Origin of the sequence: Paenibacillus sp. J2TS4 (assembly GCF_018403245.1) — a bacterium.
Classification (GTDB): domain Bacteria; phylum Bacillota; class Bacilli; order Paenibacillales; family NBRC-103111; genus Paenibacillus_L.
In genome coordinates this window covers 1-57,671 of record NZ_BOSH01000019.1, presented here as the reverse complement: position 1 = coordinate 57,671, position 57,671 = coordinate 1, and the positions used below count along the sequence as shown (strand labels likewise).

Annotated in this window: 41 protein-coding genes (1 of these 41 running past the window's edge); 20 read left to right on the top strand and 21 right to left on the bottom strand. The window is 48.9% G+C overall.

The features are described 5' to 3' along the window. The 5 genes from KJS69_RS26590 to KJS69_RS26570 all read right to left on the bottom strand — a co-directional run. Positions 1–1,204, bottom strand: the 5' portion of a protein-coding gene (locus KJS69_RS26590) for a sensor histidine kinase (RefSeq protein ID WP_213586842.1). The gene continues 629 nt to the left of window position 1, outside the view; only the first 1,204 of its 1,833 coding nucleotides appear in the window; the start codon lies at positions 1,202–1,204; the stop codon falls past the left edge of the window. Continuing rightward, the gene (locus KJS69_RS26585) at positions 1,201–2,223 is read right to left on the bottom strand and encodes a response regulator transcription factor (RefSeq protein WP_213586841.1); all 1,023 of its coding nucleotides are present in this window, start codon (positions 2,221–2,223) and stop codon (positions 1,201–1,203) included. Before KJS69_RS26585 ends, KJS69_RS26590 begins: the two co-directional genes overlap by 4 nt. Before the next feature lie 164 nt (positions 2,224–2,387). After that, on the bottom strand, positions 2,388–3,980 hold the full coding sequence (locus tag KJS69_RS26580) for an extracellular solute-binding protein (protein ID WP_213586840.1): 1,593 nt from the start codon (positions 3,978–3,980) through the stop codon (positions 2,388–2,390). 129 nt (positions 3,981–4,109) lie between these two features. After that, positions 4,110–4,982: a carbohydrate ABC transporter permease gene (locus KJS69_RS26575; protein WP_213586839.1), complete on the bottom strand. Its 873-nt coding sequence runs from the start codon at positions 4,980–4,982 to the stop codon at positions 4,110–4,112. A gap of 15 nt (positions 4,983–4,997) precedes the next feature. Beyond that, positions 4,998–5,954, bottom strand: coding sequence for an ABC transporter permease (locus tag KJS69_RS26570; protein WP_213586838.1), 957 nt, complete (start codon positions 5,952–5,954; stop codon positions 4,998–5,000). 232 nt (positions 5,955–6,186) lie between these two features. Between KJS69_RS26570 and KJS69_RS26565 the strand changes: the two genes are divergently transcribed. Together KJS69_RS26565 and KJS69_RS26560 are read left to right on the top strand one after the other, a co-directional pair. Then, on the top strand, positions 6,187–7,710 hold the full coding sequence (locus KJS69_RS26565; protein ID WP_213586837.1) for a DHA2 family efflux MFS transporter permease subunit: 1,524 nt from the start codon (positions 6,187–6,189) through the stop codon (positions 7,708–7,710). An 83-nt stretch (positions 7,711–7,793) separates the two neighbouring features. Beyond that, positions 7,794–8,393 carry an acyl-CoA-like ligand-binding transcription factor gene (locus KJS69_RS26560; protein ID WP_249730725.1) on the top strand — a complete coding sequence of 200 codons (600 nt, stop codon included), beginning with the start codon at positions 7,794–7,796 and terminating at the stop codon, positions 8,391–8,393. 722 nt (positions 8,394–9,115) lie between these two features. On the opposite strand, the gene KJS69_RS26555 is transcribed toward KJS69_RS26560, so the two are convergent. Next, positions 9,116–14,359, bottom strand: coding sequence for a discoidin domain-containing protein (locus KJS69_RS26555; protein WP_213586835.1), 5,244 nt, complete (start codon positions 14,357–14,359; stop codon positions 9,116–9,118). 617 nt (positions 14,360–14,976) lie between these two features. Between KJS69_RS26555 and KJS69_RS26550 the strand changes: the two genes are divergently transcribed. Next, on the top strand, positions 14,977–15,444 hold the full coding sequence (locus KJS69_RS26550) for a hypothetical protein (protein ID WP_213586834.1): 468 nt from the start codon (positions 14,977–14,979) through the stop codon (positions 15,442–15,444). 74 nt (positions 15,445–15,518) lie between these two features. On the opposite strand, the gene KJS69_RS26545 is transcribed toward KJS69_RS26550, so the two are convergent. From KJS69_RS26545 to KJS69_RS26530, 4 genes are all read right to left on the bottom strand, one after another. Then, on the bottom strand, positions 15,519–16,457 hold the full coding sequence (locus KJS69_RS26545; protein WP_213586833.1) for an ABC transporter permease: 939 nt from the start codon (positions 16,455–16,457) through the stop codon (positions 15,519–15,521). A gap of 3 nt (positions 16,458–16,460) precedes the next feature. Continuing rightward, positions 16,461–17,453 carry an ABC transporter ATP-binding protein gene (locus KJS69_RS26540; RefSeq protein ID WP_213586832.1) on the bottom strand — a complete coding sequence of 331 codons (993 nt, stop codon included), beginning with the start codon at positions 17,451–17,453 and terminating at the stop codon, positions 16,461–16,463. Positions 17,454–17,738: 285 nt separating this feature from the next. Further along, positions 17,739–19,148, bottom strand: coding sequence for a HAMP domain-containing sensor histidine kinase (locus tag KJS69_RS26535; protein ID WP_213586831.1), 1,410 nt, complete (start codon positions 19,146–19,148; stop codon positions 17,739–17,741). A gap of 1 nt (position 19,149) precedes the next feature. Beyond that, entirely contained in the window at positions 19,150–19,857 is a 708-nt protein-coding gene (locus KJS69_RS26530) for a response regulator transcription factor (protein ID WP_213586830.1), read from the bottom strand. Positions 19,858–20,091: 234 nt separating this feature from the next. Here KJS69_RS26530 and KJS69_RS26525 point away from each other — a divergent pair, with 234 nt between their 5' ends. Then, complete coding sequence (locus KJS69_RS26525) at positions 20,092–20,568, top strand: GNAT family N-acetyltransferase (protein ID WP_213586829.1); 477 nt, start codon at positions 20,092–20,094, stop codon at positions 20,566–20,568. A 146-nt stretch (positions 20,569–20,714) separates the two neighbouring features. Here KJS69_RS26525 and KJS69_RS26520 read toward each other — a convergent pair whose 3' ends face one another. Beyond that, entirely contained in the window at positions 20,715–21,086 is a 372-nt protein-coding gene (locus tag KJS69_RS26520; protein ID WP_213586828.1) for an aminoglycoside adenylyltransferase domain-containing protein, read from the bottom strand. Positions 21,087–21,264: 178 nt separating this feature from the next. On the opposite strand from KJS69_RS26520, the gene KJS69_RS26515 reads away from it, so the two are divergent. Beyond that, complete coding sequence (locus tag KJS69_RS26515; protein WP_213586827.1) at positions 21,265–23,046, top strand: ABC transporter substrate-binding protein; 1,782 nt, start codon at positions 21,265–21,267, stop codon at positions 23,044–23,046. A gap of 106 nt (positions 23,047–23,152) precedes the next feature. On the opposite strand, the gene KJS69_RS26510 is transcribed toward KJS69_RS26515, so the two are convergent. The 4 genes from KJS69_RS26510 to KJS69_RS26495 all read right to left on the bottom strand — a co-directional run bounded on the left by KJS69_RS26510 (position 23,153) and on the right by KJS69_RS26495 (position 30,529). Further along, positions 23,153–24,454 carry an LCP family glycopolymer transferase gene (locus KJS69_RS26510; RefSeq protein WP_213586826.1) on the bottom strand — a complete coding sequence of 434 codons (1,302 nt, stop codon included), beginning with the start codon at positions 24,452–24,454 and terminating at the stop codon, positions 23,153–23,155. Between the two features lie 786 nt (positions 24,455–25,240). After that, positions 25,241–25,684: a GtrA family protein gene (locus tag KJS69_RS26505; protein WP_249730724.1), complete on the bottom strand. Its 444-nt coding sequence runs from the start codon at positions 25,682–25,684 to the stop codon at positions 25,241–25,243. Next, positions 25,674–26,642, bottom strand: a complete 969-nt coding sequence (locus tag KJS69_RS26500) for a glycosyltransferase family 2 protein (protein WP_213586825.1) — start codon at positions 26,640–26,642, stop codon at positions 25,674–25,676. The genes KJS69_RS26505 and KJS69_RS26500 overlap by 11 nt, the downstream gene beginning before the upstream one ends. Before the next feature lie 65 nt (positions 26,643–26,707). Continuing rightward, positions 26,708–30,529: a glycosyltransferase family 39 protein gene (locus KJS69_RS26495; protein WP_213586824.1), complete on the bottom strand. Its 3,822-nt coding sequence runs from the start codon at positions 30,527–30,529 to the stop codon at positions 26,708–26,710. A 547-nt stretch (positions 30,530–31,076) separates the two neighbouring features. Here KJS69_RS26495 and KJS69_RS26490 point away from each other — a divergent pair. From KJS69_RS26490 to hisC, 7 genes are all read left to right on the top strand, one after another. Continuing rightward, positions 31,077–31,778: an ABC transporter ATP-binding protein gene (locus KJS69_RS26490; protein ID WP_213586823.1), complete on the top strand. Its 702-nt coding sequence runs from the start codon at positions 31,077–31,079 to the stop codon at positions 31,776–31,778. Next, positions 31,735–32,838 (top strand): efflux RND transporter periplasmic adaptor subunit, encoded by a 1,104-nt coding sequence (locus KJS69_RS26485; RefSeq protein ID WP_213586822.1) that lies wholly within the window; start codon positions 31,735–31,737, stop codon positions 32,836–32,838. The genes KJS69_RS26490 and KJS69_RS26485 overlap by 44 nt, the downstream gene beginning before the upstream one ends. Before the next feature lie 5 nt (positions 32,839–32,843). After that, the gene (locus tag KJS69_RS26480) at positions 32,844–35,762 is read left to right on the top strand and encodes an ABC transporter permease (protein ID WP_213586821.1); all 2,919 of its coding nucleotides are present in this window, start codon (positions 32,844–32,846) and stop codon (positions 35,760–35,762) included. 4 nt (positions 35,763–35,766) lie between these two features. Next, positions 35,767–36,648, top strand: coding sequence for an ABC transporter ATP-binding protein (locus KJS69_RS26475; protein WP_213586820.1), 882 nt, complete (start codon positions 35,767–35,769; stop codon positions 36,646–36,648). Beyond that, positions 36,645–38,108 (top strand): ABC transporter substrate-binding protein, encoded by a 1,464-nt coding sequence (locus tag KJS69_RS26470; RefSeq protein ID WP_213586819.1) that lies wholly within the window; start codon positions 36,645–36,647, stop codon positions 38,106–38,108. Before KJS69_RS26475 ends, KJS69_RS26470 begins: the two co-directional genes overlap by 4 nt. A 201-nt stretch (positions 38,109–38,309) precedes the next feature. Next, on the top strand, positions 38,310–40,523 hold the full coding sequence (locus tag KJS69_RS26465) for a hypothetical protein (RefSeq protein WP_213586818.1): 2,214 nt from the start codon (positions 38,310–38,312) through the stop codon (positions 40,521–40,523). A 355-nt stretch (positions 40,524–40,878) separates the two neighbouring features. Next, on the top strand, positions 40,879–41,988 hold the full coding sequence (gene hisC, locus KJS69_RS26460) for a histidinol-phosphate transaminase (RefSeq protein WP_213586817.1): 1,110 nt from the start codon (positions 40,879–40,881) through the stop codon (positions 41,986–41,988). Between the two features lie 67 nt (positions 41,989–42,055). Here hisC and KJS69_RS26455 read toward each other — a convergent pair whose 3' ends face one another. Further along, on the bottom strand, positions 42,056–42,853 hold the full coding sequence (locus KJS69_RS26455; protein ID WP_213586816.1) for a M55 family metallopeptidase: 798 nt from the start codon (positions 42,851–42,853) through the stop codon (positions 42,056–42,058). Positions 42,854–42,986: 133 nt separating this feature from the next. Between KJS69_RS26455 and KJS69_RS26450 the strand changes: the two genes are divergently transcribed. The 3 genes from KJS69_RS26450 to KJS69_RS26440 all read left to right on the top strand — a co-directional run bounded on the left by KJS69_RS26450 (position 42,987) and on the right by KJS69_RS26440 (position 44,307). Continuing rightward, positions 42,987–43,229 (top strand): YkuS family protein, encoded by a 243-nt coding sequence (locus KJS69_RS26450; RefSeq protein WP_213586815.1) that lies wholly within the window; start codon positions 42,987–42,989, stop codon positions 43,227–43,229. Positions 43,230–43,452: 223 nt separating this feature from the next. Continuing rightward, positions 43,453–44,028, top strand: coding sequence for an XRE family transcriptional regulator (locus KJS69_RS26445; protein WP_213586814.1), 576 nt, complete (start codon positions 43,453–43,455; stop codon positions 44,026–44,028). A gap of 9 nt (positions 44,029–44,037) precedes the next feature. Then, positions 44,038–44,307, top strand: a complete 270-nt coding sequence (locus KJS69_RS26440; RefSeq protein ID WP_213586813.1) for a hypothetical protein — start codon at positions 44,038–44,040, stop codon at positions 44,305–44,307. A 17-nt stretch (positions 44,308–44,324) separates the two neighbouring features. Here KJS69_RS26440 and KJS69_RS26435 read toward each other — a convergent pair whose 3' ends face one another. Together KJS69_RS26435 and KJS69_RS26430 are read right to left on the bottom strand one after the other, a co-directional pair. Then, the gene (locus tag KJS69_RS26435) at positions 44,325–45,521 is read right to left on the bottom strand and encodes a hypothetical protein (protein WP_213586812.1); all 1,197 of its coding nucleotides are present in this window, start codon (positions 45,519–45,521) and stop codon (positions 44,325–44,327) included. A gap of 88 nt (positions 45,522–45,609) precedes the next feature. Further along, complete coding sequence (locus KJS69_RS26430) at positions 45,610–46,569, bottom strand: helix-turn-helix transcriptional regulator (protein WP_213586811.1); 960 nt, start codon at positions 46,567–46,569, stop codon at positions 45,610–45,612. 335 nt (positions 46,570–46,904) lie between these two features. Here KJS69_RS26430 and murQ point away from each other — a divergent pair, with 335 nt between their 5' ends. The 4 genes from murQ (at position 46,905) to KJS69_RS26410 (ending at position 51,866) form a co-directional block, all read left to right on the top strand. After that, positions 46,905–47,813: an N-acetylmuramic acid 6-phosphate etherase gene (gene murQ / locus KJS69_RS26425; protein WP_213586897.1), complete on the top strand. Its 909-nt coding sequence runs from the start codon at positions 46,905–46,907 to the stop codon at positions 47,811–47,813. 232 nt (positions 47,814–48,045) lie between these two features. After that, the gene (locus tag KJS69_RS26420; protein WP_213586810.1) at positions 48,046–48,981 is read left to right on the top strand and encodes a DUF4434 domain-containing protein; all 936 of its coding nucleotides are present in this window, start codon (positions 48,046–48,048) and stop codon (positions 48,979–48,981) included. Between the two features lie 77 nt (positions 48,982–49,058). Continuing rightward, the gene (locus KJS69_RS26415) at positions 49,059–49,988 is read left to right on the top strand and encodes an ROK family protein (RefSeq protein ID WP_213586895.1); all 930 of its coding nucleotides are present in this window, start codon (positions 49,059–49,061) and stop codon (positions 49,986–49,988) included. A gap of 1,029 nt (positions 49,989–51,017) precedes the next feature. After that, the gene (locus KJS69_RS26410; protein ID WP_213586809.1) at positions 51,018–51,866 is read left to right on the top strand and encodes a sugar phosphate isomerase/epimerase family protein; all 849 of its coding nucleotides are present in this window, start codon (positions 51,018–51,020) and stop codon (positions 51,864–51,866) included. 96 nt (positions 51,867–51,962) lie between these two features. On the opposite strand, the gene KJS69_RS26405 is transcribed toward KJS69_RS26410, so the two are convergent. Together KJS69_RS26405 and KJS69_RS26400 are read right to left on the bottom strand one after the other, a co-directional pair. Continuing rightward, a complete protein-coding gene (locus KJS69_RS26405) occupies positions 51,963–53,549 on the bottom strand; it encodes an FAD-dependent oxidoreductase (RefSeq protein ID WP_213586808.1) in 1,587 nt (528 codons plus the stop codon). A 152-nt stretch (positions 53,550–53,701) separates the two neighbouring features. Next, the gene (locus KJS69_RS26400; protein ID WP_213586807.1) at positions 53,702–54,787 is read right to left on the bottom strand and encodes a glycoside hydrolase family protein; all 1,086 of its coding nucleotides are present in this window, start codon (positions 54,785–54,787) and stop codon (positions 53,702–53,704) included. 310 nt (positions 54,788–55,097) lie between these two features. Between KJS69_RS26400 and KJS69_RS26395 the strand changes: the two genes are divergently transcribed. Next, entirely contained in the window at positions 55,098–57,389 is a 2,292-nt protein-coding gene (locus KJS69_RS26395; protein WP_213586806.1) for a helix-turn-helix domain-containing protein, read from the top strand. Positions 57,390–57,541: 152 nt separating this feature from the next. On the opposite strand, the gene KJS69_RS30510 is transcribed toward KJS69_RS26395, so the two are convergent. Continuing rightward, positions 57,542–57,671 (bottom strand): transposase (locus KJS69_RS30510; RefSeq protein ID WP_213586893.1); only part of this gene is annotated, 130 nt, incomplete at its 5' end.

Below are 57,671 nucleotides of genomic sequence, written 5' to 3'. Positions count from 1 at the left end.
AATGCGGATTGATTTGCAGCTGCAGCGATTGAAATTCAGCCTTCTGCCGCTCCATCTGGGTCTCTTGATTCGTCAGCTCCGCTTCATAAACCTGCTCCACCAGCTCAGACAGCCGATTGACCATCAAATTGTAGCGAACCATCAGCTCGGTGATTTCATCCTTCTGCTCAGGCAGCGGAATCATCGCCCAGTTTCCTTTTTCCGTTTGTCTCATACCACGCTTCAACACTTGAATCGGACGGGTGATGGACAGGCCAAAGCGGTAGGCCAGCAAAGAAGCAAAGCCCAACGTAAACAGACCGACGACGATCGTCGTCATCCTGATACTGGATACCGGCTTCTTAATCTCATCCAGAGGCATGGAGACGACCAGATTCCAGCCGGAATAATCCGATTTGCGGCTCATGAACATCCGCTCCCGGCCATCCTCCTCCGCCGTAAACATTTTCTCATCAGACGAAAAAATGTTGTCCTTCAGCGGCCCTGTTACTTCGGTAAGAATCCGCTCGCTATCCGGATGATAGACGATCCTTCCCTTTTTATCGACGATAAAAAAGTAGCCATCCTCTCCCAAATCTACCCCGTTCCATAAGGTGGACAGCTCGACCGATTTAATTTCAATCGCAAGAATTCCTTTATACTCCGGTGAGGAATACCCTTTGATCTGGCGGGCCAGGCGAACGACCTGTCGATCATAAGCGGGGAAAATACTGCTGTTCATGATCGATAAGCTGCCATCCGGTTTGGTATATTCCAATAATTGGTTGAGATGCTCTTCTATTTCGGCGGAAGTAAAAGTCTCGTCCGGTATCCCGTTATAATCATAGACAGCATTCCCCTCAAAGCTAATAATATAGATCGACAGAATCTCCGGATAACGGATCAGAATCGGCTGCAGCCCGACTTCCTTAATAAGCTTTCGATAATTATAATAATCATAGCTTTCTGGACGGCTTGGCAAATCTACGAACTTCTTGACATCCCGGTTTGTTAGAAGGGCTATGATAGAACGCTCATAGGATTTTAAATATAAATCGGTATGGTTAATGGCATTATTAATAATTTGCGACATATGACGCCTAATTTGAGTGTCCAGCTCTTTGGAGGATTTACTGTAAGTCGAGATGCCTACAGAAGCCAGCGTCACCACGATCACGATAAGAAAATAAAAAAGAAGCTTGCGGTACAGACTTCCCTTAATCATTTAATTCCCAGCATGGCCCGATACTCGGAAGGGGAGTGGCCGGTCACCTTCTTGAACATTTTTGTAAAATGAGGATAGTCTTCATAGCCGACCTCCGCCGCTACATCGACAATCCGAAAATGCGGCACAGCCAGCAGCTGCTTCGCTTTCTCCATCCTCTTTTTGATGCGGTACTGCACGAACGTTTCGTTCGTCATCTTTTTGAACAAGGAGCTAAAATAATTGGGCGTAAATCCGGCTTTCTCCGCCACTTCCTCCAGCGATATTTCTTCCGATAAATGAAGATCTATATAAATCTTGGCTTCCTCCAACGGATCTTTGAAATTGCCGTTTCTTTTCAATACCAATTCATTCATAATGGATTCCAGCTGTTGTTCCAAATGTCCAAAGGCCTCCTCCTTCGTGCGCGCCCCAACGCCTTTCGGCAGGTTCAAAGTCAAGGAGGAGTCTCTCGCGTGCAGACGTCTAGCGAGCATGTCCAGGCAATCCTGCAGCAGCTCGTCGCATTGAACGGTATTCATTCTCGATGAGAAGCAATAATCTCTCCATTCTTTAATCAACCGTTCCAGCTTTTCCTTCTGTAACGACCAGACGCATTCCTCCGCCTGATCTATCCAATCTACATATTTGGAGACGGGAACATAGCCTTTGGCTGGTTTCTTTACCAGCTTATCCAGAATTTCATGAACGTCCTGCCGTGTAACCGGCTTCAGCAAATAGTTTTTGACCCCATAGGACAAACATTGCTGGGCATAGGCAAAATCGCCGTAACCGGAAATGACTACCGTTTGAATATGGTCATATTGCTCATAAATATGCCGGCATAATTCTAGCCCATCCATCTTAGGCATTCGAATATCGGTAAAGATGATATCCGGCTCATATTCGCCTACAAGCTCCAAAGCGTGAACACCGTTGTTAGCCGTATGAATGCCGGCAAGAGGAAGAGGATATTGCTCTGCCATCTTGACCAGCCCTTTGCGGATAATGGGCTCGTCGTCAACAATAAGCAAATGCATAGGGGAGTCACTCCTTTATCGGTCCGTGGATGGAAAAAAGTATCCACCCGAACGAATGTCGAAGCAGATACCGCCATTTCTTTGTCCCATCAACCTGTATTAATTATAGCCCCGGGATATAATTGTTGTAAATTCCTTCTCCCGGGGCTGATAAACTGGGGGGATTACTTGGTATGATCCACTACCCCATCATTATTGTTGTATCTCTCGGTGGCTTCCTTAATGATTTCATCTCCACCTTTAGCTTTATACTCCTCGATCACTTTTGGCCAGTCAGAAATCGGCTCTCTGCCGTAGATCATCTTGATCATGTGATCCAGAATGAGCTTAGGTCCGGTATCTCCGCCTGGAGCCAGGTCAGGATATTTCGTGAAGCTGTTCAAATTCGGATTAAATGTAATTCCGGGACGACCTTCGTGGGCGAGGATGTTATCAAAAGCATCCAGCATATCTTTGCCGTCATCGGTTAATTCAGCCAGTTTCTTTCTATAAGTGCCGTCGTGGACCATCCAGAGGTTCCCGCTGCGGAATCCTTCCTCGTCCACTTCCTCTTTCGTTACCGGGAATTTGTAATTAACCTTGCCATTCTCTATTGTGTAAGTATCGCCTTCGATTCCGAACGAGAAGAACATTTCCGCTTCCTCCGTCGTCATCCAGTCGAAGAACTTAATGATGCCAATAGCGGTTTCTTCCTTCACCTTGCTATTAATATAGTAGGTTTGGGATATGGCAGAAACGTGATGGAGACCTCCCTTGCCATCCGTGCCTGTCGGTGAAGGAACGAGATCTACCTTACTATTGGGATCGGCTTCCCGTATTTTCGTTCTAAAGCCAGCCAGCCCTTCCGCATTGGCATCCCACATTCCGACTTTGCCCGCGCTGATATTTTTGGTGTAGTCCGCTTGCGTAACTGTAGCGAAATCTTTCGGAATCAAGCCTTCATCATACATGGCCTTGTACGCTTCCAACGCTTTGGTCATATTCTCTACATCAAAAAATTTCGGCACAACCTGGCCGTCCTGCAGCTCGAATTGAAACGGCAGCACATCGTAAGCCCCCAGGAACGTATCGGCATATTTGAAGTTTTCACGGAATTGATAAGGATGCTCTACCCCTAATTTTTTAAACGCTCTCAGAACGTCCAGAAATTCATCCGCCGTTTTGGGCATAGGCAAGCCGGTTTGCTCCAGAAGATCGGTACGGAAGAAGGTTCCGCGGCGAGACGGATTGGAAATCCAAAGAGGAATCCCGTATATTTTGCCTTCAAAGCTGGTTTCTTCCCACGCTTCCTTCGGCACCTGAGCCATCAGATTCGGAGCATGCTCCTTCAGCAAATCATCCAGAGGCATGAAGACCCCAGCCTCCACCGAACCGGCCATCGACGAGGTCGTCGGTCCTCCCCTCAAGTTGCCAACGACGTCCGGAATGTCATTCCCGGCAAACATTAAGCTCATCTTCTGATCAAACTCTTTGTGCGAAACCGGGATTATGTTCAAATCCGTGTTGGTCAATTCCTCCAGCTTCAATACCCACTTGTCTTTGTTAATGTCCGGAGAAGACTCCATGTGCGGATTGCCGCTGGTCGAGAAGGAAATGGAAAACTTCGTCGGCTCCTTCTTCGGCTCCTCTTGTTTTTCCTCCCCAGCTCCTGTGTTTGGAGTGGAGGTTGGAGCAGCGTCTTTGCCACCGCCGGCACAGCCAGCCAGTGAAGTAACGGCCAGAACTCCGGCTAATGTCAGACCCCATGCCTTTTTCATATTTACCCCTTCTTTCCAACTAAAATAATAGATAATGAATGATGGTTGATAGCGTTTCCAGTCTTGTTACCATGATAACTCCTGCGGTTCTTCCATAGTATTGGTAATTTTATTGTGCCTTGTGTTCTTTTACGATTTGATCGATCCGATCAGCATTCCTTTAATAAAGTACTTTTGCAAGAACGGATAGACCAGCATAATGGGCAGCGTCGAGACAGCGATAACCGCCATTTTCATTCCCTCAGGCGACATATTCGCCAAATTTTCGAAGGAGGAATCCATCTCCCCGAACGTATCGGTAATGACAATTTCCCGTAGACGAACCTGCAGCGGGTACAAGGCCCGATTGTTAATATAATAAAGTGCGCTGGAATATGAATTCCAGTGGGACACGGCATAAAATAATCCCATCGTGGCCATGGCCGGCTTGGACAATGGCAGCACGATACTCCACAGAATCCTCATCTCTCCCGCGCCATCGATCCTTCCGGAGTCTATCAGCTCGTTCGGCAAATTATTAAAGAAGGATCGCATGATGAACAGATTGTAAGCGCTGATGGCTCCAGGAATGATCAATGCCCACAGGGTGTCGAGCATACCGAGAGAGCGGATCAGCAAATAGTTGGGAATAAGGGGAGCACTGAAAATAAAGGTCAGCAGCACCATCATCAGCACATATTTGCGCCCCCAATATTCTGATCTGGATAGAGGGTAAGCCAAAGAGGCCGTCGCCGCCAGATTGAAGAAGGTTCCGAACACCGTTACGAACACGCTGATCATAAATGCTCTCCAGACCGACATATCCTTGACCACAATCTGGTAGTTGGCAAAAGTGAAATCTACCGGAAATATCGTAACTTTCCCCGAATTAATCGCCAAATCACTGCTGAAGGATTGGGCTAGAACATGTAGAATCGGAAGAAACATACTTAATGCTATAAGAGTAAGCAAAATATAATTAAAACCTTGAAAAATTCGTTCTCCTTTGGTCATTCTCGTCATTCATCCGCACCTGCCTTAGTAAAGTGAGTCTCCCGTCGTCTTTTTGCTTAACGTGTTTCCTAACATAATCAACAGAAGCCCAACCACGGATTTGAACAATCCAATCGCAGTCGTGTAGCTATACTGTTTCTCCAACAGACCGGCGCGGTAAATGTAGGTGTCGAGAATCTCACCCTTGTCCGCATTTAGAGAGTTTAAGAAGACATAGACCCTCTCAAAACCGAAGTCGAGAAAGTTGCCGATCTGGAGCAAAAATAAAATGATAATGGTCGGAAAAATGGACGGCAAAGTGATGGCGAGTGTTTGCCGCCAACGATTGGCTCCATCCATAACAGCCGACTCATACAGCTCCGGATTAATTCCAGCCAAGGCGGCCAAGTAGATGATCGTTCCCCATCCGCTGTCTTTCCAAATACCGGAACCGATCAGGATCGATCGAATGTAAGATTCTTCACCGAGGAAATAGATAGGTTCTAACCCGAACCAGCTCAGGATTTCGTTCACGACACCGGTAGACGGCGATAGAATCCCGATGGCAATCCCCCCGATAATGACCCAGGACAGGAAGTGCGGCATGTACACGATAGTTTGCAACACTCTCTTATAGAGTACAATGCGCATTTCATTCAATAAAAGCGCCATAATGATGGGAAAAGGAAAAGCAAAAACCAAATCATATAATCCGATCAATAAAGTATTTTTAAAGATGGTTATAAACTCATCGTAGGCGAACATTCGTTTAAAATGCTCCAGCCCCACCCAATCGCTTCCCCAGAATCCTTTAAACAAATTGTAGTTCTGAAAAGCCATGGCGCTTCCTAACAAAGGAACATATTTGAAAATAATAAAATAAAGAATCCCCGGAATGGAAAGCAAATAAAGCGCTTTATATTTACGTACCATTCCCCAAAACTCGCTTTTGCTAGCAAACCGGTGTTGAATCCGGTCGGAAGGCTGGATCTTACTAGCCATTAGCACCTCTCCTCTATTACAAATAAATAAATTCGTTATGGTGATCTTACTCTGAAAACAACAAGAGGAACAATGGAGTTATCCTCCCTGAGTTGTGTTTTTTTACGATCGGCCCAGAAAGCGGAATGTACTCTATAGGCTTGTCCTTGCGAAAAAATAATTTGACATTAACTATCATTTGAAATAGACTCTCATTATTAACTTATATTAAATGTGAAAGGTGGATATGGCGATGAAAAATATGGAGTCGCGCAGATGGTGGGTACTCGGCGCCCTGTCGGTCGGCTTGCTGGCTGTAGGACTCGATATGACTGTCCTTAATGTTGCGCTTCCTACTCTGGCCACTGATTTGAATGCCTCAACAAGCGAATTGCAATGGATCGTCAACTCGTATAATCTCGTGCTTGCCGCCGTCCTGCTGCTTGCCGGAATGCTTGGTGACCAATTTGGCCGCAAGAAGTTTCTGCTAATGGCATTGGTTTTGTTCGGGGTCGCATCGGCAGCATGCGCTTATTCCAACTCTCCCGGCATGCTTATTTTTAACCGTGCCCTGCTTGGATTGGGCGCAGCGTTCCTGATCCCCTTGTCCATGACCGCGCTCCCTGTGCTGTTCTCGGGCGCAGAACGAACCAAAGCGATGATGATATGGGCGACGGCCAATATGCTCGGAATCCCTCTCGGACCGATCGTCGGTGGCTGGTTGCTGAAGCATTACTCCTGGGGATCGGTCTTTCTCATCAACCTTCCGTTTGTCCTCGTCGCACTTATCGCCGTTTCCGTGCTGATGCCGGAATCCCGCAGCGAATTCAGGCAAAGACTGGATTGGTTTGGCGTGTTGATCTCGGGGATCGGATTGGTCGGCGTCACCTACGGCGTGATCAAAGCGGGGGAATATGGCTGGGGCGATCCGGTTGCGCTGGTGTCGATTGTTCTCGGTATACTTATAGTTGCCGGCTTCGTACTCTGGCAGCGGAGGACGGACCATCCTCTTATCGATCTCTCTTTATTCCTCTCCTCGAGCTTTACGTGGGGAACTCTGCTCGCCACTTTGGTATCCTTCGCTCTTTTCGGTTTATTGTTTGCAATGCCGCAATATTTCCAGGCGGTCGTCGGGGTCGACACGCTAGGTACCGGCTTGCGATTGTTGCCCTTAATCGGAGGCTTGATTGTCGGAGCTAAAGCTTCGGACCGGCTGCTGCCTGCTTGGGGAACGAAAGCTGCCGCAGCTCTCGGTTTTGCCTTGATGGCGGCGGGGCTGATCATAGGAAGCGGCACGGACGTACAGAGCAGCTACAGCTTTGTCGCAACATGGATTACCCTAACCGGACTTGGCCTTGGATTCGCTCTGCCGACTACGATGGATGCGGCGCTTGGGACGATATCGGCTGAACGGAGCGGTGTAGGCTCCGCAATGATTATGGCGATGCGGCAGGTCGGAGGGGCAGTCGGTGTAGCCTTGCTGGGGTCTGTCCTCAATTACGGTTATCGTACCCGTATGGATCTCGCCGGACTTCCAGATACGGCTGCGGATACAGCAAGGCATAGTGTCTCCGCGGGCGTGGCGGTGGCCCGTCAATTAAATTCCAAAGCACTTCTGGACAACGTCCATACCTCATTCATTCACGGTATGAACGTGATGCTGTGGGTGTGTGGGGGAATCGCCTTGCTCGGTATTTTCCTTGCGTTCATATACCTGCCCCGCAAAGTAGCCAGTGATGAATCAACCGAAACTCCCAGCAATCAAGTTGTACACTGATGTATAACAAGGTAAACTAAAAGATGGGGCATGTACCCCATCTTTTAGTTTTACCTACATTACCCTTGCCGGGAGGTGAGAAATTGTCTTCTGATAAGCCACTTAAGCTCGGGCTGCGTGAACGGAAGAAAATCAAAACAAGGGCGGCAATCCAGCACCATGCTTTGCGGCTTTTTCGAGAGCAAGGCTATAATGAGACGACGGTCGAGCAAATTTCGGAAGCTTCGGAAATCTCGCCCAGTACTTTCTTTCGTTATTTTCCGACGAAGGAAGCCGTCGTTCTGGAGGACGACCACGATGATATCCTCATTCGGGCCTTTAGAAATCAACCGGCCGAGCTTAGTCCAATCCAAGCTTTGCGGCAAGCCGTGAAAACGGGATTCAGCGAAATCCCCGACGATGAATATAAAGCGATGCGCCAACGGTTGGAATTGGTGATGTCTGTCCCGGAACTGAGAGCAGCAACCTTTCATCATTTGCTGGAGACCCTGAAGGGCGTTGCCGAACTGATAGCTGAACGGGTGGGGCGGCCCAAAGACGATTTTTATATATTCAATCTCGCCGGGGCTTTCGTTGGAATTATAATGTCCGCTTTATCGTATTGTATGGTGAACCCGGAGGTGGACAATATTCAAGCTATCGATGATGCCCTCGCGCATCTCGAAGCCGGCTTGCCGATCTAATTCGGAGATCAGCATGCCGGCTGCCCGGCTCTTATGAAGGATACAGTGAGACAGGGAGGATTAAGATTAATTTTTGACCAGTCTGATAGCATATCCCCCATACTTTGAGAGGAGTACGCAATACATATTGCCTTGTAACGGAGAGCGATCGGGAGAGTGAATAAGGTGCATTTAAGCACTTATTCCCCCGCAATTAGGTACAACTGTTTCAAATTAAGTGCATTTTCAACTTTATTCCTCCCTACTCTAGGCATTCTAAGCAATTTAGATAAAGGATAGCGGTTTGAACTATTTTGTATTTTAGGATGGATAGACATGCGTTTCTGTTCTTCGATTAAACAACTGACATGTATTTTGCATTTTCGATTCATCCAGCTAAGCGAAGCCGATGATAATCAGGAAAACAAAATAAGGTTCAATTGTGCACCCCAATTCTATCGTTCTAGCCCATTTTCGAGATAAGGGACAAAAATGCACTCTATTTTCCACGCTTTTAATAAAAACGATGATTTCTCCCATTTAGAGGGTACTTTTGCACTTCAATGCCCATTTCGGGGAAAAAGGTTGGATTTAAGAGGCATTTTTGCACTTCAATCCTCCATTTGGCTACCGAAGGAGAGAGTTTGGGCGTCAAACAGTAAATTTTGTGTTGAGCCACAATGGATAGAAGAACAAAATCAGCCGGGGAACAGGTTCCCCGGCTGAGTCTTCTCCTCTTGCCTCTAGTCGATAAAGCGAATGTGCTGCAGCATTCTCTTCAGCATAACCGTTGCTTCCGCTCGGGTCGCCGAATCCCGCGGCTCGAAGAGGCCCGGAGCTTTGCCTTGAAGCAAGCCTTGCCCGGTCAATTGCTTCACCGCAGACTCCGCCCATGACCCGATGCGCTCCGCATCCTCGTAAGCCAGCGGCTGCGTGCCGGATGGCTCATTCACCGATTCACTGCCCGCGAATGTGATCGCCCGGCTCATCAGCACGGCCATTTCCTCCCGGGTGACCGTCTGTTCCGGACGGAAGCTTCCGTCCTCATACCCGTCGATCAACCGGAGCTTCGCGGCCGTGGCCACTGCCGGAGCGAACCAATCTCCGGCAGCTACATCGGTAAATGGCGCGCCTCCTTCGCTTGTTGTCGACCCGGACAAACCAAGCGCTCGAATGATGAGAGCGGTCAATTGAGCCCGGGTCACCTGAAGGTCCGGCGCAAATTGATCGTCGCTCATCCCGTCGACGATTTGTTTATTCGTCAATCGCACCGCGTCGTTCTCCGCCCAGTGCCCTTGCAGATCGGCAAAGGAGCGATGCTGGCGGATGACCGTATAGATGCTGTTGCCGGTCCGTTGAAACTGTGCGGTCCATCCTTCCTCCGACTCCCGGAAGACCGATGGAACGAAGTGCAAGCTGCGACTCGCCGGATCGTATTGAACGACGGTCGAGCGGCTCGAGTCGATGCTATCGCTGGCGATCGGCAAGGAGCGGTGCACATAGTCGGCGCCGAAATCCTGCAGCTCGATGCTGCGGTCACCGGCCGATGCCGTTACGTTAAACTGGACAACATCGGATTCCCGTTGAATCGCCCGACTCTGCAAATAGGACTCCAACGACTCCAGCAGGTCTTTATCAGCGAGAGTCATCTGAACCGTATAGACGATGTCGTCGGCCGAAGCTTGCAGTTGGCTGGAGAGATCCGGGTCGCTCAGCAGTTTAATCGGCAGCGAGTACGCGGCGAAGCCCGCGTCCATTCTCAGCACGGCGTCCGGATTCCAATCGGCCAGCAGGCGGAGAGCTTCTCCGTTCCATTCGATCGACACCCGGCTTCCGCTCGCTTGAGCCTGGATATCGATAGAGGAAACTGCATCCGGGTTTTTATTCAGCCATTCCTTTAATTTGTAGGTATCGATCCTGATCCGGACATGATCCCCTTCTACCGATTCCGAGAACGTATCTTTCCACTGGGTAACCAGTGGCCCGTAGCCTCCATTCGGCCTCGGTCGGGGCGATGGTTCGGTTGGATCGGTCGGGTCAACCGGGTCCGTAGGATCGGTCGGGTCCGTTGGGTCAACCGGATCCGTGGGATCGGTTGGATCGGTCGGGTCGGTCGGGTCAACCGGATCCGTAGGATCGGTTGGGTCTGTTGGGTCAACCGGGTCCGTAGGATCGGTTGGGTCGGTCGGGTCAACCGGATCCGTAGGATCGGTCGGGTCTGTTGGGTCAACCGGGTCCGTAGGATCGGTTGGGTCGGTCGGGTCCGATGGTTCCTGGACATAAACGGTCCGAGTGACCGTATCCGCCCAGTGACCATCACTGTCCTGAACATTGTATTTCAAAGAGTACCGCCCGACTTTATCCGTATAGACCGAGCCCGTAACCGTAACCTTGTCGGTCAAGTCCCCATCCGTCGAATCCACGGCTTTATACCCCGGTTCGACAAACGGCTGGTACAGATCAATGTACATTGGGTTCCGGCCTAACAGCTTAATCGAAGGCACATCTCCGGCAATGACTATTTCATTGATATTGTTCCATGCATCTTTGTTATTTCCATGACCGACTACTCTCAAGTATCGGGCATAGGTATCCGGGATGGGATAGCCTTCGAGAACTTCGGTCAATCCGCTGCTTTCTCCGCTGAACACCTGAGTCCAATTCACTCCGTCACTGGACAGCTCAATATCAAATTTGTATTTCAGATACTGGAATTGGGCCATCAAAACATAGGAAATCAATCTTTCCTGGCCTAGATCAAAATCGATCCACTGCTCTCCTTTGCCGGCCCAGCGAGTACCCAAATCTTTATCGATAGCGTTAATCGGCGGGTAATCCTTATGGGAGTCGCTCGCCTTTGCATCCATAATAGGATACACCGTCAGATTGGCAGGAATATCTCCATACACTTCCAGAGATTTGAACTGGATTGTATACTGGACCGAACTGCTTTCCTGTTCGTCTGTTACAATAATGACTGCTTTTCCGTTAGTCGAATCCGCTTGCTTGACTTCAATGCGGCTGCCCGGTTTGCCAGTTGCTGTAACTATTGGAACTTGCGTAGCTCCTACTGGCAATTCGATCGAATAATCGAACGTATCCGGGACAAAATCCGAGTATACTTCCCCGTCCAATTGAATTTCCTCCAGCAGCGGCAAATGACCTAAATCATTATCCGGAATATCCAGATCACCGCCCCCTACCGGCGTGCGCTTAATATTTTCCAGTGCTTCCGGACCTAGCCGTTCCGCCAGCTGCTGCTTATATAAGCTGCCCGGCTTCACATGTTCCCCTTTAAACTCCCAGAATCCATCCTTACGCGGGCGGGGATCATAACTGCTCGGGACAAGCCGGGATACATTAATTCCGTCGTTGTTCGGAATATGACCGATAGCATAGTTCTGTGCGGTAGGAGGCTGCTGTGATACCAAACCTCCTTCGGTGTTCCAGGTTACATAGTTGGCGCCTGCCCAGCCATGGCCGCTGCCTAGCCAAGCGCGATCCCGAATATTAATGCGTGCACTTATATTGTCATACAGACCGGCAACCGACCATTTGTGATGAGGCTCGCTTGTGTTATAATCTTTAGCCGATTGGCTGTCAAGAAATACATTCGGCCCCTGAACGCGGCTATCAAAAACGAACGCGTGTCTGGACGTCTCGGCATAAGTACGCTGAACGAGATTCAACTGGCCTTGAATATAGAAGCTGTATCTTCGCCCGCCCGTAATGATGCTGACCATATCGTACTGTTCACTGTCCTGTACAGTAATCCACTTCGCATTCCGACCCATTTGGACAAGCGCATACGATAAGTGAAAGCCCGTTACCTCTCTAACCCAGCCATTCTTGACACTGTTGAACACGACGAAGCGCTCGGCATGATTTTCATCCGCATAATAAGGATCCGTCTTTCCATTATCCATCGTTGTATCTTTAATGCTGGGATCGAACTCGCTGATTACGCGAATATTTTCTACCCCGACCTGTTCAATCCGGGTGTCGTCGTTGTATTTGAACATTTGTCCGCCGCCCCATCTGCGTTCAAACGAATTGGCCAGCGGGGCATCTACTGTAATCTGATTTCCGTCAATCTCCGTAATGACCCGGTCAAAGTCAAGATTAAAAGGAGTCCACTGACTAGTCCCGCCCGCTCCCGGTCTCATGTAAATATAATCCATCCCGATTTCGTGAATCCAACGGCTGTTTCCTACCCGCCGGACCATTACCGTATCTCCGACCTGGTAGCCCGAGGCATCTTCCACATGAAAGCTGCGTGCTCCGGAAGGCACGAATAAATCCGTTATTTCCACACCTGTTGCCGTATCCATCACAGGACCGGAGTTCGGGCCGATTTCGATCAGATTTCTTGCATCCGTTCCTGTGCCCAGGATGATCGTGCCTTCTTCCCCTTTGCCTTCTCCGCGAAGAACGACTCCACCTGTCCGGATATACAGCTTGCCGCCAACTTCAAATGTTCCTCTCTTCAACAATACCGCTCCGCGAAATCCGTCCGGACCGATAGGCATTTGCGACACTTGGTCAATGGCCGCCTGAATCCGTTCTGTATCGTCTCCTTCTCCAGGCTGCAGAGCTACTCTCGCCTGCACATCGGGCAGCCGGACTCCTCCGCCCATATATCCGGTATTGGAGAAATCAACGATCCGGTTCCCTTTGTAATCGGGCACATAAACCATAGCTCCTTGCTCATTAAGATAAGCAACGCTGCTTTGACCGGCAGGTACGGTATCCGGCTCCATAACCGTAAAATAGAATGCGTCGTAATAAGTTTTTCCGCCGGCTCCAACCTTCAGCTTCAACACATATTCCCCAGAAACATTAGCGGTTCCCGGGATCGTCAGCACCTTCTCTTCCCCTTGGGTCAAAGAAACAGGCTGAATCGGTTGGGCAGCCTCCTGCCCATTGACCTGTACCTCCACGCTAATAGTTGCGTCTACATTAGCACGAACCGGAATTTGCGGGTACTCATCTCCAGGACGAATCACTGCGGGTTGGCCGATCTCGATTTGCATCCTGGGATGAGTCAACTCCGTCAGGACAATCAGATCTTCAGCATGGAATTCCTCGGGGTCTTTGACCACAATCCACAGATCTTCATTGACCAATTCTCCCCCTTGTACAGGAACCTCTACAAAGACCCGGCTCGCCCCTGCTTGCAGAGCCGTAACCAAGCCGTCCTGATCAATAGAGACGTTCTGTACCGCCGATGTATACATTTTTTTACCAACGTCGTCCAAATCAACGATTTCGCCGGTCGCCAATCTTCCTTGAGCGGTCAAAGTCAAGGTATCGCCCTTGGTCAGCTCAATGGCATCATTAAGTTCATATGGATCGCCCTGCTCATTCACAAAAAAGACGCTATTCAGATTGCCCGGAACGGGATCAATGCTCCCGTCATAATTATAAATTTCGAACTCCGATAGCTGTACATTTCCAGTTCCAGCCAAATTAAGGTCCAATTTTACGTAACGTCCCTCCACTTCCGGAAACATGACATTTTCTGTCCTTCCGATTCCGCTGCTTTTGACATAAGCATCCTTCCACTCTTGCCCATCATCCGAATACTGAATCTTGTACTCGGCATAACTGCCTGCCAAAAAACTAATCACTGCTTTATTAAAAGTTTCTTTCTTTCCTAAATCTACGGAAATCCATACATTCAAATCGTCTTCCCGATCCGCCTTCAGAGGCTGCCAATAGGTTGTCGGGTTGCCATCGAATGCTTTGTCTGCTTCCCGATCGGTCGTTTTACTACTCGCCTTCGCAGGTTTACCCAAAGCTAAATTGACATTCTTTTCGGTTTCCGCCGCTCTTACCGTCGGGATCCCACCTCCAGGCAGCCATGTCGCCAGCAGGAGCAGAACCGCCAGACACATGCTTAAACGACTAGTCCAAGACACTATTTCATCCTCACCTTTCCCATTTTTATTTTTGATAGCGTTTACATTATGTAACTTACCAAACATTCCCTTTCTCTCCTATAGACTAACTTATGGTGGCTATGTGCTAATTTATGGTCCGTTATTAAACTCAAGCTGGTTCTGCACCAAACCCGTTTCATTATTGATCTTTGAATGGAAAGAGAGATGGAAGTTTGCTTCACTTTATGAGAATAGTGCCCGGATGGACATTCATATCTACAAAATGAATTTGACAGCGAGAAAGATATCCTTAATAAGTTGCGAAATCAGTGGACGGACAGGCTTATGTAGAACGTCCCTTCTCTGAAGAAAAGGGACGTTGTTCTGTCATATTTAGAAGGAATATATTCGGTGCGGACTATTGAAGTGCGTATGCTATAATGTCGTTATATAACTATTAAACTAAAGAATTCATAGATCATGGAGTGGAGAAAGAAAGATGCTTCCAGGGCGAGTTTTGGCTTTGTATTCCTACCATCCGTAGGCCCATCCCATATTTAAGGAGCTTTGGCTTGGGTTGGGGTCCCTGAAAAGTAAATGGATTCGCTACTATGCCAATCTTCACTTTTTGGGGAAGGAGTATGATGTTTGAAGCTTCGGAGGCACTTTCCTTCGGAACGGAATGATCCCTTTCTTTAGTGGCATAAGAAAGGAAGCTGAACATGAGTGAATCTTTATCGGTTTTAAAACGCATCCCCCACACCTTGCTGGAGCAAAGACTGGAGACAGTCCAAAAACTGAACGAGACGAAAAACGAAGCCTATGAGCTTATGAAGGATAATCATACAGGTGAGCATTACTTGATGTACCATTACCTCCATCTTAATTTGGCTGAAGGCGGACATAAAGAAACGTATTTTCATTTTATGCCTGTGGAGCACGACGATGTATTAGCGATTGTACTTGGAGAACAAGAGTACACCTATCCGAAAGCGTGGATTCGTCCCTATCTTCGCAACAGCTCCGTTGACGACTCGTATGTTTGGTTCGATCCAGCCGGCCTGGAGCAAGAGGAGTACTACGAACGGCTTGGACATCAACTGAATGAGCATCTGATTGAATTTAAAAGAAAAGGTAAGCTCGATCCCGATTCTGTTCATCAGCTAATGAAAGACTTGGACAAATTATAGAAGAATGCTCAAAGGGACGACATGCTGAATACTTATCGCTAAATTTGTTGCTGATTTTGTTTCCTGACTTGCTTCTATCCCGATACATCCCTTTTGTTAAAAACTAGCCAGGCAAGGGAAATGAACAAAACATAATACAAAGCCAAAATAGCTAAGGAGAAGCCTAGCGTCAAGCCCTCCATCGGCGCACCGCCTTGTGTATAAGGAATAAGGTTTGTATGAGTGAACAACAAATACTTCACCCAGCTGTACTTACTGAAGAAAAGCACGATCGCATTCCCTGTAAACATAAGAATAATGGATAAGGCCGTAGCCAATGACCCGCTTTTGAATAAAGTAGAGATCATGAATGCGAAAGTTACAATCATGAGCAGATGAACCGATTTAAGACCGTAAACCTGTAGAAGATAAAGCAGGGTAGAGCTTTCTCGCACCACACCGTCAACTACAGATAGATGCGGCGGAACGGCCCCTCCAAACCCAAATTGAATCCCTCCTATGAGCATGGAGCTAATAAATAAGAGCGCCAGCATGATCAATGCGAACATCAACGCCGATAAATATTTGGCCAATAGAATTCGCGAACGCGTTACCGGGCGAACCAGCAGCAGCTTCATCGTTCCCCAAGAATATTCCCTCGCTACACTATCTGCTGCGATGATAACGGTAAACAAAGTAATCAGCGGGATTAAGAGCGTGTATCCTTCCACCGTCCCCCATAAAGTCGCTTCGTCCATTGGCGGATAATTATGCTCCAGCCGATACTCGTTAATTGCCAGTTCATTTCGCAACTCCTGCTTCTCGAAATCAGAAACAGTCGGATCGGCCAGTTCGCTCTGCAAATATTGGTTTGTACTATGCAGCTGCTTCTGCCAATCGAGATTGGCTTCCGTGGCCCGGCTCAATAGAAATATAGTAATAACCGTTCCAACCAGAAGACCTATAAAAATCCACGTTCTCACTCTCCGGTATATTTTCATATTTTCATTCTTTATAAGCGATAATAGATTCATTTCCTATCCCCTTTTCCCGCTCTCCGCTAATTTCAGCTGTTTTTCATTGGTTACTTCCAGAAATTTATCCTCCAGGCTTTTAGCCAGCATTCGGATTTCATATACTTTAACCCCTGCCGCTACCAAGCATTCGTTTATCACCGGAATCTGTTCAATCTCCGCGGTCATACGCACCCCTGCCGGATCCTCGTAAACATCCACTTCGGGATGAGCCGCCTGAATGGCACTTTGGGCCAAATCAGGCCGGTCGATATTAAATACAACGGGAATATTCTCTGCCGCTCCTGCTACGGTCGTGTGATTCACTTTTTGAATATCTTTAACAGAACCATTCTGAACGATGGCGACCCGATCACACATTAACTCCATTTCCGACAGCAGATGACTGGAGACAACTACGGCTACATTTTCTTCATGCGCCAGCCTCTTCAGATAATCTCTCAATTCCCGGATTCCCGCTGGGTCCAGTCCATTTGTCGGCTCGTCCAACAGCAGCAATGAAGGATTATGGAGCAGAGCTTGAGCGACACCCAGCCGCTGTCTCATCCCGAGCGAATAGGTTTTAACCTTATCGCGGATACGGAACTCGAGTCCGACGAGCTTAACCAGGTACGCGATTCTCGCTTTATCTACTCCTCGCACCATCCTTGAATAATGAAGCAGATTGTCGTAGCCCGACAGAAATTTGTACATCTCCGGATTTTCGATAATGGTTCCTACATGCTTCAACGCCTTAACCTTTTCCCGGGAAATATCATGACCTGCGATGGAGATTCTGCCGGATGTTGTCGACATTAATCCGACGATCATCCGAATAAGCGTCGTTTTGCCTGCCCCGTTCGGCCCCAGCAGCCCTAGTACTTCACCAGAGTAGGCATTAAGTGTCAGATTTTGAATAATGGCACGGCCCCCCATTTTCTTATAAACCTGATAAATTTCTAGAATAGGCTTATGATCGTCGGTCAAGTTTTTCTTCGGGTTCCCCTTAAGTTCCATCCTGGTCCTCTCCTGTTCTATATTGATAATGACTACAAACATATTACACTTCTCATCTTTCTTCAGGCTTAAAGCAATCTTTAGATAATGTGATCCTTACCTTAATACAATGTAGTCCCCGCCACGCAAGCGTAAACGGATATTGCCGTCCTTTAACGGCAGAATAACGTTTCGCGGTGAACAATAAGCATGATTATAAGTGTGAATCTTATAAATTCTTAACATTAGAAAAAACCGCACAATTAGCTTGTACGGTTTAAATAACGAATAAGTATTAAGAAGAAGTTAAGAAAGCGGGAGACGGATGACGAATATCGTCTTCTCCTGGTCGTTAGAGGCTAGACTCAATTGGCCCCCATGCTTCTGGATGATCTTGTGAGCAATCGCCAAGCCAAGCCCGGTGCCTCCTATACTTGATCTTGCTTCATCTCCCCGGACAAACGGATCAAATAAAGTAGCTTTCAATTTATCAGGAATCCCTTTACCTCTGTCCGCAATTTCCAGAACCGCTGCTGAGCTCTCCTGTCTCAAACAGATTCGAAGCATCGTGCCGGGATCATTGTATTTCACAGCGTTGGTAAACAAATTCACTACAACCCGGCTCATATGCCGTTGATCAAAGTCCAGCATAATGGATTCCTGAGGTAGATCGATATGTACATCCAGCCGCTTTTCATCCATTTGTTCATAATGCTCTGCAACCATTTCTCGCATAAAATCGGTAAAATCTTTGCGTTGCAGCGATAAATGAAAATCCGGGGCATCCAGCTTAAGCAGGTCGAACATAGAGTCGATTAAAGCGGTCATCCGAACCGATTTATTATAAATAATTTTCAAATAACGCTTCTTCTTCTCGTCATCTATTTCAATAGGATCGGACAGCGTCTTGGCATATCCTTGAATGGTCGTCATCGGAGTTTTTAAATCATGCGACAGGTCGATTAACATCCGCTGTTTGCTTTCTTCCAGCCTTTTGGTTTCCCGTTCACTCGCTTCAAGCCTGTCCGACAACACATTAAAGGCATCACGAATTTGTCCGATCTCGGATTTCGGCACTGCTTTCAACTGAATTCTTGTGCCATAATCGCCGCGAACCATGCGGGACAAGCCTTTGGCAATCGTCTGCAGCGGCCGGCTGATTCTTTTGGCTGTCCAGAAAGTATAGATGAAGACAATCAATAGAAGAAGCACGGGAATGGCCAGAAAGGACAAAAGCAAATGAACAGCGACTTCGCCAAACGTCTGGTCGGAATTCCTCATTAGATCAATCGATCCACTGACAGCTTCCTTCGGAATTTTCAACAGCATGGAATAGGGCTCGCCATCATCCGCTACAAAGGAAACCGCCGATGTGTAAACATCCCGTTCCGGCGAATAACTGAGAAGGAGTAAAAGCTCAGCAGTCGTATACCGCTCGTAGGAATCCTGCTTCTCCCCAATCACATACACCAATTCATACTCAGCGTTTACTATTTCCACCCATGCACCGAGCTCCACCAGCTCGCCGATCGACAGGTTTTGGTAATCGCTCTGTACCAAATCCTCCGCATTAACCAAAGGAAGAGTGCTCGCTTTAATGCTTTGATAAATGGAGTAGCCAATATAAATAAAACTGATGATCACGACAAGAGAGGTAATCAGAATGATCATGAAATAATTCCACATCAACGTCGGATATATTTTTCTCGCCTTCATTTTATTGTACCTGCTTCTCCCACTTATAGCCGATCCCGCGAACTGTTTTAATATAGACCGGATTTCGCGGGTCTACCTCCAGCTTTTCCCTTATTTTACTAATGTGCACCATAATGGTATTGTCGTCGCCATAGTACGCTTCTTCCCAGACGGACTCAAATATTTTACGTTTCGTAAAGACTTTGCCGGGATGCCGCATAAGCAGTAAAGCTATTTTATACTCCATGGAAGTGAGCGGCAGCTCCTCCCCATTTCGAGTGACGATGCAGCTTTCCTGGTCCAGCGTCAGCTCTCCCGATCGGATCAGCCCTTGGCTGTCCGCTTCATCCGCCACCATTCCGAATCGATGGTAACGGCGGAGCTGGGCACCTACTCTGGCCGTCACCTCTAACGGATTGAACGGCTTGGAAATATAATCGTCGGCCCCTAGTCCGAGCCCCAATATTTTATCGTAGTCCTCTCCTTTGGCCGATAGCAGAATGATCGGGATATACTGGCTCTTCCTTATTTCCTTCAAAGCTTCAAGACCATTCATATTGGGCATCATGATATCCAGCAAAATCAGGTCGACGGTATGCTCTTCGAGCAGTTTCAGCACCTCTAGGCCATTAGCGGCCTCCAGAACTTTAAACCGCTCCTTTTCCATATATAGAGAAAGAAGCTCCCTAATTTCCTCTTCATCATCCGCAATCAATATCGTATGAGACATTCCCTATTTCCCCCTTGACTCAGCCAACCAGCCACGATTCTTGATTTATTTGTTTCTTTCATTGTAAACGATTCTGTAATATGGAGTCTTAAATTTAACATAACTTTTATTAAAACGGTGCATCAAGATACTCATGACTCGAGTCATAAGTTGTTGATACAAAAGGGTGATAGATATAAGTGCCAATAAAATAATAGAATGGGGTAAGAGCAATCTGCAAAGGAGGAGCTCAGAATGTTTACCTACCGAGCCGTAAAACCAGAGGATTTGGAATCGATTTGCCGATTCCCGAGCAGTGAGAAGGAATTGTTCTACATGTTCCCGGGTGGCCGATATCCGCTAACTAAAGAGCAGCTGCAGGAAGCTGTGGACAAGAGATTTGAATCGACCGTCATTTTGTCGGCGGAATCCATAGCAGGCTTCGCCAATTATTATTTGCTAAAGCCCGGCGAAGTGTGCCATATTGGCAATGTCATTGTCAATCCGGCCTTGCGGAACCAAGGGGCCGGAGCTTATTTGGTGCGAACGATGGTCGCAATTGCCCGCGAGAAATACCAAATTCCAAGGGTCTGTCTCGTTTGCCATAACAACAATCTGCCAGCCCTGCTGCTGTATACGAAGCTAGGATTTAAACCCGTTAGCATCAGCAAAACCGAGGATAAGCGGGGAAAGCCGCTTGCTGCCATAACCTTGGAATATGCAGAGCCGTAAAATAACCCCACTTTGCTTTTTACAGCCAGGAAGCAGGAACTTATGCATTCTATATAGGGTCATAAAGGGGCTTTACGCCCGGAGTTTCCCGGGGAACGCAGCGAAGGCGCTCCCCTCCTGAGTCTTCCCCGCTGCACATCCGTTAATCAGGTACCATCCGCCAGTTCTGTAACAGACGGCTGTTCTTCTTCTATTCTTTTAATCTCGCAATAATCGATCACATAGCGAATAAATTGGCGCATCTCTTCTGTACGAGCTTGCTCCGACTCATAGTAAGAGGTAGACGATCGAATCCGATTAATCCGCAAAGCTTCCCTAATCAGCTTGTGCCATCGCGGGGGAAGCACCGATAAGGCATATTGGCCCGCGGCCGCACGAGTAGCCATATGGAGGCAATCCATGCCATAGACAATTTTCGCTAGACTCAGAACAGTATATTCGACTGTTCGCTCATCCTCCCCCGGATAATGCTTAAGAACAGAGGCAGCCTGTTTTCCCCAGTAAGCATTCCACTTCATCTTCTTTCCCTCCTGTCGGACGAAAACCTTTGGGCTTTCTACTTTTTATTTTACATTGTAAAATAGGAAGAAAAAGAGCAAGTTTCTTTTGCTTTATTTCACATTTTATGCGATGTATTATGGTATCTTTAATGCCGACAATATAGATTCGTATTAATAGTAAAAGGAGAATACGCCCATGATCATGACCCGCCATTATCTTAAACTAAGGCAAATTTATGCTCATGCTGCAGAGTTCGAACCACTGGAGGTCAGACTGGATGAACTGGCTGATGGCCTGGAATGCACTCCTCGCAATGTCATTATGGTTCTCAAACGAATGGGTGAATCGGGTTGGTTGGAGTGGAAGCCGAGACGGGGAAGAGGGAACCGCTCTACTCTGACATTTATCAAACCCGTTGAGGATATGGCGCTGCGCGCAGCCCAGCAATTGGTGGAGAAAAAAGACTTGAAGGGGGCTCTGGAACAAATCCAGTCTCCGCTGCTTCCTACTACTCTGAAGGAAACATTCCATGATTGGCTGTACAGTTACTTTGGATATACGAAGGAAAGCGGAACAGGCATTCAGATCGATTCTCTCCGCTTCCCTATGAGCCAGCCGATCTATACACTCGATCCGATTCATATTAATTACGCCAGCGAGTCGCACCTGGTCAGTCAATTGTTCGACAGTCTGGTCCGGCGTCAACCGTTAACCGGGGAGATCGAGCCCCATTTAGCCCATGCCTGGGAAACGAACCGCTCAAGGACCGAGTGGACCTTCTATTTGCGCAAAGGGATCCTGTTCCATCACGGCCGGGAGATGAAAGCTCAGGACGCCGCCTATTCCCTTAACCGGCTTCGCGGCCTCGAGGAAAAATCGCTGTATCGCTGGATCTATAACAATATTGAAGAAGCCGTCGCCGCTGATCCGACAACTCTGACCGTCCGTTTAAAAGAAGCGAACGAATTGTTTCTGCCCTGGCTATGCACCAACCGGGCCTCTGTTGTGCCTGAGGACGTCTGCGAGCAGCCGGGAGATTCCTTCGAGCGGATGCCTGTCGGGACAGGCCCTTTTAAATTGACGCGAAACGATCACACGATGTGTACTTTGGAGGCCTTCCCCTTTTATTTTCAAGGACGGGCTCATCTCGACCGCGTCGAAATATGGAAGCTTCCCAATCTGAATGACCCGCTCCGTTATGATAAATTGGACAGCTTTCAAATCATTCACAATTTCCGCCTGCCGGATACGGCGGCGGCTAACGATTGGAATCAAGTTAAGCATCAGGGAACGACCTGCAAATTCGTTACCTGGAATATGCTCAAGACAGGGCCTCTGTCCAATACCGATCTTCGCAAAGCATTCTTCTCCGCCGTGAATCGAAACAGGATTCTGGACTCCTTGGCCGGCGATGTTATCTATCCGGCAGACGGCTTCCTGCATAAATCGGGAGATAGCTACGGAGATTTCGATCCAGCAGAGTCTATTAAAAATTTACAGCAAGCGGGTTATGAAGGAGAAACGCTGGCTCTATGTACCATTCCGCAATACGAGAAGGATGCGGAATTGTTCGCGAGCGTCTGTCGCGAGGTGGGACTGAACGTGGAAGTGACCTTGCTTCCCCTGGAGCGTTTTAAAGGAGAGGATCGGCTCCATTATGATCTGATTCTGTTCTCCATCATGCTCGACTCCGATACGGAGCTCAGACTCATTGATTTGTATCAAAGCATCAGCCAGCATTCCACAGGAGAGATCGCCGAACTGCTGGATGACAAAATCCGGGAAGTCACCTCAGAGCCGTCTACCGGCCATCGTACGAAATTGCTGCTTGAGGTAGAGAAGCATTTGAAAGCTTACAATGTTGTGCTGTTCCTATATCAGAAGCATCTCAAAACCGTCTACCATCCATCGGTTAAAGGAATTTCGCTAGACTCTCTTGAATGGGTGCAGTTCAAAGATATTTGGTTCAAGCCCTAGCATAACTGCAAGACACTCAAAAGAAAACGGCCGACACTCGTCAGCCGTTATCATTTATGATCTTTTTGATTATTCCATGGTGTTGCGTGGATTACCACTCGTTGTGTTACCGCCTGGTTTCTTTATTGCTTGTCTCTTCTTTAATAGAGATAGTTTCTCTACTGCTGTTAGTGCCGTTATTGCTTGTTTCTTTAACCTTACTGGTTTCTTTAGTACCGACCGTTCCTTTATTAGCGCTGCTGTTCTTGTTCCCATAGGTGTCTTCTGTCACAGAGCCAGGCTTGCCGCTGGGACTCGGCTTCGGAGTTGTCACGGTGGACGTAGGCTTAGGTGTAGGTGCAGGTGTGGATGTTGGTCTGGAACTCGGTCTGGCCGTCCCCACAGGAGTAGCTCCGGGAGAAGAAGAAGGTCGAACCGAAGCTTCCAATCCCAGCTCAGCTTTTAACGCAGCTTTGGCTTCTTCGAGCTCTTCATCCTTCACGATTATGTAAGGACTGATCCAGTCGCCTTCCAAGTGCACGTAATTGATATTGTTTCTATCGATATTATAATATTTTTCAATAAAGTCCCTGATTTGCGAAGCCGGAATATCCGATTTCATCTCTTCTCCTACAGCCTCGATCAGTTGCCCGACCTTTGTTATGCCGGAGAATGATTTCAATTTGCCGAACATTTTGTCCAACACTTGCTGTTGTCTCATGTTTCTTTCCACATCGGACGATTCCGCCGTTCTGACGGAACAGCTGTTGCTCGATTTACGATAGCGGACAAAGTCAAGGGTTTGTTTGCCGTTAAGCAGCTGTGTGCCTTTTTTCAAATTAATGTCAGTTCCGTCATAGGAATCCTTGTAACACATGTCCATATCGACATCCAGGGTTAATCCCCCCAGCTCATCTATCGCTTTGACAAAGCCGTTAAAGTCAATCGTCAGAATGTAATCGATCGGCACTTCCAGATAGTCGCTGAACAATTCCTTCGTCTTGGCAAATACCGTCTCTTTATCCTGCAAGTAGAAATGAGGATAGTAATAGTTCGCTTTACGATGAGGAAGATTGTCAGGCGTTAGCTGAACGTCCCTCGGAATAGATACGACCGTAGCCGATTTCCGTTCCGGGTTAAGCGAAACCACCATAATGACGTCTGTATTGAGACTCCCGGTTTCTTTCCGGTGATCAATTCCCATAAGCATAATCGTCAGTGGCTTGATCTTAGCCGATTGCTCAGGGGGAACCGATTCTTTCACACCGACGTCATCAATAACGTCATTTGCCTTCTGAATGATATAGTTGGCGTATACACCCGCTGCCACAATTAAAGAGACAATGGCCAAGCCAAGCCCAATTAAAATTTTACCATAGAGCGGAAGCGACCGCCTTTTAGGCCTTGCGGGAATGTTCAAATCTGACATAGATAAACCCCGTTTCACGTTTTTCTCGATGAGTAACGGACCTGCTATACATCGTACAACGGCAAAATAACAAAACAGTTACAAAAAGATTAAATTTTTGACACAATGTAACGGCATTTTCTGTTTTCCACAAATCTCGCAGACACACAAAATACAGTTTACAAGAAATCGATGCAAAAAGAAAATATTTTTTTATAATGCCGCGATTATAACAGAGAGGTTAGCAAATCAGGATGAATCTATCAAACAAATTCATCCCTTCTCCTCCATTTTCATAATCTTCACATGGTTACAATCATAGCCAAACAGAACAACCGCCTCGCGGCCCCCAACTGAGCATAGATGGCGAAATGGTCGCAAAATAGGATAACGGCTGGTGCCACCACGTTAGCAGTCTACTCGCACGGCATGAGGATCTAAATGGATTTTATGCAGCTAGTTTGCTCCGTTTGAGGTTAAAAACTAAAACTAAATGGAAAACCTCCATCTATTATGTGCAAAAAGGGGGATACCCGCAAAAATCCGCCATTTTAAATGTAGTTTTTCCATCTAGTCTAGTCCATTTGCACCATTTACTTCAATTTACCTACATAAAATACAGCTAGATCGATTCTCGTGCCCCATTCGCTTCCAGTTACCTACACAAACTACAGCTAGACGCTGCCCTTCTCCTAGGCGAAAAAAAGTAAGGCACCTGATCTCTTCGCGCTCCAGTCACAGCAAGGCTTAAAGCTGATTTTGCTCTACGGAAGTTGAGTTATAACTTCTATGAAAGAAGCCGCTCCCTCAATGAGCGCCTTCCTTGCGAAAAACAAACCACTTCGTGCCGGCGAAGTTGACGACCATCGTCAAGGCGGTAGCGGCTACTTTGGCCGTTACCGGATGAATTCCCAGCCCATTCCCCAAAACAAACAGCACTGCAAGAGATAGCCCGAAAGAAACCCCGTTTACCGCGACAAAACGGATGAATTGCGAAGACGTTGTCTTCTCCCGATTGGCGAAGGTCCACTTCTTGTTGCAAATATAGCTGTTGATGACTCCGCCCGCATAAGATACACACTGAGCCGCCAAATAATGCAAGCCGACCGTGATCAGCAGTGTAAACAGAACAAAATCAACCAATGTATTCAGGACGCCGACCAAATTGAATTTGATAAATTGAGCCCAGCCTTGCCGAGTCGTTTTTCCATTCACCGCCTCATTCGTCTTGCCAGTCATTCTATCGCTCATCCGACCGCTCCCTGCGATCGGCGCCGAAGCCCATCGTCTCTTTGATAATATAAAGAGGACGGTTTTTGGATTCATCATAAATCCGTCCGATATATTCTCCGATCACCCCAAGCATCAACAGCACTATCCCGTTAAAAAACAAGTTAATGGCGATGATCGACGCCCAGCCAGGCTCTGTCGAATTGGTAAACAGCCTTTGATACAGAACGACCAGTAAATAAAAGAAGCTGGATAGCGATAGCACAAAGCCGATATAGGTAGCCAGTTTGAGAGGTTTATAGGAAAACGAGGTGATGGCGTCCACCGCGAACCGGATCATTTTTTTGAGCGGATACTTCGTCTCTCCTGCGGCTCTTTCCTCACGAATATATTCAACTGAGGTCTGGTTAAAGCCGACCCAGCTGACCATGCCCCGGATGAACCTATTTTTCTCCTTAAGCCCGGACATGACGTCGCAGACCTTACGGTCCAGCAAGCGAAAATCTCCGGTATCTACGGGTATCTCCACACTCGTCAAGCTGCGAAGCAATCGGTAGAAGATTAGGGCGGTTCCTTTTTTAAAGGCGGTTTCCCCTTTGCGCTTCAGCCGTTTGCCATAGATGACGTCATAGCCCTCCTTCCACTTGCGGATCATGTCCGGAATCACTTCCGGAGGATCCTGCAGATCGGCATCGATGACGATGACCGCCCTTCCCTGGGCATAGTCCATCCCGGCGCTAATCGCTACCTGATGGCCAAAATTACGGGAAAAATCGATGAGTCTCACATTGGCATCGGACTGTCCCAGTTCTTTAACAATTTCCGCGGAACGGTCCCGGCTTCCATCGTTCACAAATACGAATTCGTACGGCTCCCCTATCCCATCCATGACTCCCTTCAAGCGAAGGTATGTCTTCAGAATAACCGCTTCTTCGTTATACATCGGTACAACGACCGAATAATTAGGTTCAGGTGACAATTTAGTTACCTCCTCGACTTGCCAACAGCTTTTCTTGCCAGTTGTTTATATCGCTTTTTTCTATTCTATACGTGGTAAAAATACCAGGTTTGAAACCATTTTAACAAGGAAGCATACTCCTTGCTGATCGTCATTCCGGACAAGATCGGATAGAACATGATGAATAAAGCCAGACAGACGACCAAATAAGCATAAATCGGAATTTTGAACCGCGGCGCACGCTCCATAGCCTGTTTAAAGATAAAGGTCAGACAGAGAATCAAAAAAGGCACCATGGCAAAATAATGGTAGATAAAGGTCAATCTCGGAACGAGCATCCAAGGAACATACTGCGATAAAAAAGCGACGATGACTACCAGCATTCCCCGGTTCCGGGTTCGGAATTGCAGGATGATGACCGCCAGGACGGCCAATGTTCCCAGCCACCATATAGCCGGATTCCCCATCGAAATAATGCTGGCAATTTCTCCTTCCGGCAGCAAGGACTGTCCGGAATAGTACCAGATCGGCCGAACCATAAACGGCCACTCCCACCAAGAAGAAGAAAAAGAATGCTCCGCCACCAGCTGGCTGTGATAATTGAACATGTCCTTCTGGTATTGAATCAGCTTCGTCAGGCTGATCTCTTCTCCGGGAGTCATCATAATTGGCATAAAGGACAAGCTGTAGATTACGAGCGGGATTACGACAAAGAACAAAGAACACCAAAGCACGCTGGCCAGCGCCAGCTTAGGAAAAGCTGCCGCTCTTTCCCCAATTGGTAGCTCTCCTGCCCGTTCTTGATCCTTCTTTAATGAAAGAGCTGAAGCCTCACCCTGCCGGCTCCTTCGGAATGCATCGTACTCTCTGTATCTCTCGTATAGAGACAGGAAGAACAGAAAAGCGAGCCCCACCCCTCCGTAGATAACGATCCATTTGCTGGCGGCCCCGATTCCAAAGAACAAGCCTGACCAGAACAAAGGAACGAGCGTCTTCTTCAAGCCGTCCCGGAATACATTCATCTGGTAATAGCGGTACATGAAGAAGTACATCAGCATGATGAAAAAAACACCATACACATCGATCGTCGCTATGCGGGTCTGGGCAAAATGCATAAAGTCGCAAGCGAGCAGGAAGGAAGCGATAAAGGCAAAGCGGGTCTGTCCAAATAAGCGGAAAGCAAATGCATACATGAGCGGAATCATAGCTATTCCGAACAGGGTGCCGACTATCCGCCAGCCAAACGGATTCATCCCGAACAAGGCTACACCGGCAGCTATCAGCTCTTTGCCGAGAGGAGGGTGAGTATTCTCATACGGCTTAATGCCTTCCAGATGCTCATAGGCCGCTCTCGCGTGATAAATTTCGTCAAAATAGGTGCCGTGCATAAAAGTAGGCCGATAGGGAGCCGTTTGCTGCTCATCAAACAATTGCTCGGCACTTTCCAGCTCGGCGCCTCCCTCCGTCCGGATGGACAGAACAGGCAGCGGCTCCGCAGCATCCTTGGTAAATAAGGCCAGCTCCTTCAGCTCGAAGCCTGCACGCTCTGCCGTCAGCTTGACATAACGCGCTTCCGTTGCAACGGATACGCTGGTCCACATAAATACTTTCACGTAATCCATATCGACCGCTTTCGGCTCGCGCCATTCTCCGTCCGTGACGGCAAATTCCAGCCGATACCGGCCGTCCCCGATTCCTCCAAAGCTGTTCGCCCGCTCAATCTCGTAAACTTCCCCTAAATCGATATAAACCGTTTCGCCGTCTTTAGAAGGCTTCCACGACAACTCAGGCGCGCGGAAGGAACCTAACTGGAGCAAAGCGACTACCGCATACATAGCAGTAAGAAGGGATATCAGCATCCAGTCTTTCCTTTTCCAGCGATTTCTAACAGGCTTATCCGTTTCTGCCAGCGTATTTTTCCATTTCTCCAGCCAAATCTCTTCCTTCCGTGAGTCTATTACCGGCTTGACCGTACCATGAATGAAACGATCCCAGGCCGTCTTGATTAAGCCCGCCAGCAGGAGCAAGTTCGCCAGCGAAGTGAGCAGCAGCAGCCCATCGAACCGTTCGACTGCATACAAATGCTCCAAGCCGTGCGACAATACGTAACTGACGTTAACAAACGATGTGATGCTAAAGCCGACAAAAAGATGCAGCACCCTCCGATCACCGGACTGAATGAAGCTGAAGAGAGCAAGCAGCAGTGCCGGAAACAGATATCTTTCGTGCATTTTGACACCCAACACAAAAACGACTGCAATGAGCACAAACGCCAACAGGAAATAGTCAGGTGTCCGTTCTTTTTTGCGTTTAAAAAATATATAGGATGTAAACAGAGTGACTGCAACGATGAACAACCAGCCCCAGGTTTGGTACGACAGGAACAGGAGCTTCTGGTCTTGCGGAATCCAATTCCCCCCGGTTAGCGCAAACAGGTTAAAGGCGTTCAAAGTGGCATACGGATAAGACTTCAGCGTCTCGAGATAAAGCTTAAATACCCATAACAGCGGATTATGTAACGCAAAAGGCAGAACCCCGGCCGCGAAAACCGCAGCTCCGGCCAGGAAGCCCAAGCCGAATTTCTTCCAGCTGCGCTCTTTGGCGAAGCCGAGCAGCAGCACGGGTGTAAAAATTAGTGCCTGAGGCTTAATAAGCAAGGCCAGGGCAAACCAGACACAAGCCTTGACCAGCTTCTGCTGCTGCACGAAAAGCACCGCCGCCACCAGAAAAAACGTAAAGAAGGAATCGACCTGTCCCCAAGCCGCTGAATTAACCAGGACGGCGGGGTTGAATGCGTATAAGACGGCAAGACAAAGGGCCGTCGATCCGGATAGCCGGGCGGCCGCTACGCGATAGATTAGCAGCGAGGCAGCCAGATCTGCGAGAATGGCAGGAAGCTTCATCCATACGGAAAAAGCGGCGGAAGAATCAGACAAAGCCAGCCATTCCCGCCCTTTATCCAGTAAATACAGAATGTAAATATATCCGGGAGGATAGTCTGCGAATGTCGCAGTGCTATAGAACTGGCCCAGCCCTGCTGCCGCCGCATTTCTCGCCCAGGCGGCGAATGTCGCCATGTCCCCCGGATGACCGTGCACCATGAAGGCAATAACTAGACGCAGCAGCAAGGCGGTGGCCAGCAGAAGCGCCAGCCATTCCGTCTTGCCGGCTTTACCCTGCCCGCGCAGCCGGTCCTCTTGGCGGATTCGCAAATGATAGAGCAGCACGAATCCGATAAAAAATAAGAGAGAATAGAGGACCGGGGCAGTAAGCGATACCTTGGCCGAAGCTGTATCCCGACCGGCGGCTTCCTGCTGACCTGCCGCTTCTTGCTGCGCATTAACCGGTTCGAAAGAGACGGACTGGGCTCCGGCCGGCAGCTCGGAAAGCTCCTGCAAGGAAACATCGTCGAAGTAAGCGCGCCCCATATTCAGGCTGGCATAGCCTCCAAGTCTCAAGGCCACCTCCAGCTCCTGCTGCTTCGTACCCGTCCGACCGTACAGCTCCACATACTTCCACTGCCCGTCAGTGTCCAAGAAATCTTCCGATGTATCCACCGTTCCTAGAACCGATAGATTGGCGCCCTTCCCTCCTCCGGAAATCTGTACCGCTTTAATCCATCCGGATAATCGGTAGTAGGTGTCGGGCTTAACTTGCACCTTCTGCACCCATTTGGCATCATTAGGCTCCCTGCTTTCAATAGCGAGGGAGTATGAGCCGCTGCGAACATATTCATCCTCGACGGCGAAACGGGTCCCCTCTTTCTCCGACTTCCAGCTGTCAGCCGTCCAGGCTTCGCTTTTATTTTCAAATCCGGCATTATTCAACAAATTATCCGCTTCCGCCGCACAGGTGCCGGTCCACATGAACATCAAGACGAGACCGAGCACCCACATGATTCTATTCACAACAATCACCCGCTTTATTCACTGATGGAATTAACATCTCCACGGTTCTCCTTCATCCACTGTCCATTATGCCAAATTCCGACTTATGGCGATAGTCCGTTGTTAGAGAACTGATAAAATCGCCGTTCACGTTATTCTCCGGGACGCGGGATTAGGCGGGTGACCCGGGCTTCCGAACGATTAGCATATTTTTCTAGAATTATATGAGAAATTTGAAACTTTTTCTAGTTTAAAGTCGTCTTATAGTTGTAGAGGTCTGGCTACCGCTCTCACTCATCCCAGTAATCCTGCCTCAGGCAGGACCTTCTTTTAGACAAAAGAGGATAAATTTGGCACATTGACATTTGGCACAGTGGAATTCGTAACTAAATTGTTACCCATTATTTGCCGAAACTGTTTAGTATTACTGGGTACTGTGCCTTTTAATAGATTTCTATTAATTGAGGGAAAGAGTGCCAGAAACGGATGGATAGGAGACTGCTTCTATCTCCGTGAAGGTGTCCATTTCGACACCATTTTTATGATTACATAACAGAGGAGGTTAAGAATGGGGGGAGTTATCGAGTCTGAGGAGCCTTTGCTCACAGTCCGTTCGGTCCATAGAAGCTTTCAAACCGCAGGCCGTAAAATCCATGTGTTAAAAGGAATCGATATGACCCTGGAGCCCAACAGGCTATTCATGCTAAGGGGCCGTTCCGGTTCCGGCAAGACAACACTTCTAAACTTGATTGGCGGCCTGGATCAGCCTGACGAAGGAGAAATATTTTTTCGCGGCAAGCCGTTCCACCGTCTGAAAGACGATCAGAGAACCGAGGTCCGGCGTAAAGACATCGGATTTATTTTTCAAACCTATGCTCTGATGCCCCTTCTTTCCGCCTGGGAGAATGTGGAGCTGTCCCTTCGCATGTCGGGTGCGCCTAAATCCCAATGGAAAGATAGAATCAAGTACTGCCTCGAACTGGTGGGACTTAGCAAACGGATGAACCACCGACCGTTTGAAATGTCCGGGGGAGAGCAGCAGCGGGTGGCGATCGCCAAAGCCATTGCACACCGCCCGAGCTTGATCCTCGCCGATGAACCGACAGCCGAGCTAGATTCACAAATGGGAGCCCAGGTGATGTCGGTTTTCCGTACGATTATCGATTTGGAGAATATAACTATTTGCATGACTACACACGATCCTACAATTTTGGAGGTAGCCGACCATGTTTTCGAAATGGTGGATGGCAAATTCATTCAACCGGAATAAATTTAAATGGAGCAAGATAGCAGCGGTCTCATTGTTATGTTTATCCGTTATTGCATTCTCTGGCTGCTCCTTCCTTCCCAAGGAAGAGGAAGAAGAAGAGCTGCCCGTCATCAATCCACCGAAGCTCTCTACCAAGCCCGAGTATGAAGTAAAGACCGGTCCTTTGGAAAAGACGGTCCGCGGGTCCGGAAAGCTGATGTCCCTCACTGAGGAGGAGCTGTTCTTCACTGAAGAGAACAAGCGGATCAAAGAAATTTACGTACAAACCGGCGATTCCGTTGAAGCCGGCCAGCTCATCGCCGAGCTCGACGTCTCCGATCTGGAAAGCCAGTTGAGACAGAAGAGACTGCAGAACAAGAAGGAAGAGCTTGCTTTGATCGATGTGCTGCGCGACAGCGGAGACAAAACGTCGGATCAAATCGAGCAGGCGAAGATTGATTTCCAACTCAAGAAGGAAGAAATGGCCGAGCTGGAAGAAAGCATTGCCAAATCTAAATTGTATGCGCCCTTCTCCGGCACCGTGGTCGGAATGTATATGAAAAAGGGAGATTCCCCTAAAGCGTTCGATACGGTGGCGGTTCTCGCCGATTTGTCCAATCTGACCGTAGCCGCAACTCTAAGTGCAGAAGACTTGAAGAATGTGGCCGTCGGGATGGATGTCAGAGTGGACATCAACACTCTTGGCCAGCATAAGGGCAAGATACTGCAGCTGCCGAGTCCGAAAGCGGACCCCAATGAAAACAACCGGCCAGGATGGGGAGGCAATGACAGTAATCAGAAAGACACCATCGACAATTATATGTTGGTCCAACTGGACGAGAAGCCTGAGAACCTGTCGAGAGGGCTTCGCCTTAGTGTCACCGTCATCCTTGAGAGAAAAGAAGAGGCCATTCTGATTCCTGTCTCCACTCTCCGAACGATGACCGGACGCAATTATGTGCAGGTTGTCGATGAGAATGGCAACAAACGGGAAGTCGATGTTGAAGTTGGCCAGCAGACCTCTACCGAGGTAGAAATACTTAAAGGATTGACCCCCGGCCAGAAAGTAGTAGGTAAATAGAGCTTATGGCGATGCTTCGTTTTCTAATTCGAAAGATGTGGAACACCCGATGGCTGACACTGAGCTCCTTGGTCGGATTAATAGTGGCGGTCTCCTTTACGACAAGCATTCCGATGTACGCGGACGGGGCTTTGAAGCGGGTCGTCGCCAAATCGCTGCAGGAATTGGAAGGCGGCGGGCCCCCGGGCTCCCTGCTCATGCGTTACCAGGCTGTAGGTTCTGACCGGCCAGACCTGGCTGATGTGAGCGAAGTGGATCAATACATACAGGAGCAGGTTCCGAAAGACATCGGCTTTCCCTACTCCGCTTATGTTAGAAGCCAATCCATTCGAGGCGCTTCTATTACACCAGTCGATTCGTCGCGGATTGAATCCACGCAGCGTCGACCTATGACCCTATCGAGTTATTCGGGTCTCGAGGAGCAGATTGAAATTACATCCGGAAGCCCGGCTTCCAAAGAAGTCAAAGACGGAATCGTTGAAGTCATTATGTTTGAAGAAGCTATATTCCGTAACGATCTGCGGGTTGGGGAAGTTTTTAAATATCCGATTGCCGGAGGCTTCGGTATTCCTCCGGTCGAAATCAAGATCGTCGGGGCCTTCAAACCTAAAGATGAACTCAGTCCTTATTGGTATCAAGAAATGGAAGGGCTGCTAAGCACTCTGCTGGTGGACGAGGAAGTTTTCCAGAAGGAACTGCTGGAGAAACGAAAAATTCCGCTTAACCTTTCCAACTGGTACTATGCTTTCGATTTGAAAGACATTCAAACCAGTCAAATATCGAGTCTGGAAAAAAGGCTTGAGCGGCTCGATATCAATCTGTACCAGATGCTGAAAGATACGAAAGTCGATATTTCATTCCTGGATCTGCTTGGTGAATTCCGCAAGCAGGGACTGCAGCTGCAATTCCTGCTGTTTACGCTGGCGGCTCCAATGATTGCGATGGTCTTCTATTACATCGTAATGAATTCTCGGCAGGCTCTGGAAAGACAGCGCAACGATATCGCTGTACTCCGCTCTCGTGGAGCCAGCACCCGGCAGATTATTAATATCTTCTTTCTGGAAGGCTTGATTCTCGGAGGCACCTCGCTGATCATTGGAACGTTAATCGGCTGGTTTATGGCCAAGAGCATTGGCTCCAGCAGCGGTTTCTTAACGTTCGTGGATCGCAAATCGATACCGGTCGGCTTCAGTACTGGAATGTGGCTATATGGAGTGGGCGCCGTTCTCATTGCTATCGCAGCCAGTCTGATTCCCGCTATCACCTATGCGAGATCCTCCATTGTGACGCATAAGCAGCAATTAGCCAGGAACAGAGCTCCTTTCTGGCAGCGCTGGTTTCTCGATATCGCCCTGCTTGGACTTGTCGGATACGGATGGTACTTGTTCCAGGAAAGGCAATTTCTCAGCATGCAAACCGGGCTATCCGCCGATCAGATGCAGGTGCAGCCGCTGTTGTTTTTCATACCGGCTATCTCCATCTTTTCGCTCGGCCTGATTGTGCTCAGAATATTTCCTTGGCTGCTCAAGCTTCTCAGTTGGATCGGCAAACCGTTCTTGTCCGTATCCTCCTATCTAACGCTGAATCAGCTGTCACGTTCAGCCATGACTTATTACCCGCTGATGCTGCTTCTTATGCTGACGCTCGGTCTTGGTGTTTATAATTCTTCAGCAGCGAGGACGATTGATCTGAACTCCACCGAACGGACGCTGTATCAGTTTGGAACAGATGTTGTTATCCAGACCGTCTGGGACACCGCTTCGGATGACCTGCCTCGTGACCGCAATCCTAACCCGGACGGCGGCCAAGGAAATAACGGAGGCGGTCAAGGCAATCAGGGAAGCGGAAATCCGGGAGGTAATCCAGGGGGAAATCCAGGCGGGCCTGGCGGTGGAAATCCGGGGGCGAATCCCCCTCCTTCCCAGATGCGCCATTTAGAGCCTCCATTTGAAATTTTCCGCCAAATGGAGGGAGTGGAGCATGCGGCCCGTGTTCTGGAGACCAGAGGCAGCGTCATCGTCTCGGGGAGATCGGCCGGGCAAGGAACAGTAGTAGGTATTGACAATGATCAATATTATCATGTGGCCTGGTTCCGGGATGATCTGTTCCCTTACAAGCCGCATCAGTATCTCAATCAGTTGGGAATTTATGAGCAATCCGTTCTTATACCCAGCAATTTTGCTGAAAGATATCAGTTGAAGGAAGGCGACCTGGTCACTATTTCCATTCAACAGCAGCCCGTGGAATTCGTCGTAGTCGGCATTCTGCCATACTGGCCGGGACAATACCCGGAACAATCTCCTTTCTTTGTTGCCAATCTGGAATATATCTACGATCAGGTACCCATATTCCCATACGAAGTATGGCTAAAGATGGAAGAAGGAGCCAAGGTCGGCCCTATTCTGGACGAATTGAACCGGCAGGGCCTCGAAATTGCCAGTGTGAGTGACGTAAGGAGCGAATTGATTACTCAGAACAAGCATCCATCCCGTGGAGGAGTCTTTGGAATTCTCAGTCTTGGCTTCCTCGTATCGGTGCTTATCTCGTTAATCGGCTACCTGCTCTTCTGGTTCTTCAACCTGTCCGGCCGAGTCGTGCAGTTTGGCGTTCTGCGAGCGATGGGGCTCAAACGAAGGCAATTGACCTTCATGCTTCTTATGGAGCAAATCTTTACAGCCGGTTTGGCCATCGCACTCGGAATTGGAATTGGCAAGCTGACCAGTTATTTATTCCTGCCATTCCTGCAAACCGCTGATGACGTTAAGCAGCAGGTACCTCCGTTCCGAGTCGTCTTCGAAGCGAAAGACACCAATCAGCTGTACGTCGTCGTAGCCTTCATGATGCTGACCGGAGCCGCGCTGCTGTTCGCACACATCCGCAGACTTCGCGTTCACCAGGCTGTAAAAATGGGAGAGGAGCGATAATACGATGATTCACTGCGAAGGACTAGTCAAAATATTCAAAACCGATGAAATCGAGGTTGTCGCTCTCCAAGGCTTGAACATTGAAGTGAAGCAAGGCGAAATGATGGCGATTATCGGCAACAGCGGTAGCGGCAAGTCGACTCTGCTGAACATACTGGGCGGCCTCGATCGGCCGTCCGCCGGGCAAGTTCGGGTCGGTGAATGGGATTTATTAAAAATTACCGATAAGCAGCTGGTCGATTACAAGCGTAGAACAGTCGGCTTTGTATGGCAGAACAACGCTCGGAACCTGCTGCCCTATTTAACAGCGTTGGAGAATGTGGAGACCCCCATGATGCTGGGCAGCAAAGTAGACCGGGCTTACGCCTTGCAGCTGCTGGAATGGGTCGGTCTGAAGCACCGGGTTCATAACAAGCTGCAGCAGCTGTCCGGAGGGGAGCAGCAGCGGGTGGCCATTGCCATCTCGCTCGCTAACCGCCCCTCCCTGCTGCTGGCGGACGAACCGACCGGCTCCGTAGATTCGCTGACGTCGGATCTGATTATGGATACGTTCCGCAGGTTAAATAGCGAATTGGGAGTAACGATCGTTATTGTCACCCATGACCTGTCCTTGGCCAGCAAGGTGGACCGGGTCGTCGCCATCCGGGACGGATTGACCAGTACGGAATTCATTAAAAGAAATCCGAACTTGGATCATGGCGCCCAAGAGAGTCACCACCTTCATGAAGTTCATGAAGAATTTGTCGTATTGGACCGAGTAGGGAGGCTGCAAGTCCCCAAAGCTTTCCTGGAAGCATTAAATATAGAGAACAAAGCGTCCATGGAATTCGACGGAGAGAAAATTATTATCAAGCCACCTAATTCACTGGAGGGAGACCAATCATGATTAAAAGAAAACTATGGGCCTCAGCCCTGTCATTATCTTTGCTCGTCCCGACCCTGTCGGCCTGTTCCTTTACAGGAGCTCCGAAGGAGGAGCCTCCTTCTACACTCCGCATCGCCACCACATCCGGATGGTTTGATGAGGAATATTTCCGCAGGGAATATACGGAGCTGTTTGAATTGGAGCACAAGAATATAACCGTAGAATTTGTTAATCTCGGTGAGAATTATCGCTATTCCCGAGGTCCTTCACAAGAGGAACCGGAAGATCCGCTGAAGAAATTAAAAGACGAAATGCAAGGGGCAAATCCTCCGGACGTCGTTCTGTTCAACTATGATCAAATGTCCGAGCTGGTCCATGAAAACTTGCTTTCCCCTCTGGATCCAATGATTAAGGACGATAAATTCAATACCGAAGATATCGTTCCCGCTGTTATCGATGGAATCAAGCAGATGGGAAATGGACAAATTTATGCCCTTTCTCCTACTTTCTATTCTTCCGCTCTTGTTTATAATAAAGGTATGTTCGACGAAGCCGGTGTGGGTTATCCGACCGACGGCATGAACTGGGACGAAATTTTTGAATTGGCTAGACGAGTGAGCAAAGGAGACGGAAAGCAGCATGGCTTCAACTTCTACTCTTACAGCCACGGGGATCTTTTTAACGCTACGCAAATGTATGCCAATGCCATAAGACTGCGTACCTTTGATGAGAATGGCGAGAAAATGACGGTGGACTCTGACAGCTGGGAACAAGCCTGGAAAACCATCATTGATCTTGGCAAGGAAAAAACGATTCCTTTCATGGACATGAACAACGATAATTACGACCGGTTCAACGATGAAGGTCCTTTCGGATATAACGATTTCCTGTCGGGCCGCCTTGCCATGACGATGATCTCTCTCTACGAGATCAAGGAATTGATCAATGCCAACAAAGAGGCCGACAACATTGAAGGCTATACTCCTATTCAATGGGATATCGTCTCGGTCCCCACTGCTCCTGACGGCACCAGCTACTCCTTCGGATTTAACGACTTGATGGGAATTAACGCCAAAGCGCCTAATGCCAAAGTAGCCTGGGAATATATCAAGTTCATGAATGGGGAAGATTGGGCCCGATTGAAGTCCCGCAGCTCGAACAATTTAATTTCGAATAAGAAATATACGAAACGAAGCGATGGCGAGGAATATAACATTGAAGCGTTCTATAACGTCAAGCCTGCCCCGCCGGAAAGTTTTGACGATTATGAAATCTATCGCAAGAAGCCGAACATTCACGAAGTCGTTTGGATGGGTCAAAAATACTTCAACGAAGCGGTGGAAGGTCAAACTAGTATCCGGGATGCGTTGAAGGCTTGGCAAGAAGAAGGGGATGCCCTGCTGCTGCAAATGGAAGAAAATCCAGAGGCCTCCTCAGTCGACAGGGGCGGCAGTGAAGCGATTGCCGTTCCAATAGGTTAATTCTGATCGAGCTGCTCAGACTACTTGAAAGCTTGATCCACCCTAGGGGATGGGGCTTCCACATTAAAGGGAATGTCCCTCCCCGACCATTCTTATTTGAGTTCAATAGGTCAACTATTCATCCATAAAGCAACAGGGGAACCTTTGAACTGTCTCCAAGAAACATAACAAACTATGAACAACAAAGAGAGGAGCTCGGACATGGATCAACGTTGGAAATACCCCTTTGCCGTGATGACGCTGGCTGCCGTCCTGGCATCAGGAACGGCTATTCCGTCTTACGTTCATGCGGACGATAATAGCGAAAAAGCGGCGGTAGAAGAAGTAGTGGCTGGTGAACTGCCTTCCATCGGATCAGTATCGATCGGAGGAAGCAATACAATTGAATTGAAGCAGGCATCTCTATCTAATGAAGAGAGCGGCAAAATTGTAACCTTCACCTTAACCGTGAACAATCAGGGAAGCAGCGAAATACAATTTATTGATTATTGGGTGCGCCTCAAGAGCAGTACCGGCACCACCTTTCCTGTAGCCTTGTTCGCCGCAGATAAAGATAAAAATAGAATTCCGGCAAAAAGCAGCATGGATTTCCGTTTTTCTGCCAAAGTGAACGACCAAACCAACCTGAAGGATTTAACCTTTAATCTGATTCAATGGGATTTTACCCGCAGTGACTTTGAAAAGCCCATTGGCACCATTTCGATTCCGGACAGCTATTCCTTATTAACCTCTGTTGGAACTAAGAGAATGGCCAGCATCGGCAACGAGCCGATCAAAAACGGAGTCAAGCGGCTTTCCGTCAGCATGAATGACACTCATTTCCTGCCTACCATCTACTTCGAGATGGAGAATACAGGAAGCCGCGGCGCCAAGCTTCCCGCGCTGCAGTTCAACCTGCGTACGGCCGAGGGACTTCTTTATCCGCTAACGGCTTCGGGAATAGACAAAGATACTACTATCAATCCTCGGGTTACGAAAGAAGTGACTCTAACCGGTTCCATTCCCATCTCCGTTGACGAGAATGGGTGGCAGCTCCAGGTTACACAGCTCATCGATCTGGGAGATGGCACGACCGTCCAGGTGCCCGTTGCCGAATTTATCCTCCCTGACTCTAGCAAAGAAGAAGTATCTCTGGGAAGTACTTATGAAGTATCCAACGAGGACGGAACCTACAACGTTCGTCTGGATGAGCTTAAACGTCTTCCATGGGAAGATGAAGACTTACTGGCCGCTCAAGTGGTTATTTCTAATCCGGGCACTAAATCACTTCCTATTCCGAATCTAACCGGATATTTCAAATTGGACGATGCGGTTGAGGTGGACTCGACAGTCATTCGCGGGGATAAAGTCATCGGCCTGCAGCCGGGACAAGAAATTACGGTACAATATCTCGGCAAAATTCCTTATACTTACGATTTTTCTTCTATTAAGCTGTACATGCAGGAGCAAAAGGATTCTGCGCCTAAAGAACCGAATCCTGGTACTCCAGGTGGAGGGAATGAAGGTGGAGGAAAAGTCGAAGATTTAATCCAGTTTGTTCACAATGCCGACATGATGATAGTTCCGGCTGTGGGCAGCGGGCAAAAACAAGCCATCCATGATGTCGGCCGAAAAGCCCAATACTCGGTAAAAGAAGTGCATACCTTCACGGGCAAAAGCGGCAACGTTATGGTGGCCATGGTGGAAATAGAGAACCTGGAGAAGCGATTCAACGATATTTCGAAGCTGGTCGCTCATTATGTAGCCCCGAATGGAACCGTATATACGGCCAACATATCCGAGATTAAATCCAGTATAACTCCAGGCGGCAAAGCTCTGCTCCATCTATCCGGAGTGCTTCCGCAAGAAGTGAAGACCAACGACCTGCAGTTGTTCATCGGACAAGCGGTTAAGGAGGGCAAGCTGGCTGGAAAGGAAGATACTCCGGACGCTTACATTCAACCGCTAGCCTTTGCTCTGCCTCTGGAGAAGACGAAGCCTCAGGATGATCTGAGAAATATTGAATTCTTCCCGTACTCCTTGTCTATGAGTAATATCGGCACGACTATGAATTTCTTAACCGGAGATCTGAAATTCTCCTTCGATTACGAGTTAGGTAAAGATATTCTGGTGGTTAGCAATACGGAAGACCATAAGATGGTCGTCGAAATCGCAGACAACGACGGCAAGTTCAAACGCTCCCAGGAGTTCAGCCTGGACAGCGCGGAGGAAGGCGATAAAGGCGAGCAGCCAGGAGGCGGTACTAGCCTCAAGCTCGGCTCCCATGAAGCTGTCCTGAACTTCAACGATCCTGAGCTGGTATACAAGCTGGAATCTCTGGAAAAATACACATTGAATGTGTACTATCAATTCCAGCCCGGACAGCGTAAATTAATTGCCAGCAAAGAGCTCAAATGGTTCTATACTGCCGATTAATCCGGTCACCGCTATCTTTAAATAACTATTAACGATTAGGCAAGCCGTGCAGACTACTCTCGCGCGGCTTGCTTTTCATTTGCCTCAGCAAAAAGACACCACTCTGCTTATATAATATTGGTCACCTCTATTTTTCACCCAAGGACCTACTACCATTCTTGAAAGATCAGCATCTCGAAAGACAGGATGATGATTTGCAAAGGGATTAATCGGCCTCTTCCTCCCCATCTACTCTTGAATATTTTTAATATTTTGGTTCAAAATTACTTTACTTTGTTATCGAATCAATGTATTATCAAATTAATGCATTATCGTATTAAAGTATTTTGTGATAAGTTTTAAGGAGGTTATAATCGTGTCTCTATCCAAAAAACCCCTCGTGCGTAAAGAACTGAAGCAGTTGAAACCCTATTCTCCCGGCAAGCCTGCATGGGAGGTGCAAGCCGAACTAGGCCTGGAGCAGGTGATCAAGCTGGCCTCGAACGAAAATCCATTGGGCCCTTCCCCCAAGGCAGTCAAGGCGATTATGCAGCAAGTTAACGAACTGCACCGCTATCCCGATTCCGGCAGCCTGAAGCTAAAGCAAATCATTGCGGACCATTATCGAGTACGGGAAAGCCAGGTCATGATCGGCAACGGAGCGGACGAGCTCATTACGCTGCTCTCTGAAGCCTATCTGGAGAAGACGGATGAAGTCATCGTCCCCTTCCCTTCTTTTACCGAGTACGCCTTCGGGGGAATGCTTATGGGAGCCAAGATCATTGAGGCGCCCCTCGATTCCAGCTTTAACTACGACCTTAAGCAATTGTTATCCGTTGTCACGGATCGCACCAAGATTGTTTATTTGTGTTCCCCGCACAATCCGACAGGCACCTATGTTTCCCGCACTTTTATCAATGAATTAATCCAGGAGCTCCCGGATCATACGATACTCGTTCTCGATGGAGCTTATTCCCATTATGCCAATGCGGATGATTACACCAATGGTGTCGAATGGGTACAGCAGGAGAAGCCGGTAGTTGTTCTGCAAACCTTCTCCAAAGTTTATGGATTAGCTGGAATGCGTGTAGGCTTTGCACTGGCTGCGGAACGAATCATTGCGGCGATGCATCAAGTCAAGGAGCCTTTTAATGTGAATGCTCTAGCCCAAACAGCCGCAGCCGCCGCTATTTCAGACGAAGAACATATCCGAAGAACGTTGGCTGTGAATGAAGAAGGACGCCGGCTTTTGTACTCTGCGTTTGAAGCCAGAGGAATCCATTACACTCCCAGCATGAGCAATTTTATATTAGTAGAGCTTGGGGACGAAGCGGAGGCCGTCTATAAGCTTTTATTAGAGGAAGGGGTCATCGTTCGCTTCGGAGGCACCTGGGGCTTAAACGGCCATCTCCGGGTAACGATAGGAACGGAGCAAGAAAATTTAATCTTCATCCATGCGCTCGATAAGGTAAGAAGCCGTCTGTAGCTTCTGAATTGATCCGCCCCGGGTCTCCAGCTTCTTGCAACAAGAGACCCGGTTTTTACATGAATAACTATCTCATGGCGCGGCCTAACAAACGAACATAATCGTCATCCTTGTACAAGATCCTTAATCCATCCAACCGGATGCTGGTTTCTCCGTCCGTATAACGACTGTCCGCCAAGTCAGTGCTGTTCATTTCCAGCAACAGCTCATACGGACCGGGAATTGCCAAGGGGCGGCAAATACCGCGTTCCTCTACCGCTTGCTGAACGGCCTTTTTTATTTCACTATGCACCCGTTGAGGAGGCTTGATCAAGGCGGAATGACGAGTGATGGCCGTCTTGGTCTCGTATGTATGTACAGATCCGAGAGCCTGCTCCGCTTCACGGCAGGTGGCATCATCTCCTGTAACCAGCAGGACGGGAACATTATGAAGGCCGAACAGCATAGCATCCAGCACAATTTCCCCCACCGGATTCCCGTTAAGCTCGGTACGCTGGTAGGTTGCCGAGCTCATCGTATGATCACGAACCGCCCGAGGCGTGCCAGCCATCCCGTGATAACCGATCAGCATAGCTCCGTCAAACGACGAGTCCAATCCGGGAAACCGCTCGTTCATGGGGGTTCCTCCCATACAGTACATTGCACCGGGGTGCAGGTTTTCCGGAATGAAGTTAAAACCGGTAGCATGGGCATCCTTGACGACGATCTGTTCGACCCCGGCTTCCAGAAGCCCTTCCACGATCGCGTTCACTTCCCTGGTCAGCAGATGGCGGGCTTCACTATAAAGCGGTTCTCCCCTCATAAGCTGCTCCCGCAGAATGATACCTGAAATCCCTTCCATATCAACGCTTACATAAATTTTCATTCCTGTCCCTCCCGACGTTAGCGCTATCTTCCTGTTCATTATAACTTAATTCTTGCAAGGAAGTACCTTCCGACGAATAGTTTTTGATCCTTTGAAGCACTCTATTTCTCATAGAATGGAGGTGATTGGAAAAATGGCGCGGATTGCGGTAGAAAATACATTGGGCGATGTGAAGAACGCTCTGCAAAACAGCGGGCACGAAGTTATGCATTTGGACGAGAACAGTGTACAGAATTGTGATTGCTGTGTCATTTCCGGTCTGGATCAGAACGTTATGGGAATAGCCGTTCCGGAAACCCAGGCTTCCGTTATCAATGCACAAGGAATGACAGCCGAAGAGGTTGTTAACCAAGTTAATCAGAGAATAAACCAATAGTAAACCATAGGAAACAGCTAACAGGGAAGGCCTTTTGCGGCTTTCCCTGTTGGCTTTTACCGGTATCTAAAGTTTCCGCACTGATTTTTAATAATTCACAGGCCGGTTTAAGGTTTCAGCTATCTATTACAAGGGTACAGGCTAGAATGATGCAGTGATTACATTGAAATCAAGACGAATTCAGTGATAAGATAATATTACATAACTTTGAAAGGTGAGCAGCATGACCACACATCCAGAAAAACACAACCTTCGGGCGTGGACCGACATTAATAAACATAAATTAGGCAAAGGAATTAAAAAGCCTCGATTCCGCAAGGCCAAACAGTGGGTCATTCAAAATCGAATCCTAATGGCCGTCTTAATAGTGGAGGATGTTAAGCTTTCAGAATTAGCGAAAGAGGTCGGGGTAGCCCCCAGAACGGTAGCCTCCTGGATCTATGAGGGGGTCAAGCCCACGGAAGAATACAGGGCGCATATATCGCATAAGTTCGGACTGCCACAATCCGTATTATTCTTTGATGATCGCCATTACGATCAAATCCCTGCCTGGACAGGCAAAAGGTTTCTGAAGCGCGTCCTGCTCGGCGAAAAGAAAAATCGGATCTTAACCGGGTTGTTTGCCGTACATGATCTATCCCCTTCCGATTTTAGTAAAGAGATGAATCTGGCACCAGCGACAACTCGCAAATATATGCATCAGGGCAAAAAACCGGCACCCGAGGTAGGAGAAATCTACTGCTCCTTTTTCGGACTGCCGGAGGAGATATTATTTTATGAAACAGAAAGACGGAATTAGGGGGACTACATGAAAATGATAGGACTGCTGGCGGGAATAGGATTGGCAGGGACAGGTTTAGTTTTTCTGTTGGTCTATTTGCTGCGCAGCAAGTCCCGGTCCAACGTCGTCAAGCTATCCCATTATAAAAGGAAGTCCTCCCGGGTAAAGCAAAAATGCTCTTTTTGCAAAACAAAGTCCGATTCATTAACTTTCTATTCAAGCCATGAAGGAAAGGTAGTCGGAGTGTGCCGAAAATGTGCTGTCATCGCCAAACGGCAGGATTGGATGCCGATCTGACCCTTCCCTTTTATTTTTCAAGAAAGCTTGTTATAGATTGCCCGCAGCAGATTAAGCGCCTGCTCTTCCGCATCTCTTGCTTTAGTTAATGCCTCGACCGCCTGATTCAAACGATCCTCATCCCGGATATGCTCCTCCTCGCGCTGATGGAATGGAAAGAGCTTTTCCACCTTGCTTAAATAATGGTACACTTGCCCGTAATGCTGGGCCCCCGCCTGGAGCAGTCCGTTCAGTTCGCTCCCTTGCCGGCCTATCCTCTCTTCCGCCTCTTTCAGGCATTCGACCGCGAATTTGCGGCATTCACTCCATACGGCCGCATTGTAAGCTGTGCCAAAACCGTCCGCCCTCCGTTCAGACAAGGCCCCAATCCACTGGTCAAAGCCGTCTATCCCCACCTTATATCCCGGCAATATCCACTGGGACGCTCCTTTAGAGAACTCCAATACAAATTCCAACGCCTCTTTAAGCGCTTCCCGGTCATCGGTCGTAAAGCCCGGTTCGAGCCAATACATTTCTAACAATCCGTTCTGTGAAATGCCAAGCTCTTGCCACGGTTTAAAAGCCCCATTTAATGATTCCTCATGGACGAGCCAATGACCCTCTATAGCTTGCAATAAATAATACAGCTTGCTCGAGAGCGCATCCTCAAACACCAGAGACCCGAATTTTTTACTTACCTCCGTTCGTTCGGAAACGGCAATTCCGTGTTGTTCGAGCTCCGACCTCAGCTCAACGGTCATTTCAAATCGTTCCAGATCCGGCAACGACAGGCCTTCCAATAAAAATAGCGGATCTGCCGTTCCAATACCGGAATAACGGTAACCGTGATGCTCGTCGTAACCATTCACAACATAATATTCCGGAATTCCCAGCTCCCAACCGTAGCACGGGTATCCTTGATCAATCGCTTTTTTAGTATTTTCCCACGCGAGCTTCTGTTTAGCGGTAAAATCCGCCTCCGTCCGCCAGCCGAACACTCCATGCGTCTCATAACCGAGATTGCTGCCCAGATTCATCAGCATTTCGTTATTCCAGGCGGTCGGTCCCGCAGCCGTCACCTTGTCGTCCAGATTAATTAAAAAGGCATGTCCGGTCATCCCCATCAGCCAGGCTTCCGAAACCGGAATATTCAAATATTCCAGTCCCCCTTTAACACTGCCGAGATGACTGACCCACATTGGTTTCCATTGCAACCGATCCAGCTTTTTCAACATTTCGTTATCCTCCTCTACAGATCAACAATTGACTACTGAATAAATAAACACCTTGCTGTACCCTATTGTATAAGAGAGGTCGGACATATCATGTCCTACTGGAATGATTGTTCCAGATTTTTTGCAGACGGGCGCGAAACTGATTTTTGCACCAATGCGGAGAAACGAGCTCAAAGTCGGCAGGACAAGCGAGAAGTTTGGCGAAAAGATCATGAGCATCGTCAAATTGCACCTGAAAAGTGCCGGAGTCCAGCTCCCTCCAGGGCAGGCCCAGCGTCTCCACGTATTCCGGCACAGCAAATCGAATGACGGCTTTTTTCGGATTTCGAAAAAGAGACAGCATAAACCGGGCTCCGCTAAATAAGGGGCGGAACTCAAACCGCTCTCCGGTCTCCTTCGCGGATTCAAAACAATCCAGCGGCAGCAAGCGAATATCGTTGAACGATTCGATATAACCGAGAACGTAATAATGCCGGCGAAACGGCAAGATGCGATACGGGTGGAATAACTCCGCCTGCTCCTCCCCGGCAAACCGGACTGTAACTTTGCACTGCCGCTCTGCGGCACGCTGCAGCAGGACATAATGAAGCATTCCTTCTCCCGGAGGAAGCGGAATGGCCGATACGGCAGAGCTTATTTGCCGCGGCGTACTGCTTTCAGGGAGAGATTCGGAGCTGGACGGCGGAGATCCCGTGGCAGAAGAATAAAACTCAGAAGACAACCCGGCCAGCCTTTTGAGAGTCTCCCCCAGTTCTATGTTCCTTCTGTCTCCTGAAGATACATATTGGCCGGCCAAATAAGACAGAGAAGCTTTCTGCTCCTCTGTCAAAATAGCAGAAGGCAGCGCAAACGTCCGATCGGTATAAACATACCCCCGGCGCTGAAAACAATATTTAATCGGAGCATGGAGCGAATCTCTCATATACTCTAATTCTCGCGAGGCCTGGCGGACGGAAATTTCGAAACGTTCGGCTATGATCCGGCAATTCGGATACAGCCCGCCTCGTATTTGGTTATCAATCCATACAATCCGATGCAGCTTGCCCACAAGCCTCTCCCCCCATCCCTTTAACTATATAATACGGAAAATTCAACTTAATCTTCCATTCCGTTTCGAAAGCTTCTTCGCCGATTCTTGTAGAACCGTCCTTCGGCAAGGTAGACTATCCTTTTTCCAGCTATTATAGCAAAAAAACAAGCCACAGCATGCTTACCAATGCCCTTCCTGCGCGGCCGGCCGCCGACGAATTTTACTTCTTTACACAATGATGGCTGCCCTATATAATGGAGATAGTTTTCCGATTTTATAAAAATTATGGAGTTTTACTCCAAAAAAAAAAAAAAAAAAAAAAAAAAAAAACTGAAATAAGGAGCTTATGCGCCATGAATGAAACCGATCGGTTGGATACCGAGCAGGTGAATTCCCGAAGCTACGACTTGGATCAAATGACATCGGAGGAAATCCTGCGAGTGATGAATGAGGAAGATGGCCAGGTACCGGCTGCCGTCGGACGTCATTTGGCCGAAATTGCACAGGCTGTCGATTGTATCGCCGACGCCCTGGGCCAAGGCGGACGGCTGTTCTATGTCGGCGCCGGAACGAGCGGCCGGTTAGGCGTCCTGGATGCCTATGAATGCCCCCCTACCTTCGGCACTTCGCCTGAGACCGTGCAGGCGGTGCTGGCCGGGGGAAGCCATAGAGCCCAGGCCGACGAATCGGCCGAGGACGACGCCGATCAGGGCGCGGCCGACCTGCGGGCCCGTGCCGTTGGAGCGAGCGATGTCGTCGTCGGCCTGGCGGCCAGCGGACGGACGCCGTACGTGCTCGGCGCGCTGGCTGCCGCCAAGGAAGCGGGGGCGCGCACGATCGGCCTAAGCTGCAGCGCGGGCTCGCCGCTGGGACGGATGGCGGACATCGCGATCGAAGTTCCGGTAGGGCCCGAGGTGCTGACCGGCTCGACCCGGCTGAAAGCGGGGACGGCCCAGAAGCTCGTGCTCAACATGCTGAGTACCGCAGCGATGGTGAAGCTGGGCAAAGCCTACCGGAACTTCATGGTCGATATGCAGCCGTCCAACAGCAAGCTGCGCCAACGGGCGGTGCGGATCGTGAGAAGCGCCACGGGCGAGGAAGATGAGGCGGCCGTCCGCGCGCTCGAGCAGTGCGGCTACAATGTCAAGACTGCCATTGTAGCGCTCCTGACCGAGTCGGATGCGGAGGCCTCGGCCCGCTGGCTGGAGCAGGCCGGAGGCCGGGTCCGCGATGCCATTCGGCTCGCCGGAGCGAATGGTTGAGCGGAGTGCCGGTATGCAGCTCTATTCCTGGGGTCGTTGCCGGCATGCGGCTCTATTCCCCACATCGGCTCCGGCATGAAGTGCTATATCGAGCATCGTTTCCGATATGCACTGTAATACAGCGAGGTGTTTCCGGCATGGGCGGCATTCCGCCCACGGGTGCTTCGCACGGTGCGAATAAATGGCAAGAACCTATCAAGGGCATCCTGCCCTTACTCAAGGAGGAACGACCATGAAAAGAATAAGCGGCTCCTGGTTTGATTTTTATCATTGTAATCCGTATGAAGGCGATACGTGGAACTCCACCACACAGCAATTTACCGAGCAGGATTGGGATCTTAAGCTGTCAGAGATGGCGGAGGCAGGCATGGATACTCTTGTTCTGCTGCATGTAGCTCTGCATGGCAAAGCCTTTTACCCGTCCGAGGTTATTAACTTGAGATGGGATACCGTCTGTCCGGACCCGTTAGAGGCAGTATTAAAGGCCGGGGACCGATTGGGAATGTCTATCTATGTCGGGCTGGGCTTCTTTACAACCCCGATCATGGGGAGTCTGTCCACTACCGGGGACCGCAACCAATTGCGTTATGACATCGCGGACGAGTTGGGCTCCCGATACGGTCATCACGCCTCTTTCGCGGGCTGGTATTTTCCGGTGGAAGCGGCGATTCACTCGTATTTTCCCGAGGAATATATAGCTTATGCCAATGAGTTGGCTGCCTATTGCCGAAAAGTAGGCCCGCAAAAAGTATTAATCGCGCCATACGGGACCCGTTCGATTATCGCTGACGACAAATTTGTCGAGCAGTTAAAATCGCTAGATGTGGATTATATCGCTTATCAGGATGAAATCGGCGTGGATCGGACCACTTTGCAAGCGGTGGACGAAGTGTTTGCGAAGCTGAGAGAAGCGCACGATCGGGCGGGCAAGCCGCTGTGGGCGGATCTGGAAGTGTTCCGTTTTCAAGGCAAGGTGCTGTATCCCGGAGCTCCGGATAGAATCATCCAGCAGATGGAAACACTCTCCCCCCATGTAGATAAAATCTTATGCTATCAATACCTGGGGATGATGAACAAGCCGGATAGCCCTGTTCACGCCGGACCTGAGTCTTCCGTGCAGCTGTACGAGGAATATATGGCTTACATTCGCAAACACGGACTGCTCTAAACGTCTGGACTTTTCCGGTTCCAAGCTTAGGACGCTTTTATTCACCGGACTTCTCTAGAGATCAGGAGGCGAGAACTCTGCTAACGCCCATAGCAATAGGTATCGATGTAGGCGGAACTCAAATTAAAGCGGGGATGATGACGAAGGAAGCGCAGGCGGTCCGCACCGATGTCTTCCCGACGGAAGCGTCTGCGGGAAGAGAGGCGCTGCTGGGCAAGCTGAGCGATCTTCTCTCGCATTATCGCGAGCTTGCCCGCCGCAACGGCTGGAGCATAACGGCTGCCGGAGTCGGCACGGCAGGCTTCGTCGATATTCACGAAGGCTCCGTACCGTTCGCCAGCGATAACCTGCCTGGCTGGAGCGGCGTCCGTCTGCGTGATGAACTGGAGGAAGCCTCGGGACTCCCGGTCGTCGTCTCCAATGACGCCCATGCATTGGCCGTAGGCGAAGCATGGGCCGGAGCCGGCCGGGGTCTGACGGACTTCCTCTGCATCACGCTGGGCACGGGGATCGGTGGCTGCCGAATCGTTAACGGAAGGCCGGATTACGGCCATTCCGGATATGCGGGAGGCTTCGGCCACCAGATCATCGTCTACGGCGGCAATCCTTGCACGTGCGGCGGATCCGGCTGCTGGGAGAGCTACGCCTCCGTAACCGGGCTGCTCCGCTTAGCGGAGGAAGCCGGACTGTCCGGAGCAAGCCCGGAGCGGTTGTTCGCCGATGCCCGTTCGGGTCGCGCAGACGCCGCTGCATTGATCCGCGTGTACATCGGCTACGTTGCCGCGGGTCTGTTCAATCTGGTCTATGCCTACAATCCGCAGGCGATCATTATCGGAGGCGCGGTCACCGCCCAGGGCGACTATTTGCTTGATCCGATCCGCCGGGAACTGAACGACAAGCTGATGCCGGTCTACCGTGCGGTGCAAATTATACCGGCTGAATTAGGAAGCTCCGCCGGTTGGATGGGGGCAGCCCAGCTTGCTTTCCAATCCGGCCTTGACCGATAATGAAATGTAGCCGAAAATAAAAGCATGCTATACGATACACAACACTTCTATTAAACGAAAAAAACTGTATGGGTCTGGTTACCTGTACAGTTTTTCTTCATAAAAGAGGGTGTTCATGAGATGCGGAAAATGCTATTTATTTATCTATTATTTAATGGCTTAAATCGATTATTTGCCCAAACTAGTTTAATGCTGAATAACGACAACCTTCGCTGTCTCTGGCTTCACAAGAAAGATACGATGCGAAGGGTGCTTGCTTTTAATATTATGGCAAGTGGCCTGGAGTCAAGTAGGAAAACAACATAAGGTGCAATTATACACCCCCATTCTATAGTTCTAGCCATTTTTGAGATTAAGGTGCAAAAATGCGCTCTATTTTCCATGATTTTAAAAAAAACGAGGATTTCACCCATCTAGAGGGTACTTTTGCACTTGAATGCCCATTTCGTGAAAAAGGTTGGATTTAAGAGGTATTTTTGCACTTCAATTCTCTATGCGCGCTCTCCCGGCGCGTGTTGCGGCGCTGGCATGGGAAGGGTCAGACCCCTCCATTGGTAGAAGGAGATTGGAAAGGCTAACGAATCGTAGTATGCCTAATCCGTGCAGAACGGATGGACGACAAACACTAACGAAACTGAGCCACGCTAATGCCACTGATAAAGGGTAAAATGAAGCGGATTTCAGGAAATAGCGTTACTGACGTTCGTAAGCGGTTCAAAACCGTTGATTTTGCCTCCATAAGGTTACCAGGGTTCGTTAGACGGTCTGTACAACTGTATAACTTGCCTGTCAGCGCATGTGACATAGTCTCTGGCTTCTAGCGGTAACCCGGTTGCGCCGACTGCTTCCCCTACCTTGTAATCTCCTCTCTTTGAATTCATCGTATTGGCATCATTCCAAGCTTGATCAGATAGTTCAAACGTACAGCTAGACTTCTTTTGCTGCAGAGGCATCTTACGCTTATCCCCCCTTGCTTCTCTTCCTATACCAAGCTATAGTTAGTTCCAAACAGATTGGAGGGGTTGCATCATGGGTTTAGGAACCTTAGCACATACGGTCGGGAAGCTCCCGCTTAAAGAGCTTACTGCAAAATTAGGGGAGTATCCTATCGATTTTGTCCAACTCGCTTTATCGAAGGCCATCAGTGATATCGACACCGGCACGGGACGATTAAGTCCGGGGCTGGCCAATTATATAGCGGAGCATTTTGACAGGCAAGGCATTCGCATTGGCGTTCTCGGCTGCTATATCAACCCGGTTCATCCCGATCCGGATAAGCGCCGTGGAGAAATCGAGCGCTTCAAAGAACATCTGCGTTTGGCCAGAGATTTCGGGACTTCCATTGTAGCTACAGAAACAGGCAGCTTCGATACGTTCCGGGATCAGGATCCAGAGCGCTATCTGGAGATAGGATGGTCCGTTTTGAAGGAAACGGTAGAGGAATTGGCAGAGGAAGCAGAGAGATGGGGAGTTTCCATCGGACTGGAGCCCGTTTGCGTCCATACTCTCTCAACAGCTGACAAGCTGAAGCAGTTAATGGAGGAAATCCCGTCAAGCACGATCGGCGTTGTTCTGGACCCTTGCAATTTGCTGGATCAGCATAATTTCGAGGAAAGAGAAGAGGTAGTGCGCCATTCCCTGCAAACCTTAGGAGATCGAATGGTGCTCGCCCATCTTAAAGATGTCGTTTATCGCGAAGATGGACGACCGGATGTCGTTAAGCCAGGGGACGGAGCTTTTAATATTAGCGGATTTCTGGACAAGCTGAATGAGCATAAACCTCATATAGATATCTCGATAGAAGGTCTGGAACCGCATAATATCAGTGAATCCATAAATTATCTAAAAAGCCTGATGCCTAAGAATGTTATTAAATAGTTCACTGGCCTGGTCTCAAAAAGCTCTTTTGGGAGTATTAAAATACGCTAAGCCCCCAAGATGCTCGGAGGTTTAGCGTATTTTGGTCCTTATTCCCTATACCGCTTCGATAACCGGCCAGTCCAGCTCGATTCCTTCGCGCACCAGCAGCGCTTGGAAATCAGCCAGCAGCTCGGGACGGTTCCTTACCTCGCGGGGAGTAACTCCCTTCTCCAGGCAATAGGCGCTCAAATACCCTGCTGCTTCGCCAATATTCCACTCGGACGGATGCACTCGATAGCATCCATTCGTTAAATGAGTGACGCCGATGTTTTTACAAGCCGGCAGCAGGTTGTTGACACGCACCGGAATCAGGCTGCCGAGCGGGATTTGGAAGGGCAGACTCGGGATGTACAAGCCCTCGGTTCCCCCTGTGGTGGGATGCAGGTCAATGCGGTAACAGCCTACTCCCACCGAATCGGCAAATTTAACAGCCCCTTGGTCTCCACGGGTGGTTGGACTGATATGCTGCTCGAGAACCGTAAATTCGGCACGAATGCGGCGGGCTTCCCGTATATAGGGATACTTCGCCAATCCGTCCTCTGTTCCCACTACATCCTTCCTCAGCCGAATTCCCGGATAACCGCGTCCCCCATCTGGCCGCGGAGCCTCTGTCTGCAGCCAATAAAGCAGGCTCAAGCTCAATTGTTTCGCTTGCTCGTGATGGCGCTCTTTCTCTTCTTCGCTCACCTCGTACACGTTGCCCAGCCAATAGTCGTTCTGCGGCCAATTGACAATCGTTACGTCGCTCTCGAAGACTCCTTCCGCGAATTGCTTGCGATCGACGATCCGCCGATAATCCCACAACGGGAAGTAACCGGGCTCCGTCACCGGGAATAAGGTGAAGCCCTTATGGTGTAAAGATGGAGCCGAAGACCAGCTTAACATTTTGTCCGATTGGAAATCCGCTTTATACTCTTTCCAAAAATCGTAGTCCCGCGGCTTCTCAATCGTATGATCCTCTCCTTCGCGGTAATCTACCGCAAAGCAATAAGTAATCGACTGGATGTCCCCGGGTTGAGCCAGTCCGTCCAATGCGTTCGGCTCGCCCGTCTCTTCCTTCGATTCCGCACCCGTCACATATTCCACTCCAGCCAGGGGAAGAACGTCCCCGCACTCGGTAGCATCCAGGAAGTATGGAGCGGTCAACACGGTCTCCTGACCCGTCCGCTGACAAACCACCGATATGGAAGTGACCTCATCGCCCGATGTCTCGGCGCGAACTACTCGCCGGTTTAGCATAATTTGTACTTTGCCGCTATGAGTATAGGGGGCAAGCATTTCTTCCAAGCAGGCAAGCGCGACTCTAGGATCGATACAGAGCCGGCTGACGATCCCGTTCCCCGGATTAAGCCTCTCATTCTTTACCGCCTCGGGGGTCATGGCAAAGTTCTTCTTGTAATAATCGCGAACCCGATTCCGGAATTCCCGATAGCTTGCGGTGCACCCGAATTGTTCGATCCAGCGGTGTTCATCCGCCGGGACTGCCTGGCTCGTTAACTGGCCGCCGATCCAATCCGTCTCCTCCGTCATAATTACCCGCTTGCCCCTCTTCGCAGCTGCCAGAGCCGCCGCGCATCCACCGGTTCCGCCCCCGATGATGACGATATCCGCCTGGAGGCTTTGCTCTACTCTTTGTGCCATCGCGATTGATTCCTTTCTCTTCTGATTATTGCCGAATATATGGCTGCAAATCTATGAATGTTTCCTTTCTTTCTCCGTTCCACGCTACTCTATCTTTAGACGAACAATATAATATCGTTTAACTACTTCTTATTCAGCATACTATCACACTATTAAATTTCCAGCGCAGTATCACTCTCGCAGCAATCCAGGACCTGATAAGCCAATAAGCCTGCAAAAGTCGCCGCCTTACGAAATGTTGTCGTTACCGGACTGCGTTCGGGATCGTCGGACTTCACTTTGGGCCGGAAGCAGGACGCTCCGCCTTCCCTTATCGACGCTTCCGTTTCCTTAAGCCTGCGGGCCGCATACTCTCCTGCTCCATCCCATTCGGGATATCGAGCGAAGGCCAGCCAAATCTCCCACGCATTATCCCAGTCCCGGCACCACCACGGAGCTTCGTTGAAGTCATTGGGGCCTGCTTCCATCGCACGCAGCATAGTCGTTACAGCTTCTTTGGCAATCCCCTGCCAACGATCTCGCAGCGCGGGAGACAGGAGCGGTATAAGCGGATAGGCAAAGGCGATAATCGTCCCCTGATAGGCGACGCTGTTGCCCATTCCTACCGATCCGTCCCAAAGCTCTGTATAAGGCCACCAGCCAGGCTCGTGTTTCCCGAACCGCTCAGCCACATGACACACGATCTCCTCGGTCTTGTCCCGGAAGAGCGGTTCTCCTGTAACCTGATAGGCTCTGGCCAATGTATGAGCGGCGTAAATATCTCCATTCAATACATCATGCCCTGTGGCATTCGGATTTTTATACACAGCGCCAGGGTTTTCCTTCGCCACTTGTGTCAGCAGGTAGCGGGCCGAATGCTCCAGGCTGCTGCGCGCCGCTTCGCTGGCAGTTTCTTTATATAGATGATATAAACTGTTGGCGACGGCCCCAATCTCCGCAATATCTACGGTACCGGACTCTCCCTTTTTAACGTAATAGGGTTGTCCAAAGGCTCCTTGAGGAAGCTGTCTCCGTCTTACATCGTCGGCCAGCCGGCGGGCAATTTCCTTCCCGTCTCCCGGATTGAGCTTGGCATCCAGCAAATAAAAGCTGGCGACCTCTCCTGTCGTACAGCAGCTGGCCCGGTCCGCCAGCTCTTCATCGTAAATATAAAGCGCTCCTGTCCCTTCCTCCTCTCTGATTAGCCCGTCAAAATAGGGCTTCAATTGGGATACGACAGAGGAAACAGTTGAATGCATGTTGGAATCTCCCCTCTTTTTGGTACAATGAAGATAGCCTTAATATAGCATAGAGAAAAGAAAAATTCCTCTATTTATTATATTTAATATAAAACTTTTCTCCCTCTCATTTTTTAACAGACACCTCCTATACCTGCAGAGACATGGGCTTTGTTACCCTCCTGGCTTTACGTCAGATCCGGGGGTGTGCTGATGCTTCCATTATTTTGCTTTGACAATTTACATATATGCTCACACAATGATGAAAGCAGTCGGGTTGGACTGCCGTGTTAAATTGGACTTCTCTGAATACTATGGGGTGATTATAAGGATGCTGCGTAAATTTAATCTATTGCGAAATCGTTCCTTTAAGAGGAAGTTATTCTCGTATTCCATTCTGATTTGCATCGTACCCGTCCTATTGCTTGGAACCGCTTCCTCGATTATTGCTTCCCGGATGGTTCAAGAAGAAGTGAATCATAACCAGCAGATCATTCTTCAGCAAATGCAATTTCAAATGGACAGTCTGCTTCAATCGCTAGACAGAGCGTCCATTATTCTGGCTAATCATACCGCAGTGGAGAAATCAGTTGAGCTTGGACCAACCAACAAGAACATTGATTACTCGCTGGAGATGATCGATGCCATTCAAAAACAACGCAGCTTCTCCAATATCGAATATGACGTCTCCATCGTTTTTACGCTGTATGATAAAGTTTATTCCAGCAGAGACGGCTTCCTGAATCTAACGGATTATTCCTATTATGGGCTTATTAAAAATACACAGACCAATTACAGCTCTGCGGTCGCCATTCCGCCTCATACGTACCCGGGTCAAGATGAGCTTCTATTCATGCGGCCGGTTCCGATCTTTTATACCGAGGAAAAGAAAGGAATGCTCATTCTGCATGTGCCGAATGAAAAGTTAACCTCCTTCATCCAGTCAGTCAATCTGGGAGAGCGCAGAAAGCTCTATATTGTTAATGAGGAAGGAATGATCGTCCTTAGCAAGGAAACGGATAAAATCGGAACGAGGCTAACCCTGTCCGAAGCTTCTTCCTCTACTGATTCCTATTCTGGGCCATTTACAATGGGTGGAATTGAATATAATGTATCCGCTATTAAATCATCCTTTAATAACTGGAGCTATATCGCCATGACCGAAACCGGATTATTGACCGATAAAGCGAAACGGATTCAGACGATGACTTGGATTGTTGCAGCCATTCTAACGGTTGCCGCGGCAATGATCTCTTTCGTTGGCGCCCAAAGGCTGTATTATCCTATTCAGAAGCTGATGAACAAGCTGTCCGGAGAATCCAGGAGAAGCGGGGGAGCGGATGATATTGAGGCTTTGGATACCTTTATCCAGCACATGGTGAAAACCAATGATCAGCTCAAGACGGAGATTAACGAGCAGCTTCCTTATTTGAAGGAGACCGTCTTCCAGCAGCTGCTGAGAGGAGAAATGAGCGCCAGGGAGATTATCAAAACCTCCGAACGGTACGGTTTCCCGCTTCAGGGAAGCTGGTTTCACGTCTGCCTGGTTGATGTGGATGAATATGTGCTCTTTCAGCAGAATTACCGCGAGCGGGACCGTTCCCTGATGCTGTACGCCATTCGCAAAATTGCCGAGGAAACCTGCGAGGAGAGAGAGCATTTATCGTGCCTGACCGTCACCCCGCTGCCCGGACAAGTGGCCGTTATTCTCGGCATGGAGGAATCGGACCGCCACTCGATTGAAGCCATGGATGGCATCGCTTCCGAGCTCCGAACCAATCTCAAGCGGTATTTTCAATTTTCGGTCACTGTTGCGGTCAGCCGGTCTTATAAGGGCTTCGCCGGCATAAGCTCCGCCTATCAGGAAGCTTTGGAGCTGTTGAGCTATCGATTGCTGATGGGGCATGACCGAATCATTTCCGCCTGGACGATAGAACCGGATATTGAACAATCCAGAACAACGGTCGTAAGGTGGCAAAAAGAAATCGTGGCTTCGATTTCCCAAGGAAACATAGAGCAGGCCAAAGCAAAGCTGGTGGAAATTGCCGAAGTGGTTCCTCGTTATGTGCAGAATTCGGAAACCGTACTTGGGTTGTTCGCCTATTTGATCGGAGAACTCGAATTTTTCATCCAGGAGGCAGGCTTGTCGTCGGAGAAAGTATTCCCTAATGAGCCCTATAAGCAGCTATACTCGATGACCTCCCTATCCGAGGTGACCGAATGGTTTACAGAAACGATTTTCCCGGCCATTACCGCTCATCTTAGCGGTTTGCAGGCGAGCAAACAAAAAAAGACGGCTCGCCGGGTTGTAGACTACATTCACGAGCATTACGATCAGAATATTTCCCTGCAACACGTCGCGGATGAGCTTGGGCTCTCCCCCTACCATATCAGCCGGGCTTTTAAGGAAGAAACCGACACGAATTTCGGAGAGTACCTGCTTCATTACCGAATGGATAAAGCCAAGGAATGGCTAGCTTATACCGATATGCCGATCAAGGAGATTTCGGATAGACTCTGCTATACTTCGGTCCAAAATTTCACCCGTATTTTCAAGCAGATTACGGACATGCCTCCCGGTAAATTCCGCAAGCAGTTTCGTGATCTTACCCAGAGAGAATAAAGCCAGCCTTGAGATAATAGTGCCGAGTATATAGTTCCAAACTTTCTCTATGCTATCTTGTTTACCAGACTTATAGATCGAGGGGCTGTCCAATAAGTCCCTAAAATAAAAAGTTGGGCGGAAAACAGGCACGTTTTCCGTCCAACTTTTTTTCACCTTTGTTTCTGTAAGAAAGCGGCGAGGCGGATGCCTGCTACTTTCAGTAAATTGTGGGCCAAAGCCACAATCCCGAACTCCGTGTGAACCTTTTCCAGGCCCCGCAAGGAAAACCGTCGGAACGAC

What these genes read in the sequence shown, in the direction of transcription:
- KJS69_RS26585 (WP_213586841.1), bottom strand. Translation starts at nt 2,223, where the DNA reads ATGCATTTGCTTATTGTTGACGACGAGCCCATTATCCGCAAAGGGCTG.
- KJS69_RS26580 (WP_213586840.1), bottom strand. Translation starts at nt 3,980, where the DNA reads ATGAAAAAGGCATGGGGTCTGACATTAGCCGGAGTTCTGGCCGTTACT.
- KJS69_RS26575 (WP_213586839.1), bottom strand. Translation starts at nt 4,982, where the DNA reads ATGACGAGAATGACCAAAGGAGAACGAATTTTTCAAGGTTTTAATTAT.
- KJS69_RS26570 (WP_213586838.1), bottom strand. Translation starts at nt 5,954, where the DNA reads ATGGCTAGTAAGATCCAGCCTTCCGACCGGATTCAACACCGGTTTGCT.
- KJS69_RS26565 (WP_213586837.1), top strand. Translation starts at nt 6,187, where the DNA reads ATGAAAAATATGGAGTCGCGCAGATGGTGGGTACTCGGCGCCCTGTCG.
- KJS69_RS26555 (WP_213586835.1), bottom strand. Translation starts at nt 14,359, where the DNA reads ATGTTTGGTAAGTTACATAATGTAAACGCTATCAAAAATAAAAATGGG.
- KJS69_RS26550 (WP_213586834.1), top strand. Translation starts at nt 14,977, where the DNA reads ATGAGTGAATCTTTATCGGTTTTAAAACGCATCCCCCACACCTTGCTG.
- KJS69_RS26545 (WP_213586833.1), bottom strand. Translation starts at nt 16,457, where the DNA reads ATGAATCTATTATCGCTTATAAAGAATGAAAATATGAAAATATACCGG.
- KJS69_RS26540 (WP_213586832.1), bottom strand. Translation starts at nt 17,453, where the DNA reads ATGGAACTTAAGGGGAACCCGAAGAAAAACTTGACCGACGATCATAAG.
- KJS69_RS26535 (WP_213586831.1), bottom strand. Translation starts at nt 19,148, where the DNA reads ATGAAGGCGAGAAAAATATATCCGACGTTGATGTGGAATTATTTCATG.
- KJS69_RS26530 (WP_213586830.1), bottom strand. Translation starts at nt 19,857, where the DNA reads ATGTCTCATACGATATTGATTGCGGATGATGAAGAGGAAATTAGGGAG.
- KJS69_RS26525 (WP_213586829.1), top strand. Translation starts at nt 20,092, where the DNA reads ATGTTTACCTACCGAGCCGTAAAACCAGAGGATTTGGAATCGATTTGC.
- KJS69_RS26520 (WP_213586828.1), bottom strand. Translation starts at nt 21,086, where the DNA reads ATGAAGTGGAATGCTTACTGGGGAAAACAGGCTGCCTCTGTTCTTAAG.
- KJS69_RS26515 (WP_213586827.1), top strand. Translation starts at nt 21,265, where the DNA reads ATGATCATGACCCGCCATTATCTTAAACTAAGGCAAATTTATGCTCAT.
- KJS69_RS26510 (WP_213586826.1), bottom strand. Translation starts at nt 24,454, where the DNA reads ATGTCAGATTTGAACATTCCCGCAAGGCCTAAAAGGCGGTCGCTTCCG.
- KJS69_RS26505 (WP_249730724.1), bottom strand. Translation starts at nt 25,684, where the DNA reads ATGAGCGATAGAATGACTGGCAAGACGAATGAGGCGGTGAATGGAAAA.
- KJS69_RS26490 (WP_213586823.1), top strand. Translation starts at nt 31,077, where the DNA reads ATGGGGGGAGTTATCGAGTCTGAGGAGCCTTTGCTCACAGTCCGTTCG.
- KJS69_RS26485 (WP_213586822.1), top strand. Translation starts at nt 31,735, where the DNA reads ATGTTTTCGAAATGGTGGATGGCAAATTCATTCAACCGGAATAAATTT.
- KJS69_RS26480 (WP_213586821.1), top strand. Translation starts at nt 32,844, where the DNA reads ATGGCGATGCTTCGTTTTCTAATTCGAAAGATGTGGAACACCCGATGG.
- KJS69_RS26475 (WP_213586820.1), top strand. Translation starts at nt 35,767, where the DNA reads ATGATTCACTGCGAAGGACTAGTCAAAATATTCAAAACCGATGAAATC.
- KJS69_RS26470 (WP_213586819.1), top strand. Translation starts at nt 36,645, where the DNA reads ATGATTAAAAGAAAACTATGGGCCTCAGCCCTGTCATTATCTTTGCTC.
- KJS69_RS26465 (WP_213586818.1), top strand. Translation starts at nt 38,310, where the DNA reads ATGGATCAACGTTGGAAATACCCCTTTGCCGTGATGACGCTGGCTGCC.
- KJS69_RS26455 (WP_213586816.1), bottom strand. Translation starts at nt 42,853, where the DNA reads ATGAAAATTTATGTAAGCGTTGATATGGAAGGGATTTCAGGTATCATT.
- KJS69_RS26450 (WP_213586815.1), top strand. Translation starts at nt 42,987, where the DNA reads ATGGCGCGGATTGCGGTAGAAAATACATTGGGCGATGTGAAGAACGCT.
- KJS69_RS26445 (WP_213586814.1), top strand. Translation starts at nt 43,453, where the DNA reads ATGACCACACATCCAGAAAAACACAACCTTCGGGCGTGGACCGACATT.
- KJS69_RS26440 (WP_213586813.1), top strand. Translation starts at nt 44,038, where the DNA reads ATGAAAATGATAGGACTGCTGGCGGGAATAGGATTGGCAGGGACAGGT.
- KJS69_RS26435 (WP_213586812.1), bottom strand. Translation starts at nt 45,521, where the DNA reads ATGTTGAAAAAGCTGGATCGGTTGCAATGGAAACCAATGTGGGTCAGT.
- murQ (WP_213586897.1), top strand. Translation starts at nt 46,905, where the DNA reads ATGAATGAAACCGATCGGTTGGATACCGAGCAGGTGAATTCCCGAAGC.
- KJS69_RS26420 (WP_213586810.1), top strand. Translation starts at nt 48,046, where the DNA reads ATGAAAAGAATAAGCGGCTCCTGGTTTGATTTTTATCATTGTAATCCG.
- KJS69_RS26410 (WP_213586809.1), top strand. Translation starts at nt 51,018, where the DNA reads ATGGGTTTAGGAACCTTAGCACATACGGTCGGGAAGCTCCCGCTTAAA.
- KJS69_RS26405 (WP_213586808.1), bottom strand. Translation starts at nt 53,549, where the DNA reads ATGGCACAAAGAGTAGAGCAAAGCCTCCAGGCGGATATCGTCATCATC.
- KJS69_RS26400 (WP_213586807.1), bottom strand. Translation starts at nt 54,787, where the DNA reads ATGCATTCAACTGTTTCCTCTGTCGTATCCCAATTGAAGCCCTATTTT.
- KJS69_RS26395 (WP_213586806.1), top strand. Translation starts at nt 55,098, where the DNA reads ATGCTGCGTAAATTTAATCTATTGCGAAATCGTTCCTTTAAGAGGAAG.